The sequence below is a fragment of the Rhizobium sp. Root491 genome (assembly GCF_001427205.1).
In the GTDB taxonomy this organism is placed as follows: Bacteria; Pseudomonadota; Alphaproteobacteria; order Rhizobiales; family Rhizobiaceae; genus Agrobacterium; species Agrobacterium tumefaciens.
In genome coordinates this window covers 631,495-675,815 of the sequence record NZ_LMFF01000017.1, presented here as the reverse complement: position 1 = coordinate 675,815, position 44,321 = coordinate 631,495, and the positions used below count along the sequence as shown (strand labels likewise).

The 44,321-nt window shown below is 55.2% G+C and carries 29 protein-coding genes, 1 pseudogene and 1 other annotated feature (1 of these 31 running past the window's edge); of the genes and pseudogenes, 21 read left to right on the top strand and 9 right to left on the bottom strand.

The genetic code is table 11. The features are described from left to right. From ASD46_RS23095 to ASD46_RS27235, 3 genes and pseudogenes are all read left to right on the top strand, one after another. On the top strand, window positions 1–1,944 hold a 1,944-nt coding region (locus tag ASD46_RS23095; protein ID WP_323455146.1), incomplete at its 5' end, for a BID domain-containing protein. A gap of 238 nt (window positions 1,945–2,182) precedes the next feature. Beyond that, window positions 2,183–3,401, top strand: a pseudogene (locus ASD46_RS23085) (IS3 family transposase); the annotation flags it as partial. Beyond that, window positions 2,458–2,574 (top strand) — a sequence feature (AL1L pseudoknot). (Overlaps the previous pseudogene by 117 nt.) Window positions 3,402–3,599: 198 nt before the next feature. After that, window positions 3,600–4,211, top strand: coding sequence for a hypothetical protein (locus tag ASD46_RS27235; protein ID WP_156390097.1), 612 nt, complete (start codon window positions 3,600–3,602; stop codon window positions 4,209–4,211). Between the two features lie 41 nt (window positions 4,212–4,252). Here the strand turns inward: ASD46_RS27235 and ASD46_RS23080 are convergent, their stop codons facing one another. After that, a complete protein-coding gene (locus ASD46_RS23080) occupies window positions 4,253–5,008 on the bottom strand; it encodes a hypothetical protein (RefSeq protein WP_060642784.1) in 756 nt (251 codons plus the stop codon). A gap of 1,358 nt (window positions 5,009–6,366) precedes the next feature. On the opposite strand from ASD46_RS23080, the gene ASD46_RS23075 reads away from it, so the two are divergent. The 6 genes from ASD46_RS23075 (at window position 6,367) to ASD46_RS23050 (ending at window position 20,935) form a co-directional block, all read left to right on the top strand. Next, a complete protein-coding gene (locus tag ASD46_RS23075; protein ID WP_060642783.1) occupies window positions 6,367–6,891 on the top strand; it encodes a hypothetical protein in 525 nt (174 codons plus the stop codon). Further along, window positions 6,878–7,609, top strand: coding sequence for a hypothetical protein (locus ASD46_RS23070; protein WP_060642782.1), 732 nt, complete (start codon window positions 6,878–6,880; stop codon window positions 7,607–7,609). Before ASD46_RS23075 ends, ASD46_RS23070 begins: the two co-directional genes overlap by 14 nt. Beyond that, entirely contained in the window at window positions 7,602–15,974 is an 8,373-nt protein-coding gene (locus ASD46_RS23065; RefSeq protein WP_156390095.1) for a Hint domain-containing protein, read from the top strand. The genes ASD46_RS23070 and ASD46_RS23065 overlap by 8 nt, the downstream gene beginning before the upstream one ends. 71 nt (window positions 15,975–16,045) lie before the next feature. Continuing rightward, window positions 16,046–18,202, top strand: coding sequence for a type I secretion system permease/ATPase (locus ASD46_RS23060; protein WP_060642780.1), 2,157 nt, complete (start codon window positions 16,046–16,048; stop codon window positions 18,200–18,202). Next, complete coding sequence (locus tag ASD46_RS23055; RefSeq protein ID WP_060642779.1) at window positions 18,199–19,668, top strand: HlyD family type I secretion periplasmic adaptor subunit; 1,470 nt, start codon at window positions 18,199–18,201, stop codon at window positions 19,666–19,668. The genes ASD46_RS23060 and ASD46_RS23055 overlap by 4 nt, the downstream gene beginning before the upstream one ends. 370 nt (window positions 19,669–20,038) lie before the next feature. Then, a complete protein-coding gene (locus tag ASD46_RS23050) occupies window positions 20,039–20,935 on the top strand; it encodes a hypothetical protein (RefSeq protein WP_162248398.1) in 897 nt (298 codons plus the stop codon). A 212-nt stretch (window positions 20,936–21,147) separates the two neighbouring features. Here the strand turns inward: ASD46_RS23050 and ASD46_RS23045 are convergent, their stop codons facing one another. Beyond that, window positions 21,148–21,447, bottom strand: coding sequence for a hypothetical protein (locus tag ASD46_RS23045; RefSeq protein ID WP_060642777.1), 300 nt, complete (start codon window positions 21,445–21,447; stop codon window positions 21,148–21,150). Window positions 21,448–21,536: 89 nt separating this feature from the next. Between ASD46_RS23045 and ASD46_RS23040 the strand changes: the two genes are divergently transcribed. Continuing rightward, window positions 21,537–24,404: an SEC-C metal-binding domain-containing protein gene (locus tag ASD46_RS23040; protein WP_060642776.1), complete on the top strand. Its 2,868-nt coding sequence runs from the start codon at window positions 21,537–21,539 to the stop codon at window positions 24,402–24,404. Between the two features lie 444 nt (window positions 24,405–24,848). Here ASD46_RS23040 and ASD46_RS23035 read toward each other — a convergent pair whose 3' ends face one another. Then, on the bottom strand, window positions 24,849–25,997 hold the full coding sequence (locus tag ASD46_RS23035; RefSeq protein ID WP_060642775.1) for a hypothetical protein: 1,149 nt from the start codon (window positions 25,995–25,997) through the stop codon (window positions 24,849–24,851). A 439-nt stretch (window positions 25,998–26,436) separates the two neighbouring features. On the opposite strand from ASD46_RS23035, the gene ASD46_RS23030 reads away from it, so the two are divergent. Together ASD46_RS23030 and ASD46_RS23025 are read left to right on the top strand one after the other, a co-directional pair. Continuing rightward, window positions 26,437–28,701, top strand: coding sequence for a hypothetical protein (locus tag ASD46_RS23030; protein ID WP_060642774.1), 2,265 nt, complete (start codon window positions 26,437–26,439; stop codon window positions 28,699–28,701). A gap of 74 nt (window positions 28,702–28,775) precedes the next feature. Further along, on the top strand, window positions 28,776–29,549 hold the full coding sequence (locus ASD46_RS23025; protein ID WP_060642773.1) for a hypothetical protein: 774 nt from the start codon (window positions 28,776–28,778) through the stop codon (window positions 29,547–29,549). 114 nt (window positions 29,550–29,663) lie between these two features. On the opposite strand, the gene ASD46_RS23020 is transcribed toward ASD46_RS23025, so the two are convergent. Further along, window positions 29,664–30,578, bottom strand: coding sequence for an HNH endonuclease (locus ASD46_RS23020; protein WP_060642772.1), 915 nt, complete (start codon window positions 30,576–30,578; stop codon window positions 29,664–29,666). Between the two features lie 140 nt (window positions 30,579–30,718). Here ASD46_RS23020 and ASD46_RS27960 point away from each other — a divergent pair, with 140 nt between their 5' ends. From ASD46_RS27960 to ASD46_RS22995, 6 genes are read left to right on the top strand one after another with little or no spacing between them, the layout of a single operon-like run. Further along, complete coding sequence (locus ASD46_RS27960) at window positions 30,719–30,931, top strand: ribbon-helix-helix protein, CopG family (protein WP_082546238.1); 213 nt, start codon at window positions 30,719–30,721, stop codon at window positions 30,929–30,931. Continuing rightward, complete coding sequence (gene dndC / locus ASD46_RS23015) at window positions 30,931–32,070, top strand: DNA phosphorothioation system sulfurtransferase DndC (protein ID WP_060642771.1); 1,140 nt, start codon at window positions 30,931–30,933, stop codon at window positions 32,068–32,070. The genes ASD46_RS27960 and dndC overlap by 1 nt, the downstream gene beginning before the upstream one ends. Then, a complete protein-coding gene (locus ASD46_RS23010; RefSeq protein ID WP_060642770.1) occupies window positions 32,063–32,278 on the top strand; it encodes a DNA modification system-associated small protein in 216 nt (71 codons plus the stop codon). The genes dndC and ASD46_RS23010 overlap by 8 nt, the downstream gene beginning before the upstream one ends. A gap of 18 nt (window positions 32,279–32,296) precedes the next feature. Further along, window positions 32,297–34,366, top strand: a complete 2,070-nt coding sequence (gene dndD / locus ASD46_RS23005) for a DNA sulfur modification protein DndD (RefSeq protein WP_060642769.1) — start codon at window positions 32,297–32,299, stop codon at window positions 34,364–34,366. Further along, the gene (locus tag ASD46_RS23000; RefSeq protein WP_060642768.1) at window positions 34,363–35,889 is read left to right on the top strand and encodes a DNA translocase FtsK; all 1,527 of its coding nucleotides are present in this window, start codon (window positions 34,363–34,365) and stop codon (window positions 35,887–35,889) included. Before dndD ends, ASD46_RS23000 begins: the two co-directional genes overlap by 4 nt. Window positions 35,890–35,921: 32 nt before the next feature. Continuing rightward, entirely contained in the window at window positions 35,922–36,125 is a 204-nt protein-coding gene (locus ASD46_RS22995; RefSeq protein ID WP_060642806.1) for a sulfurtransferase TusA family protein, read from the top strand. An 18-nt stretch (window positions 36,126–36,143) separates the two neighbouring features. Here the strand turns inward: ASD46_RS22995 and ASD46_RS26740 are convergent, their stop codons facing one another. From ASD46_RS26740 to ASD46_RS22975, 4 genes are all read right to left on the bottom strand, one after another. Then, a complete protein-coding gene (locus ASD46_RS26740; RefSeq protein ID WP_082546237.1) occupies window positions 36,144–37,160 on the bottom strand; it encodes a class I SAM-dependent methyltransferase in 1,017 nt (338 codons plus the stop codon). Further along, complete coding sequence (locus ASD46_RS22985) at window positions 37,160–38,389, bottom strand: DNA phosphorothioation-associated DGQHR protein 1 (RefSeq protein WP_060642767.1); 1,230 nt, start codon at window positions 38,387–38,389, stop codon at window positions 37,160–37,162. Before ASD46_RS22985 ends, ASD46_RS26740 begins: the two co-directional genes overlap by 1 nt. Further along, a complete protein-coding gene (locus ASD46_RS22980; protein WP_156390091.1) occupies window positions 38,386–38,934 on the bottom strand; it encodes a hypothetical protein in 549 nt (182 codons plus the stop codon). Before ASD46_RS22980 ends, ASD46_RS22985 begins: the two co-directional genes overlap by 4 nt. Window positions 38,935–39,137: 203 nt before the next feature. Next, on the bottom strand, window positions 39,138–40,271 hold the full coding sequence (locus ASD46_RS22975; RefSeq protein ID WP_060642765.1) for an RHE_PE00001 family protein: 1,134 nt from the start codon (window positions 40,269–40,271) through the stop codon (window positions 39,138–39,140). Window positions 40,272–40,752: 481 nt separating this feature from the next. Here ASD46_RS22975 and ASD46_RS22970 point away from each other — a divergent pair, with 481 nt between their 5' ends. Continuing rightward, complete coding sequence (locus tag ASD46_RS22970; RefSeq protein WP_060642764.1) at window positions 40,753–41,961, top strand: MFS transporter; 1,209 nt, start codon at window positions 40,753–40,755, stop codon at window positions 41,959–41,961. 100 nt (window positions 41,962–42,061) lie between these two features. Here the strand turns inward: ASD46_RS22970 and ASD46_RS22965 are convergent, their stop codons facing one another. Continuing rightward, the gene (locus ASD46_RS22965; RefSeq protein WP_035199154.1) at window positions 42,062–43,150 is read right to left on the bottom strand and encodes a hypothetical protein; all 1,089 of its coding nucleotides are present in this window, start codon (window positions 43,148–43,150) and stop codon (window positions 42,062–42,064) included. 347 nt (window positions 43,151–43,497) lie between these two features. Here ASD46_RS22965 and ASD46_RS22960 point away from each other — a divergent pair, with 347 nt between their 5' ends. Next, a complete protein-coding gene (locus tag ASD46_RS22960) occupies window positions 43,498–43,935 on the top strand; it encodes a hypothetical protein (protein WP_060642763.1) in 438 nt (145 codons plus the stop codon). A 129-nt stretch (window positions 43,936–44,064) separates the two neighbouring features. Beyond that, window positions 44,065–44,321, top strand: partial view of a cytochrome P460 family protein gene (locus ASD46_RS22955; protein WP_060642762.1) — the 5' portion only. It continues 253 nt past the right edge of the window; 257 of the gene's 510 nt are visible here — the first part of the coding sequence; it begins with the start codon at window positions 44,065–44,067; its stop codon lies beyond the right edge, outside the window.

Below are 44,321 nucleotides of genomic sequence, written 5' to 3'. Positions count from 1 at the left end.
CCCTTCAGGGCGATTGCCGAGCACATTGGTCATGTCGAACTTTCCGGGATACGCCGCCAGCGCCATGATTGGCAGAGGCAGGCATCGGTAGCCTTTGCGACCCACAAGACGGCCGAGGGGCTGGCCGCCTATCGCGATCACGGCGACATCCTCTTTGCGGAAAGCCGCGACAAGGCGATGGCGCAGATCGTGCGTGATTATCTTGCCGATAACGAAGAGCATCCGCAAGGCACCCGGGTTGCCATGGCGCATCGCCGTGCCGATGTGCGCGCCCTCAATGCCGCCATCCGCTCCGAGCTTCAGAACAGACAAAGGCTGGAGCGCAGCCACGGGCTGGGCGACGATGTTGACCGTGGGGATGGTGAGGCCGGTCGCGAACTCACCTTCCAGACCAACAACCTCGAAAACAACCGCGACCTCGGCGTCAAAAACGGCATGCTTGGCACGGTCGAGCATGTGGAGCCGGGCAAGATCATCGCCCGGCTCGATGGTCGAGGTGGCGACAGTGTCAGCATTCCGACAGACAGCTATCAGGCGATCGACCACGGCTATGCGACGACGATCCATAAAAACCAGGGGGCGACAGTCGATCGCGCCTTTGTGCTGGCGTCGAGCAGCATGGACCGGCATCTGACCTATGTTGCCATGACAAGGCATCGCGACAGCGTGCAACTCTATGCAAACAGCCAGGAGTTCGCCAGGGCGGGCCGGCTGGTTGATCAGGGTGACGCGTTGGCGTACGAGCAGCTGACAAGCCGCCTGTCGCGTTCCGGCGCGAAGGAAACCACGCTGGATTACGTCAGGGACTTTGCCGAGCGGCGCGGGATCGCAAGCGATAGATGGATGGGGCAAGAGTTTGCGGTGAGAAGCGAGATCGAACTTGCTTCCGCCCGAAATGACCGTCAAGACGTCTTGTCCCGTGCGGCCCATCTGCAACGGGAGCAGCAGGATCGGCCATCAGAGCGTCAGCAGGTTTACGAGGAACGTGCCGGCGATCTGGCCGGCCCTGTTCGCAGCGAAGATCCTCGCAATCCGTTTGCCCGAACAATTGATGGCGATCGGCGCGACGACCGGACAGAGGACTATAAAGGATATCGCCGCATTCGGTGGTCCGACCTCATGTCGCAAAACGGCGCCGTCCCTGCCCCCACAGAAGCTGTCGGCCAGCAATTGCCGTTGGAAACCGGTAATCTCGCTCCGCTGGTGCCGGCGATCACGCGTCACGACCGCAGCATCGAAGAGGTGGCCCAGGAAAAAGCGATGTCCGTCATCGATCACAGGTTCGATACGGTTGAGTCCATCGCGCGGCACGTGTTCCGTGATTCGGTCGAGGTCGCGGCGAGACTGCGCACCGCGATGACCGAGAAGGAAGGCAATGGAAAAATCATGGCAAAGGCCATGGCCGAGCAGCCCGAGCGGTTCGGGGAACTACGCGGCAAGTCGGGTCTGTTCGGAAACAACAAGGAGCGGAAAGAGGCGCTGCAATATGCCAGGTCTTTGTCTGCCCATATCGGCTATGTCTCCGAGGCATGGCAGCGCCGGCTTGGAGAAGAGCGCGAGAGCGAACAATGGCAGCGCGAACAGCGTGATGTGATCGAGGTCCCTGCCCTCACGCCGCGCAGCGCCGGAATCATTGCCAAGGTGGAAAAGACGCCGGTCGAGAAGCGGAACCAGTTTATCTCGGAGATCCGCGCGTCACCTGAGGGCCGAGCCGCGCTCGATGAGGCCAAGCTGGTGGCCGAAGCGCTCACGCGGCGGTTTGGTAGTTCCGATCCTCACAGGTTCGCCGAGGAGCTTGCGGCACGCCCGGAGCTCGCAAAGCAGGCCGAGCAGATCAAGACGATCGCCCGCATGGTGGATCGTACACGCCATGCCGAGCTCAGCCATGACCATGCGCTGAGACGGCGACTTGACCGGTCGCAGGGGCTTGGGTTGAGCCGTTAGTAATCGATCTAAGCCCTTCATCGCTGCAACAATCCTGGCAGCTTTGGAGCGCGTGACTGCAAGGTGAGCTCACGGGCGCAATAGGCGCGAAAGTCAGAGTGAAAAGTGCCATTATGGCAAATGTGAAATCCTGATGCCGCACGTCGGCAATAGTTGGTAGCGCGAAATGGCACGCTTCGTCAGCACAATGAACCGCACCGGGTTTGCCGGAGACCCCAACTGGTGAGAAGTAGGGTCTATGACAAGCAAAACGACGAACAAGTTTTCTCCTGAAGTTCTTGCCCGTGCCGTTCGGACGGTGGCGGAGCATGAAGCCGAATATCCCACCCGTTGGGCGGCTGTATCATCGATAGCGGCCAAGATCGGCTGCTAGACGCATACCCTCCATGAATGGGTGAAGAAGGCCGCGGTCGATAGCGGCAAGCGTGCAGGTTTGCCAAATGACGTGGCGAATAAGATGAAGGCTCTGGACCGCGAGCTTCGTCAGGCGAATGAGATTTTACGCAAAGCCTCGGCGTATTTTGCCCAGGTGGAGCTCGATCGCCCACTGAAGCGATGATTTCCTTCATCGACGAACACCGCTCGGTACTCGGGGTCGAACCGATCTGCAGGCTGCTGCCGATTGCCCCGTCCACTTATTATGAGGTTATCGCCAACCGCACGGACGTGAACCGCCTATCGGCCCGCGAACGGAATGATATTGCCATGAAAGTCGAGATTCGCCGGGTGTTCAACGAGGATTTCCAGGTCAATGGCGTGCGGAAAGTCTGGCGACAGTTGCAGCGAGAAGGCTTCGATGTCGCTCGCTGCACCGCGGCAAGGATCATGAGAATGATGGGGCTTCAAGGCGTCATTCGCGGCAAGCCTGTCAAAACCACCGTGTCGGACGGGTCTGGCCCATGTCCGCTCGACCGCGTCAATCGCCACTTCAAGCCTCCAGCACCGAACATGCTGTGGCTTTCCGACTTCACATACGTGGCGACCTGGCAGGGCTTCGTTTATCTTGCGTCCGTCATCGATGCCTTCGCTCGCCGCATCGTCGGTTGGCGAGCAAGCCGGACGGCCCATGCGCGCTTTGTGCTCGATGCCCTCGATCAGGCGCTTCATGATCGGCGGCACGTTCATCGCGGCGGGCTGGTTTATCATTCCGACCGCGGCTTGCAATACCTGTCCATTCGCTATTCCGAACGACTGGCCGAGGCGGGCATAGAGACGTCTGTCGGAAGCGTTGGTGACAATTACGACAACACCCTCGCCGAAACGATCAACGGTCTTTACAAGGCCGAAGTCATCCTTCGACGGGGACCGTGGCCCAACTTCGAAGCCGTGGAGTTCGCCACGCTCGAATAGGTCGATTGGTTCAACACCGCCGCCTTCTTGAGCCCATCGGAAACATTCCGCCCGCCGAGGCTGAAGAACGGTACTACACCATGCTGGACCTGCCAGCCATGGCCGCATGTCGGTCGGTCATACCGCGTTCTTCCGCCGTTGCCCGGGTGAATTCTATTCCCCCAAACAGAACCTTGCCATCATATCCGCCGCCGCCCTTCGGTCTCGACTTCTTGAGGTAGTTCGCCCATCGCATGATGCGCCGGGACAAATCCTGAATCGCCTTCCGGAGATCGCCGAACGCAGGGACAGGCTCGGCACATGTCATGACGGCGTACCTGAAAAACCTTGAACTCTTGTGTCCGATCATGAACAACTTCAATCCATTCACCATCGGCCTGCGATCGTGGGCCGCGATAGTCGGCAGGAAGCGGCACGCCCGGTATGATGCCATCGTTTCCACGATCCCGGTGACTGCCGATATCAGCGTTACCTCACCGTCGCGGGTCACGTCGATGCCAGCCCGTGTCAGCGCCGACACGATGCGCTCCGTCTGCTCTCTCAGCCGCTGCGTGGCGCTGGCCCGCTTGGCCCACGCGACCGGATCGAGCATCCAGCCGGTATTCGAGCGCAGGACCTTGCCATGTGTCTTGCGGGCAGGATCGTTCGCGGCATCCATGATGATGGCACGCGCTGCGGCAGCGTCCGCACGCCGTCTCGTCAGGTCAGACGGGGCGTTGTCAACAATTTGGTTTGGAAAAACGTGGTTCTGGGCGGCTTCGGATGGTGAATATCCGAGCCCGGGGCTCAAACGACCGTCAAATGGGTCTTCACAAAATCACGGCCATTGTTCATCACTATTGAACGCTCTCCAAAAAAGCCGCCGAGGGTGCCAGCCCAATGTCAGCGGCTTTTTCTATGCTCACCTGACGACGTGATCGGGTCAATTTCTCATCTGATAGGACTTGGAAGTAGAATGCTACGAAGTGGCCTCAATTATCAGTGCCGATCCCCCCATTGCCCGAGCAGCCTCCTTAAGCCTTCGTTTCTTCAGAGCCTTCGCCACAGGGAGAAACCTTGTACCGTTCTTCTCTGTAATCTCGGGATCACCGATAGAGCAATCGACAAAGTCAGCGACAAGCCTGCCGATGCTGACTTTAGTCTCGTCCGCACGAAGACGCTTCGTTCCAACCGTTATTGGGTTTCGGTACACGAAAAGGCCGTTTCTCGCGTAGATAAATGCATATGAATGTTCTGTTACGCCATTCATGATTCTGCATTTTTCAAATAAATCCTCTAAACTAGTATAATGAAAATCTTCTTTCCACCTCTTTGCTTGCGCCAATAAACCCTTCTTAGGCTCCAATCCATCAATTCCATCCGACTCAAAGAAAAACAACATATCCGCTCCAGTTATTTTTTCTTCCGATCCTCGCCCTTTTCTTTTCATTGGGCGGCCGTCCATGTAATACTCATTTCTTCCATCGATGGAAGACGATTTTAATTTTATATCTTCTTGACTTGATGTGAAATACATTCCGTGAGATGGCTTTGGCTTTAGCCTCAAACTGTAATTGTTGACGACTTGGGATATGTCATTGACAATAAGCTGAGAAAAATCCTCCTCTTCAACAACCATATCTTGGATGTACATCCTATCAAGCAGGGCTTGCACTTTCTGATCGATTTTACTGGCTAAGTCTGCAAGACCATCATTGTCGAAAACTCGTGACATCCACACCTCTCTAGTTTTGCGCGCAACCTAGAGAGGAAATATTACTTTTTCATCATCGTAAGCGACTTAAATTTTTATCGGCCAAACTGAAGCCGCGACATAATTGTTGACACCCCCACAAACTGCCCCCACATTGTTGACGCGACGTCGAGCAAAGCATTGAAATACAATAGGATTCCCGAAGGTCAGTCCGGCTCCAGGTTCCCCAGCCAATCTTTCTTTATCTATGTTTTTCAAGCGTTTAACCGGTTCGCGCCGATGTCAACCGGAACAGTTTTTCGCTTCACTTTTCCGGATCACGGCTACAACGGATATCGTAGCCGATTTGAGGCCGCGTGCGGATTAGCGGCTCGCGGAAAAGATGCGCAAAGAAGCGAACATTCGCTACCGCGCAATCCTGATGGCAGCGTTTGCGCCAGGCGGTCGTCCTCGCAGCGAAGTCGCCGGTTTACGCAAAGAGCAGTTCGCCGTCGAGTCGCCGATCTAGCACGGCGACGGCCCCTCTCTTGTCGCCCACATTGCTCGTACCAAGACGTCGGTGACGGATCACAACGCGGTCGTTTATCTCACGGGCCAGCCGGTCGAGGCGCTTGATGCCTGGTTGGCAACCGCTAGGATCTAGGTCGGAAGCATCTCCCGAAATATCAATCGTTGGGATAATGTCACACCGGCCTCTCGACCCAAAACCTGTCAACGATATCCTCAAACAATGGACCACACTGGCCGGGCTGGAGGCTTCGGAGTTCTTCGAATGGCTATGGTCGAGATGTCTCACCAAAGCTGCAAATCGCGGCATCCCCTTGCCCCGGAGCAATGGAACGACTGCCCCAATGTCTGCCTAACACAGACGTCGAGTTACTAAAATAGCGTCACGCGTAGCACCAGATGGCTTGGAAGGTTAAACTAGTACTCACTCGTATAATATCATGCCAATCGCCCTATTTTACACTATCTTAAAATATTTTTAATCGATAAGCTAACACCATTCATCTTATATTTCACTGATGACCAACCCGCATAATAGTTACCTCTATGATTCTCGCGGTCGCAATCGAGAGCAAGCACTTGTTTTCTCGTATGCAGCATACCACCGGACAATTGACTCAAGATGAGGCTGGTTAAAATGAACACCAAACCACACCAAAGTTCAATTCTCAGTTGACGAAATCATGCACAATGCTATCGATGAATTCGCGGTGATTTTTCGGGGGCGAAATGGATCAGCAAATTTTTCTTGGCAGCGGGGATGATCGTGCGCGGTGGGTGCGTTTTTGTGGACCTATCGGTCGAGAGTGTCGGCTATCCAGCAGGTTTGTCGCAATATCGGACGCGCCACAATCAAATGAAGGCCGCTCCGTATGACCCTCCGCGATCATAGTTTGGCTGAAAACAGTAATCGCACGAATTCGGAAAAAAAGAGCATCAAGGTTCGCCTTCTTGAAAAGGACGACACACCCGCAGTTCGTGAAATCATGAAGCAACACCACGCTTCGACGGTGTTTCGTGACCAGGAATTTTCTGACTGGAAGCTTAACGAACACTTCAATCTCATTCTGTCCCGACCGCCACGCATGGTGTGCCCCGTTGTTACGCTGGACGGGAAGCCTGTCGGTGTTACTTGGGCAATTGCCGACAGCTACATGTTAAGCGATGGGCCGATGTTCGTGACCGTCCAGGTCATCGCGGTGGATTTGTCATTGCCACCCGTACGTCGCGCCAAGGTGTTCCTCGCTCTGGTCGCGGCTATTAAAAAGTGGGCAGCCTCTCTGAATGCCAGCCATTCATTTATACACGTGACGACCGGCACGCGCATAGAGGCCACCGACCGATTGATGAGATCCGCAGGGGCGAAATTCATCGGGGGCACGTATGCGTTGGTATAAGCGGTTGCGCTTTTGCAGCCTCTCGGTTTCGGCAAAGATTTTTTTTACTTGGTTCGTCGCTGGCGTTTGCTGCTGCCTAATAAGCAACCGCGCCTACGCATCGGGCCCCGACAATATAGCCTCAACCAATGCAGTCCTCGAGTCATACATTCTGCGCGCGGCCAAAAAAGGATCTTTCGACTACAGGTCCCATACTTTTATTAACATTAGAGCGGGAAGTGGCAGTGAATCATTATTTGAATATATATCCCACTGGTACAAATTCTATGCAGAGTTTTTTAATTTTACGCAGGATCCAAATAGAAATAATATTGCAATACTCATCGGAAAAGACGTTTTGAAAGAGGCAAAATCTGGTAAAATCACAGGTTTTGGATCTAACTTTGGTGTTGTAAATAGTCATTACGACTATTGCTACGTCGGCGCGATAAATGAAAATAATTCCAAGGACATTTATTATGAAGCCTCAATTTTGATTGACCCAAGCATGGGTGGCGATACACGAGAATGCCTCTTAGAATCTTTTGTAAGGCTTTTTGGATTCCATTTTTCTCTGACGTTGTTCGTTAAGGCGAACCCCCTCTACTATAACGCGATTTCCGAGAAGTCGATAGATGAAGCGCAACTAAAAGCATTTCAGATTAGAGAGAAGTGCCTGTCTTCCGTTGAAACCCCCGATTTCGAAGTCTGTGTCCGGAAGGAACTACAAGATGACTGACCGCCAAACCGTTTCGATAACAAATGCCAACATGATCGACCCTACCCCAATGAACAACTGGGCCGGCTTCACTATCTCGGGATCAGTTGGCCCATATCAATTTGGTATCGGCAAGGACCAAGGCGGATGGTATGCACGGCCTGAATTCAACGCGGAGATCCAGGCAGAGAGGGGTGGGTACGGTGTAAAATATGATCCTGTCACGGGGAAAACGACCCTGTCAGCGCCCACTGGTTTTTTGGCCGCTATGGAGGCAGACCGAAAGAGCTACAAAGGTAGCGTGGGTTTTGAAATTGGTAGTCCGGTTTTCGGCGGCAGCGTGTCCTTCGACTGGGGCCGCGTCGGTCAACCTATATCCATCAATGGCACTTCATATTTTCGCGTTGGGCCCGATACTGTTATGAGAAGTGTGCCGACGACCGCGGTTGGCCCCTTCGGGCGCGTCATCGAAGTAACAACTTATAAAGAAGTGGCGCCGAACCAATACATCAAGGTGAACACACAACATACCTGGATGAATGCCCAAGCCCAAGCTGAGATGGGCGTTCTTGTGCATGGAAACGATACTTACACAAGAACTGCAAAATGCTTTCCTGGAAATGTTCTGGTTTCCCTGTCAGATGGCAGTGAGACGGAAATCTCCAATGTGCGAGTTGGGGATAGCGTCTTAGCTTTCGACCCATCATTGAACGGTGGTAGAGGTGACCTGGTTCCACGAAGAGTGACGCGCGTTTTCCGAAACGCAACGCAGGAGTGGTATCGGCTAAGTTGGTCGGGTCGTTCCGGCCCAAAAGAGTTGGTGGTAACTCCAGGGCATCATTTTCTTGATCAATTCGGAGCATTTCCCCAAATCGAGGAAATGATCGAAGCAGGAAAAGCTACGGTCGTTCTGGCATCTGGCGAACTTGTTGATGTGGTCGCCAAAAAGATTGTCTATTCCGCCGAAACAGCCCATTTGTTTGAGCGAGCAGCGATCATGAGCCTGGCCGCTGGCAACACTGCGCTTGAACCAATTGAGACAAATTCCTGGCAAACCTACAATTTTGAAGTCGAAGGCCTTCACACATATGTCGCAGGCGGTATCCGGGTACACAACATCTCAGATGATATTGCCCATAACGGAATGGGCGTCGATGACTTTGGTCTTTTTGCTGTCGCTTACAATGTAAGAGGTTATGGCGACACGTCGATCAGCAGCAATGCGCTTAACAACTACTACGATGCGATGGGCGGCGCTAAGGGCTACGCGGGCACGGCAATCGGCTGGGGCCTAACTAGTGCTTTGGCTGCACAGGCGACGTACGGCAATGCATTTAAAACGCAGTCTGTTTTCGAAGTCGCCTATCAAGAAAAAGCCGGTAAATATTATAGTCCAGATCTAGCGGCATATCTGGGATACAGTGCGCGCCAATATGCGCCAACAGCAGGAATTGGCTCAGCACATGAAGCCCGTTTCAATGAATCGCTCGGGCCTGCCAGATATGGTGAAAAAGTTGGCTCTCCAGAACACATCGCTGACAGAGCTTTTGCAGCTGGATACGGTTTCCTAGAGGCGTATGCCGCGCAAGCAAACGTCTCGATATATTCGGACCAGGCATACCGCGCGTTGGAGAAGCACACTCAGCAAAATAGGGATAGGCTGGGTGCTTCCGGCAAGGGCGGAGGTGCCGAAAGCCAGTCCGGCAAATCGAAATCCGAAGGCAAATCAGGCTCTTCCGGTAGCTCGGGCAAGCCGGTTCTCCTCGACCTGAACGGAGACGGCCGCCTTGATCTGAACGATCAAACCAACTCGGATATCTTCCTCGATATCGGCGGCGATGGTTACAAGCGCCGAACATCATGGGTGGGCGGCGGCGATGGCGTTTTGATGATCGATGCCGACAATGACGGAACCATTTCGTCTCGTAAGGAGATCGTCTTCACAGAGTGGAGCCCGTCGGCCGGTTCAGACATGCAGGCGCTTCGCCAGGTTTTCGATACAAACCAGAATGGCAAGCTCGATGCCGGTGACGCGCAATGGTCGCAGTTCAAGATCATGCTGACCAACGCCGATGGCACTGTTACACAAAAGAGCCTTGCGGAGCTGGGTATCGAATCCATCGATCTTTCGATCGACGAAACCAGGATCGATTTTGATGGTGGTTCCTCAATTGACGGGCAGACGACCTTCACCCGGACAAATGGTCAGACGGGAACCGCGGCGACCGCGACACTGAAGCACGACGACAACGGTTTTGTGGTCTCCGAGACGAAGACCATTGACGCGTCGGGCAATGTCACTATCATCACGAAGGCGCATGACAAGGATGGGCGGCTCGCTTCGGAAACGACGAGAACCACAAGTGCCAACGGCCTTGATGTAACGATGCGGTTCGATGACAATGGGGATAGCGTCGTTGATCGCGTCCTGACCGACGTGACAGCCATCGGCCAGGTTGGTGCGCGCACCCGCGTTGAAACAATGCGAAGCGGCGGAGGAACCCTGCTTTGGTCAAAAACGTCGGACATCAGCGCAGATGGCAAGACCACGATCATCAGCCGTGACGAACTCGGTGGCGGCTATACCACCGAACGGGAAACACGCGTCATCGGCAGCGACAACAGCCTGACGACGACGATTGCCCAACTCGCTCAGAACGGCAATGTGATCAGCCAGACATCCAGCGCTCTCAGCGCTGACCGGTTGAGCCGCACGTCTTATATTGATGCAAACGGCAATGGCCAGAACGAGCGAATAACCGAACATCAGACAATCCGGTATGCAGATGGGGGCCGTTTCGAGCGCGATCTGACCTGGGGCGCAGACTGGTCGTTGTTGCGAAAGGAAGAGGTCGCGATCTCCGCCGACAATCTGGCGCAAACGCGGTTTGTGGACCTCGACGGTGACGCTATATGGGACAATACATTTACCAGTGCCGTTTCTCGCAATCAGGCGGGCGATACTACCGTTCGCGAAACATCGTTCTCGCGTGATGGTGCGAAATTTGCGGATATCGAGACGACCGCTTCTGCAGATGGATTATCCCGTAGTATTCGGGAAGACGCCAATGGTGACGGCACATTTGAACGCTCGGTGACCGATATTACGTCAATATCTTCCGATGGTACGAAGACGACCACGGTTACTGGGTACAGCGCAGTGGGTCACCTTCTGTCGCAAACTACGGAACAGAGGCATGCTGACGGTCTTACTGGCAGCAATACCGTCGACTCCAATGGAGATGGTCACACAGATCAGCTCATTACGGTGGCGAGAACCGCTGACGGTACGATCACTGAAACAAACAGGATACTTTCTGCTGATGGCTCCGTAGCTTCGGAGACCATCAAGGAGACCAGTGCCGACGGGTTGGTCTCGACGTCGAAACTTGACCGTTACGGTCGCGGACAATTTGACGAAATCACATTGAGCAACCTCGTAAGGCAAGCGGATGGCAGCTCGACAAGAACGCTCGAAAAACGCTCCGCAAATAGCACGCTTTTCAATCGTATCGTCGAATACAGCAATGCCACGGGCCTCTCTACGTCAAAATCCGCGGACGTTGATGGAAACGGCAGTTTCGACCAATTGATCAGCGCGAACAAGACGCACAATGCCGATGGCAGCGAAACGCTTATCACCGAAAACAGAAGTGGCGACGGAACACTCATCTCGAAAGAGGAAAATTGGGTTACCGCAGACAAACGTGGAAAGCTCGTTCGGACTGACAGTGACGGTGACGGCAACATCAATATCGAGATCGGCAGCACGATCGGAGCTGATGGCGGTGAATTCGTCGAAAACCGCTCTCTTACAAATACCGGCGTCCTTCTTTCGCGAACCACGACCGTCACGTCGGCCAACAAGCTCAACATCTACCAGACAGTCGATCTCGACGGCGACGGTATCATCGACCGCGTTCATAACCAGTATACCGACCTTCCAGCCGACGGCAGTTCCTATACCTCGCACACGACATCGGCAAACGACGGCTCCGTTATTCGCCAGGACGTGAAATGGGTATCCGGCAACGGGATGAACGAATCCAGCCAGTCGGACCTCAACGGTGACTGGGTCGTTGACGAAACCACTAACAAGAATACCGCAGTCGAAGATGATGGCACGGTTCGAATCATCGAAACGAAGCTGTCTGGAACCAGCATTGGATCCCGCTCGACCGTCAGGACCTCGGCAAACGGCCTGATCTCAACCATTGAGCAGGACTTTGACGGCAACGGCGCGGTCGATGATATCACCACAACCACAAAATCTCTCCTCAGCAATGGGGCAGTGGTCGAGACCGTCGCAAAGCGCTCCGGAAACAGCACTCTCGTTTCCTCGACCAGCAAAACCACCAGTTCTGACGGCATGTCCATCGTCCAGCTGGAGGATGTCGATGGGGACGGCATAACGGACTATCGCACCGAGCAGACGATTGCCGCTTCCGGCAATACGTCCCTTGAGGTGAAAGAACTCAGTCAGAATGGCGAGCTCCTTTCCCGAACCGCAACGACAACGCCGCGCGGCGGACTGTCTTCGACGCAGGTCATCGACAGTGATGGAGACGGTATCGTCGATGAGACGAGGACATCCAACACGACGATTGACGTTTACGGCGTCAAGACAACACAAACATCCCGCTACCAGGGCAGTTCGACGCTGCTGGAACGCGCGACGGTGACGGAAACCGCCAATGGGCTTTCGAAAAGCACCGTTTACACTAACGGAAACGCCACCACGCTGCGGAGTGTCAACGAAACCACCGAGATTCTGCAAAACGGCTCGACCAGACAAACGACCGAGATCCGTAAGAGCGATCTTTCGCTTGAAAGCAAGACCGTTGTTCTGACATCGGGTGACAAACAATCGATCGTGACATCCGTGGACGTCGATGGTGACGGCAAGATCGATCACTCCCTCAACCAGGAACTGCTCGACAACGGCGTATCGCGGCAGACTTTTATTGAGATGCGACCGGACGGCATAACGGCTGATCGCAGCAAGACGGTTGAGACGAGCGGTAACAAACTTATCGAGACGTCAACGTTCGACACGAACGGCGATGGCGGTTCCGACGCCCGCATTATCAAAACGAAATCGCTGAACCCGGACGGCGGTGCCACGACGACGACCGACTACCAGGCCAATGTGAACGGCAGCTGGGTCACGAAGGGCAAGGAAGAGCATTCCGAAAGCGGGAACGGTCTTACACAAACCACGTCCTGGAATGACGCCGGTGGTTCGGGTTGGACGGCCAGCCGGAACATGACCCAAAGTCTGCATGCCGATGGCTCGCGAACCGCAGTTGAAACATGGCAGGCCGCAGCGGCAACCGTTAGACGCACAGAGACGACAGTCTCTGCCAATGGCATGGGGAAGACCGTGCAGGTCGACGCCGATGGAAACGGCTCCGTCGACGAAAAGATGGTCACGAACAAAAGCTTTAACGCTGATGGCACGATCGTGGAGACGTCCCGTACCACGGGCGTGAGTGACGCACTTCTTTCCCTCGTGAGCGTGACCACAAGCGCGGATGGTTTGACGACAACGACGAGCAGCCAATCGACCCTCGTACCCGCGGCGACGAGAATAACAGTCCGGTCATTGCGAGAAAGAGCCGACGGCTCCCAGGTTGAAACGGCGACCGTTCGTGATGGCAGCAATGCGATCATCGAGACTATCACGGCGGAGACATCGTTCGACAAGCGTCTACTCGTCACCAAGCGTGATCAAAACGGCGATGGCACAGTCGACCAGATCGAAGAGACACAGGGGATGATCGATGGTCGCGAGATCACGACCATAACCAACTTCCGTACGCCGGGGACGGTTTCGAGCAAGAGCGTCGATACCGTTTCCGCCGACCGCCTTGCCCGGATCATAGAGATCGACAAGAACGGTGACGGCGTCTTCGACACCAGAAAGACCCTGAAAAGCTACCTTTATGCTGACGGCAGCAAGGAGGTAACGACAACCGAGCTGGAACTGGCGAACGGCAAGACACGCTCGACCAGCAAAAGCACCACAAGTGCTGATGGCCGCCGCTTCTTCGAGGAAACAGACATCGATGGAAACGGATCGATCGATCAAACTGTCGAGGAGACATCGCTCGCCTCCGGCGCACGGGTGACGAAAGTCACCAACACAGCAGCTGCCCGCAAATCCGCCTATATGCGTTTTGGTGAAATCTACTGGAATAATGCTATAGCGGCGACGACGGAAACGACCGTCGACGCCAGCCAGATGACCAAAACCACCAGGCTCGATCAGGACGGCGACGGTTATTTTGAAACTGTCATGAAAACCTCGACGTTGATCGATGGCAGCGTCAAAACCGCGATTACCGAGACCAAGGCGGACGGTACGGTCAAGGCCAATGGCTCGTTCCGCACGAGCCACGACGGCTCTGCGACCGTCCTTGAAAAAGACAGCGACAACGATGGTGTGGTCGACTACATCGAAACCTCGATCAGGATGACGAGCGGTGCTGTTGTCCAGACGGCGGTCACCAAAAACGCAGCTGGCGTCGACACGGAAACCCGTACGACCAACGTTGACGCTTTCGGAAGTATTCTGACGAGCATCGCGTGGGACGGATCCGGCAGGAAGATTGCCGAGCAGACCAAACTTGCCGACGGTACTTCGACTAGAGTGACCTATGTCGCTGACTCCGGCCTTGTCAAAAGCAGTGAAGTTCTCGACAGCTTCAACTTCCTGAAGAGTGCCACTCTTTATGATCGGGCCAATGCCGAAGCATGGTCGCGTGTCGAGCAGACCTATGACGCGGAAGAGCGCAAGACACTTGAAAAGCAATTTATGGACGACGGTACCTCCGTTACGATCTCCTTCGTTGTCGAGACCGGTGCTCAGATCAAGGCTCAGTACTTCAATGCATCTGGCATCAGGACGGGCTTGACCGATTTCGATACGGGCAACACCGAGGTCTGGCGTGAGGTCCATCGCACGTTTGATGCACAGGGCAGAACGCTAACTCAGATTAATCTCTATGATAATGGGACGAAGACCGAATACACATTCGATGTCGCGAACGCACAGGCTTGGTCGCGCTACATAAACGAGTTCGACAGTGCCGGGCGTCACTACTATGCGCATCAACTGAATGACGATGGTTCAACTTATGTCACGACAATAGACGCTGTAAATTCGCAATCCTGGTCAAGAATTGGACAGTCGTTCGATGCTGCGGGACGCCTTCAGTTCCAGGTGGAGTATGGTGATAATGGCTACCGGTGGGAGTACACATACGACCCGCTGAACGCTCAGCCTTGGCAGCGATACACCAATGTTTTTGACAATGCGGGGCGACATTATTACGCCAATCAGCAAAACGACGATGGCAGTTCGTTCGCGATCGATTTTGACGTCACCAACTCTCAACCCTGGTGGCGACATGAGCAAACCTGGGATGCGGCAGGCCGGCGGACTGTATTCACTTTGGTTCATGACAACGGAACCAGAACGACCACTATCTATGATGTGTTGGGAAATCAGTATTGGAGCCGGATCGAGCAAAGTTTTGACGGCGCGGGACGAATTACTCAGCAATTGGACTTTATTGACGACGGAAATCAAGACAAGACCGAATTCGACGTCAACAACAGGTACAATTGGTACTCAAAGACCGTGTACGGTGGATGGAGGATGGGATCAACAAGATTCCGAGAAGATTATGACGACGGTACTTACAAAATATTTCAGGATGCAGGCGCGGGTTATTCAACTCGTTGGTTTCACTACGACCGATACGGAAATCTCATCGATCAAGGCGGTGGCGAAGACAATCACAGTCCAGTGATGTTGGATCTTGATAACGATGGCCATATCGATTTGAGGCCAATCGACCTCAACAACGGGGAACTTCATGCGGATTCGCCACAGTTCGATTGGAATGGAGACGGCCTGGCTGATGTAACTGCCTGGGCCGGCCCACAGGATGGTTTCCTCGCTATCGACCTTGCAGCGGATGGGGCCGCTGGTCCCGATGGCGTGATCAATCAGGCAAAAGAACTCGCCTTCACCCTCTGGCCGACGGAAGAACAAGGTTCCACGGATTCTGATCTGGAGGCCGTACGGCTCGTCTTCGATACGAACCATGACGGTTTGCTCAGTGCCGAGGATGCTCGCTGGAGCGAGTTCCGCGTCTGGCAAGACATCAATCAGAACGGAATTAGCGAGGCTGGCGAGCTTTCGACCCTTGATCAGCTCGGCATCAAATACATCAATCTGATCCCGACCGCTGATGGGGCGCAGAGCTTCGCTGATGGCTCAGCCATAACGGGAACCAGCTTCCTCGAAAAGGTCGATGGTCAAACCCGTCTCGTCGGCGACGTCAGGCTGGCATACCAGCCGTCCTCGCCGGCCTGATAAACCTTTCCATTTTTACCTCACGCGGATTTGCAGGCACCTGCAAATCCGCTTACCAACCGATCTGAGATATGGATACAGGATTACTGACCCCCTCCTCCACGACGAATGCCGATGCCGGACTGGCGTCGCTCGCCGCCGTCGCAGCATTCTTTAGGATTTCCTGCAATCCGGCGGACCTGTCACGGGAACTGGCACTCACTAAAGGGGCGACACGCGAGGATGTTTTGCGGGCTGCCAAACGTGTGGGCCTGAAGGCGAAGCCAATCCGCGAAGAACGATTTTCCAGCGGAAAGGTTATCCCGACGCCATGCATCGCCGTCTTGGCCGACGGCGGGTTTGCTGTTTTTGCGGGCAAATCAGAAGAAAATAGTTACCGGCTGGTCGATCCCGTCAGCTTTATCAGCCGGACGGTGACCGTTGATGAACTGCTGTCGCTGACGTCGGGAAACTTCATCCTGCTCCAGCGGGGATTTTCGGACGTTTCGGCCTTCCAGCGCCGCTTTGGGTTCGCGTGGTTTCTCCCATCGCTGTGGCGTTACCGAAGCGCCCTCGCCCATGTCTTTCTCGCTTCGCTTTTCCTGCAGCTCTTCGCACTTGTCTCGCCGCTGTTTTTTCAGGTGGTGGTCGACAAGGTGCTGGCCCACCGCAGCTACTCGACATTGACGGTCCTGATCATCGGGCTTGCCGCTATTGGGCTGTTTGACGTCGTGCTTCAGTATCTGCGCACCTACGCGCTGACCCATACCACCAACCGGATCGACGTGGAGCTCGGGCGCCGGCTTGTCCGTCACCTGTTGAATCTTCCACTCAACTATTTCGAAACCCGCGCAGCCGGTCAGACGGTTGCGCGTGTGCGCGAACTCGAAACCATCCGCAATTTCCTGACCGGGCAGGCGCTGTTTTCTGTTCTCGACCTCATCTTCACGTTCGTGTTCATCGCGGTGTTGTTTGCCTATTCCACAGTGCTCGCCTGGATCGTCGTCGCCTCTATCCCCTTTCTCGTCCTGATTGGATTTCTGATCCGCCCTTCCCTCAAACATCGCATCGACGAAAAATTCGACCGGGGCGCTCTCAGTCAGCAGCTACTCGTCGAATCCGTCATCGGCATGCAGACACTGAAAGCATCTGCCGTCGAACCTGTCGTTGCCGCCCAGTGGGAGGAGCGCCTCGCAGCCTATGTACAGTCGTCCTTTGCAGCGACCATGCTCGCAGCGAAGGGCCAAACGGCCATCCAGTATGTCAACAAGATCACCTCGGCCGCCCTCCTCCTCTTTGGCGCACAGGCCGTCATTGACAACGAGCTGACCGTCGGCGGACTTGTCGCCTTTAACATGATCGCTGGTCAGGTATTTCAGCCGGTTTTGCGCCTGTCGCAGCTATGGCAGGATTTTCAGCAGGTACAGGTCTCTGTTGAGCGACTGTCGGACGTCTTGAATGCACCGGAGGAGCCCAAGCCGTCGATCCCCGTCAGCCTGCCGCCGCCGAAGGGCACGATCGCTTTCAAGGGCGTCAACTTCCGGTATTCCAGCGATGGTCCGGAAATCCTAAGGAACATTTCTCTGTCCGTACGCCCGGGCGAAGTGATCGGCATCGTCGGTCCCTCCGGGTCGGGAAAGTCGACACTGACCAAACTTCTTCAGCGGTTTTATCTCCCTTCCAGCGGTCAGGTCATGGTCGATGGACAGGACATCGCCCATGTCAATCCAGCCTGGCTGCGTTCCAATATCGGCGTCGTGCTTCAGGAAAACATGCTGTTCAACCGCACGATCCACGAAAACATCAGCATCGCCAATCCTGCCATGTCGCGCGCGGCCGTCATCAATCTCGCCCGACTGTCAGGCGCCGACGAATTCGTTGCCAAGCTGCCGAAGGGCTACGACACCGTCATCGAAGAGCGCGGTGCAAACCTTTCCGGCGGTCAGCGGCAACGGCTGGCAATCGCCAGGGCACTGTCCGTCAATCCGCCCATCCTTATTCTTGACGAGGCAACCAGCGCGCTCGACTACGAGAGTGAGAGACTCATCCTCGCAAACATGCGTCACATTGTGCAAGGCCGGACGGTCTTGATCATCGCCCACAGGCTTGCCACCATCCGGAGCTGTAACCGTATAATCGGCATGGCCGACGGCAGGATCGTTGAAGAAGGCAGCCACGAAAATCTGCTGGCCCGCGATGGCGGCCTCTACAAGCATCTATGGGACTTGCAGATGGGATCGAGCCAATGAGAGGAAAAACGCAACCTGTACCGACCGGGGCAACGAACACAAGGGTCAGTGCTGACTACAGCGACTTTCTTCCTGCCGCCCTCGAAATTATCGAAAAGCCCGCTTCCCCGATCCGCTATGCCCTTATCTGGTTCGTCTGTATCGTCGCGGCCTCGGCACTGATCTGGAGCTTTATTGGCAGGATCGACGTGGTTGCGACAGCACAGGGAAAAGTTCAACCCTCTGGCCGGGTCAAGGTCGTTCAGTCGACGATCTCCGGGCGTGTGGTTTCCGCTCCTTTTGCCAACGGCACGGAAGTCAAGGCAGGCGACCTTCTCGTTAAACTCGATGACATCGAACTCAAGGCGGAAGACGCGCGTTTGCGCACGACGATCGAGGCCTTGCAGGCTGAACATGCGCGACGGATGACGGAACTGGCCACCGTCCAAAACCACGACTGGAGAACAGGTCCCGATATCACCGTCGATATAGTCCCTGATTTTGCAGCGAATACACAGGAAACCATTCGCTTGCGCGAAACGGCAATCCTGAGGGCAAACCTTCTTCAGCTCAAGGAGACGATGAGAAATCTGGCCGCCCAGACGCAATTGCAGTCAGCATCGATAGACCGGCTCGAATCCATGTCGCGCGCGCAGGCCAACCTGATCACCACGCTGACAGAGCGTGTCTCGATGCGATCGGGCCTTCTCGAACGCGCCGCCGGCAGGAAATCGGATGTCCTCGATGCCACCCAGGCTTTGCGGGAAGAAGAGGCGACCTTGTCGACCTATGCGGGGCAGCTGGTCGAAGCCCACGCAAGCCTCGCCGTCGCAGAAAGCGAGAAGAACAAGGTCCTGTCGACGTTTGTTGCCGACAATATCCAGAAATCAGGAGATCTCGCCCGGCAGATGGACGAAGCGCAGCAGGAACTGGTGAAGGCCGAAAAACGACTTGCTGCCACCGTGATCTACGCTCCGTCCGATGGCGTCATCCAGGCCTCATCGATCACGACGACCGGACAGGTCGTGTCGGCGGAAACCGAAATCATGCGAATTATTCCGGCAAATCTGCCTCTGGAGATCGAGGTGTTTTTCGCAAACCAGGATGTGGGGTTCGTCAAGCCCGGCCAAGCGGTCGTCATCAAGGTCGAAACGTTTCCATTCACCCGTTATGGCGTTCTCACGGGGACGGTGAAAACAGTGGCGCGAGACGCCATACCCAATCCCGACGCTCAGGCGATGGAGGAACAGGCCGCTCCGCAGTTCAGGAGCGTTGTGCCGGGCGGCAATGTGCAGCGGCTGCAAAACCTTGTTTACCCCGCGACGATTGCTCTCGATACGACAGAGATAAACGTTGACGGGGTGATGCGCCCGCTTTCACCTGGCATGGCCGTCTCAGTCGAAATCAAAACCGGTACCCGTAGGATCATTGACTATTTCTGGTCACCGGTCGCGCAGGTGGCGTCTGAGGCAATGCAGGAGCGCTAGCAGTTCGCCCGTGGTGATCACGGGCCGTGCGTCTGATTGCTTCGCGAGGCGCTCCCTGCGATGGAAGGTCGATTGCTTAAAGCGTATCGCCATCGAGAACCATCGCCTTGAACCAAATCGAACCGCCGACCCTGCTAGTAGAGTAGAGCTAACCTGCTGAAATTGTTCGCCCGCCCACGTCTTCTCTTCTGACGCGGGCGGCTAGTATGGGATCGCAATGAGATAAGCGGCTTAACGGCTCCCGTTCTTAGAATGCAGCCAAATCGGCAAATTCTCGATTAGGTACTCTAAGCGACACATTATTGAACAGAAAATCTCCATAGAACCTAACCATTGAAGGCTCAAATTAATCAACCCTTCAGAGCATTCAGTGCATCAGGTCACGTTCTTTCGAGATGGTGCTTCAATGAATTTTGTTTCTGACCTCGGCCGTAAGTTCGTCGTACTTTGCATGGCGCCGTTTGTGTACGCAGTTGCAAAGCTGCTTTCGCCGGCGCCCGTTGAACGACCTGGTTATCGTCTACGGGGGCGACCAACAGCAATGGAACCTGTTCGAACATCGGGTATTTCGGGGGCTCGCGTGGTGGAGCAATACACCGCGGAAATGCTAACGATTCCCTTTGGCGACCCAGATGACGATGAAGATCACGGTATGAAGCGTCGAGACGTTCAGGTGGGAGATATTTTGATTGGGATCAGAACCGGCTGGAAGCGGGGGCCAAAGGACCTTCTCATACAAACACTTACTCGCGGAGCGGCCTCGCATGTCGGAGTCATGGGCGAAAGTGAGGTATACGAAGCTGTTGGATCAGGCATCAAGCGGTCTAAGCTTGAAAGCTTTATTGGTGCTTACAGCTATGTCGCGGTAATCCGACCTTTTGGCGTGGACCAACTAATTCGGAGTAAACTCTCCCGAAACCTACCGACCTACAGTGGACGTTACAACTATCGCTCGGCCATTAAGACGAGCGTTCGGACACTCGAGAGTGACGTGAAGCGCGTAGCCAGAGAACGGATCGTTGACACGGCGACGACAACTTACATCTGTTCCGATTTTGTCCGGCAGGTGTTTCTGGATGTTGGTCTTCCAGACCTCGGTGTTGAAGGTCGCGTGTCAACGCCATCCGATTTTGCGAACGAGAGAGTTGGCAAGCTCGCAGGTTACCTTACGACAATAGAATTCCACGCTCATGACACGAGCCGCAACCTGAGTAACGTGGACGACGACGTCTTTCATGACGATATCGAGCCGTTAGGCCTGCTATAATCTCCCTTGCCGCAGTAATTTGCGTGTTGGGCCCGGCGAAAGCAGACCGAAACTTACTGAAAATTCGCGCCTTCACCTTCAGCGTATCGATATGCAGATCAAGCACTTATCCCGGATTTTATGCCGCGCCCGTTCCCTAAGGCCCGAGATTTCAAGTAAAATCGCCTGGCAAGTTCGGCATAATATCGGCAATGAAAAGCCGACGAGTTTGCTTATCCGCAGCACTTTGACTCATTGGCTGTTGCCCCGCAGCAGGATGTCTTCGCCTGTTCCTCCGCAAGCCAGCGATCCTGCGGCTTGCAGCCCGCCAGCCGAGCGAAAAGAGAAACTTCGAAGTTGCCAGCAACGAGCCGTGGCGCGTCCGCGCAATAGAGGGCGATCGGCCGCTCTCCGCCACTGGCCTCGAACGTCAGCTTTGCAGTCGGATCGAGCCGCATAGAAATGCAGGTTTGTTTCGGGAAATAATCGCTTCGAAGCAAAATCGGCCAAACCATATCGGCACCCTCGGACATTTAAGTCAACTCGTTCCTGAGACCTGTTGTTTGCAGTTAATCTGCGTTACTCGGTTTTCGTGTAGCCAATAGGAACGGGGAGTCCGCCAATGGACGGCGACGAAGAATTGAAGAAGCCGGATGTTGTCGACAAGGATCAGCTTGCCCGGATCGAGTCCACTCATCGCGGCTTTCTATATCAGCATCTCTATACCGCCGCCGTTCTCCTCAACGCCGAGCGACATGGTGTCGTGTCAGTTCTCGTTGAAAGCGACGAGGACCTCGAGATTCTATTCTCGCATAGCCGGACCTATGTGCAGGTAAAGTTCCGGCAGGGTGTGCTGGGATTGCCGGATATCGAAGAAGCCTTGGTACGCTTCTCACAATATCGCGCTTTGCACGAAGCAGGCGAGCGCGCAGGCGCAGCCCGCTTCGTCATCGCAAGCAGCGCAACGCCGCGACCGAAACTTCTCGAGATGATGAGCGGCACAGACTGGCCATCGGATGTCTCAATAGAATGGCCGAATGGTCCGTCGCCCCATCAAGGTATCCTAGCGGCACCAATGCCGAGCATCCTGGAGATGGCAGAATACACGAAGGCGCTTGCAGCGCAGGTTCCCTTCGCGTTGCTCGCACCGGAGACGCTGGTCTGGAAGCTTGCTGGTTTGATAACCCTTGCGGCCTCCGGCCAAGCACCAAGGGCAAACCATCGGTTCACCGCCGATGAACTTCCCAACATCTTCGAACAGCTAATCAAGCAGCTACAGGATTTTCCTGCGCCGCCCAGCCACTATCGGACGCAGGAGGGCGAGCCATCGTTGCTTAGTTCCGAGCCGGCAAGGCTAGTCACGGGCTATTCGGGTGCGGGCAAGACGTCGTGGGCGGCGCAGGCGGCGGTCCATAGCCTCGCAACCTTCGTGTATTTCGACGTCCGCGACATCCCCGGGGGCGGATTGGCTTCGGCCCTTGCGAGAGAGCTCGCTGCGAGGCTTTATCAAACGGAAGACGGAATGAGCGCAGTTCTGTTGCCGGGGGCATCGGGACTGGAAATTCTCCAGTCGATCGCCAGGGAATGGGACGGCTCGGACGAACCAATCACGGTTGTGATCGACAATGCACATAGCCCTGTGCCGTCAGACGTAGCGGATCTCGTGCGGGCAGCACGAGGCATTCAATTCTTGCTCCTCGCGCAACCGGGCGCTCACACACATGAACTCGCCACGGTCTTGCAGATCGAGCAAGAAACGTTGAAAGGATGGTCGAGGGACACCATCGCCGCAGAAGCCGCCGGCATGGGATGTGTCGTGACGGTGACATCAAGTCAAATGCTGCTCGACCTGACCGGCGGCCTTCCCTTATATGTGCAGAACGCGATACAGGTCTCGGTCATGGATCACGCCGGCGATCTTGCGAAGTTCTGCAATGAGCTCAAAGAGCTGACACATTCCGTCGAGACCGCCCAGGAGATAATCCTGACACGGGTGATCGACAAGCTTCCAGAAAACACACAATCCCTGCTCGCCATTCTCAGTCTCAGCGATATACCACTCAGCCGCGCGGAGATGGGTCTATTTGCTCTCGAAGCAATCGGCGAAGGCAAACAAACAGTCAGTTTGAGCCTCAGGCGGTTGCGGACCAATGGATTGATCCAGGGTTTTGGTGGAGACGGGCTAAAGGTTCACGACGCAGCGCGCGTCGTAGGGATGGCAAAGCTGGCAGAACTTGGGGAGCAGAAAGCGCTGCAGGCTCGGCAGGTACTCCTCGGCGTCCTTTCCGATTCGATCAGCGCGGAGCGCGAGTATCGAAAATTCGTGCTCTATATCAGGCTTCTTGCGGAAGTTGGCGACATTAGAATGCTCGTCGACTTCGGCACGGATGAATGGTTTCACGAAATGGGCTTCTGGCCAATCATTGAACCTTACCTGGTCAAGGCGGCCTATTCCGAGCAAACTGACCCGAAAGCAAGATTCGCAGCGTTAGATGGCATCGTCTTTAACGAGATGCGCCGCGATATCGGCGACCCCGGGCGCCATATCGCGATGATGAACCAGTTCATCAAGGACCATCAACTTGGCGTCGACGAAAAGCTCGATGTGGGAATGAAGGAAATGAATTTCTTAGCCAAGCGCGGGGATGGCGCTGGCGCTCGTTTACTGATGGAGCGGGTTGCTAATGAGCTCCATGATACCCCGGTTCACAAGCGAATTTTCCGCTACAACGCGGCATGCGCCATGTATCTCCTCGAGGAGTACGGCACAGCCGAAACCGAAGTGTCGGACCTCATTAAAGAATATTACGATCTTTTCGAAATAACGCCCGAAATGGTTTCGGGGCGTAATCCGCCAGAGCTTTATCCCCTGATCCGGTTGAGGGACGACATCGACGAAGACTTCAAGCGCGTCGCCGACTGCTTAGACCTGCACGCGAAAATCGCTCGCGCACAGGACCTTTTGTCACCACTTGCGTCCGTGCATGCAATGAAATTCTATACCTTGGCCTCGGCACCTGAATCGCTGATCCGCGTTGGACAGGATCTCGCCGACGATTTTATGACGCAACGCGAATACATTCACGCCCGCGCCGTGTTCGAAGAGAATCTGTTTCCGACGCTCAACGAACTACAGCTCGTCAATTATCTAATCCCGGTCCGCTCGCATTATGCGGTCGTTCTTGCTTATTGTGGCGATATCCCTAAGGCCGAGGCCGAGATGGACCGACTGGCACCCTACGAGGCGGGCCTTTCTGAACAAGGACGCGCCGAACTCAGAAAGCAGCGTGGCATTATAGCATTGCTGAAGGTCGAAGGGCCACCTGCCCAATTCGAAGTGCCGGCCTTTTTCATGCGATATTCGGAGAGCCTTCGCGAAGAGCTGTCCGACGACGCCGTGGATCCCAGACCCGAGGAGCCTCGTCGAATCGATCCCTGCCCGTGCGGTTCAGGAAAACGGTACAAACATTGTCACGGTGCCTTCGCGTAAAGCGGGAAGATCGGGACCTGATACCGATGGATCAACACCTTATTGTTCGGTGTGGCGGTCTATCGCCGCCCCTATCGGGCAGGTGTCAACTCCGACAGCCGACATGAGATTTTTGGTATGGAGATTGATACGAGGCCGGGATGAGCTCGACTGATTCGCGCAGGTGATGGCAGTGAGAAGTTTATATGCGCACTTTGGGTGTCCCATCCCATGCGGTTAGCCTTTGCGAAAAGGCGACTAGAGCCAATGCCAAAGCTCCGGCACACCTGCTGACCTTGAAGAGCTTATCCTTGTGGATGCGCACCGTGGTACCAACGGCCACAAGATCTCCTTTTCCTCCGCTGGAGCGACGGTTTGTGCCGAGCTAAGACGCTCGCTCCCTCTAGCCATCTCAGCCATCACACCACACGACGGTGCACTGACAACTCAAAGGGAGGTGTTCCTTTACCGAGTTAGAGATTCAAGCCATCTAGCCAGCCCTAGAACAAAACGTTTCCACCCGACCGGGCGCCCAACTGTTGCAACGAAATTTTCACTCACTGTAGCCATGTCTTGTCGCCAACTTGGCGTCAATGCTTCTGGTTTCCCTCTCGCAAATTTCCATGTGCCGTGGCCATACGTCGCAAGAAAGTGGCGCTCGAACGCTGTCTGCATGCCGACAACATCGTCGATTCTAACTTTTCCGTTTATCGACCACGCTTGGCCGGTCACCGGAGATTGTGCTCCGAGCAGAAGCTGGCATTGCTTGAATGCGAGATCTATCAGCCATGGCAGAGGTTGATAGGCTTGGTGTACGATTTCACTGCACCAGTCGTAGATCTTTTTCAGATCCTGGATTTTGAAATTCGAGGTTTGAAAAAATGAGGCATTCTTAACGATGAACGCCTGATGGAAGCCGTGTTTGAACTTCGGGGCGCTCCCATCGGGAGAAAAAGGATAGACCGAAATCAGCCTCTCAAACCTCAGTTCCATAGCCTGGCGTAGAACAAAGATGGAAGTGATCCGCGCCATTTTGTGATCATATTTAACCCCATCAGCCGCGGATGACTGCTGCGCTAACCCCCGCGCCATGACATACGCCTCCCATGAATTGATGCCCGGGTTCGATCCGCCCCTGAAGTAGCGCCAGCCTGACTGGTCACGCTGAAGGTGTGGAAGGACACTCAGAAGCCCGAAGATATAGTCCGAAACCGCTCTCGAATGAGCTTTAAGCGACTCGTAGGAGATTGCGCTTTGTGATCCTTTGACGACCTGTGTCAGTTCGCGAAACCCCTGCAGCGCTACCCGTAGATGGTACTTCAGATGCCAATCGAGATCTTTCTCTTTCACGTCTTTTTTAAAGACCTGCCCTATCAAATGCGCGTCGCTGTACTTCTTACCACTTAGATGTTTAGCGTCGAGTGATGTCAGTTCGTCAAGGACATCCATCACGGCCTTATTCGCGTCCGCATCCGTTGGCAGAACAAGAGCTGGTGACGGCAACGTTGTCTGACCAGGAACCACGCTGACTGCTAGTGCTATTCGATTTTCGAAATTGAGAATATCCAGCAAGACTTCCGCTGGCGTGCGTGGGATCGAGGAAGAAACATTCATCGTCTTAGTAGTTCCGTTTGACTTTGAGGTCCCGCTGCTGAACTGCTAGCTATTTACGGCGTCTCACAAGAGCTCTTGAAAAATCTTTGAGATGTAACACTCGACATCGGGTTAACTCATCCTTGTTATAGGTTCACTAAAAAAACTTGGCGAGCATTGTTTTCGTTGTTTCAATTTAGCTAACCATGCTTATGAGCGCATCAATTTTCACTTATCGGGGGCTCCACCGCTTAGGACGGTTCCGGTGCTCCAGCTTTGTCGGCTGAAACGAACTTTGAACCGCTGTGTATGGACCAAGCGTCAAGTCGGAACAATAACATCTAACCGTCAAATGCGGTCACAAAACTTTTCCTAATTGTTCCGGTGTGTTCCAAATAGGAGTTGACGGCACTTCGGTGGCTGATTATTGAAACACCTCGGAACAATTGGGAACACTCACATGAATGAACCGCGATATACGGCCGGCAAGGTTCGAGCCAAAGAAGGTGCAACCTGGGTGCTAACGTTTCGGCACCCCCTGAAAACCGATCAGCGAGGCAAGCCCGGGCGAAAGATGCGACGCAGCTCCGGCACAACAGACGAACTCCGCGCAGAGGAGTTGCGTAAACAACTGAGCGCCCTCCTTGCCGATGATGGGTGGTTTTCAGCAGACCGTCAGGCCGCGGCAAGCGAAGTCTTCAACGAAATCGTGGTTCGAGCATTCTACGAGGATTTGACGACGCCTACGACGCGGTCCTTTGATGTGCGTGAACAGAAGATCCGCCTGCCCACCAAGGACGATGGCTATTGTCGCGTCTTGCTGGTCGGCCCGACTGGTGTCGGGAAGACCTCGTTGCTGCGCCAGATGATAGGCTCCCATCCTGAGCGAGATCGGTTCCCGTCTACCTCGGCATCGCGTACTACAATCTCAGACATTGAGGTGATTACAGCGCCTGAAGAAGGCTATGCCTGTGTAGCCACCTTCTTTAACGAATGGACCGTCCAGACGCTCGTTCACGAATGTGTCGCCGACGCCGGCGCAATCCTTTGGGATGACGAGCCTGATGCAAAGGTAGCTGAGCGGCTGCTACAGCATCGCGATATGCGCTTCCGTCTGAGCTATGTACTCGGCTCGTGGGGACAAGGAGCGGGATCAATCGTCCAAGACGACGATGGTTTCGATGATGAACCGGCTGCCTTCGAAGACGAGGGCGAAGAGATGCCAGCAGCCGATGAGATCGCCGAAATGCAGGCGACACTGAAAAGCTATGTGGCGCGTATCCGCACGCTGGCGGCAAAGGCGAAGCAAGACCTTGGCGTCGAATTGGAGTCGCTGATCAAGGAAGATCGCGATGCCGCCCAAGACCTTTTCGAAGAAGGCTTACAGACTCACCCGGACTTCGACGAGTTGGTCGCTGATATCATGGATGAGACCCGCAAACGTTTCGACCGCCTGAATGCTGGGCTTACACGCCGTCCCGGTGGGTGGCCGGAATCCTGGGTATACAGGTCTGACGATCGCGACGAGTTCATTCGCACTATCCGTCGACTATCCAGCAACTGGGCGCCATCGTTTGGAACCCTACTAACGCCGCTGGTCGACGGCATCCGTATCCGGGGGCCTTTTACGCCGCGTTTTGGAGAGGGTGAGCGCAAGCTCGTGCTACTTGACGGCGAAGGCTTGGGCCACGCAAAGGACACGGCAATGGGCGTGACGTCCCACATCACCAGCCGTTTCGACCAAGTCGATGTGATACTGCTCGTCGATACAGCAAAGACACCGATGCTGGACGGGCCGACCTCGGTTGTTCGAGCAGTCGCCGCAAGTGGTCACCATGACAAGTTGGCGATTGCCTTTACCAGCTTCGACTTGCTCAAGCGTCAGGCCAATCTTCCGACAGCAGCCGACCAACGAGCTCACGTAATGGCCACCGTCAATCAAGCCTTGGCCAGCCTACGCGAAGTTGTGGGCACACCGGTCATCCGGGCGATCAGTCGCGATATTGATGAACGATGCTTCATGCTGGGATTCCTTGATCGACCCATCACGGACAAAAATCCAGCTCCTGCGGCCGAATTGCTTCGCTTGCTGTCTCATTTTGAAACGGTTGGCCAAGCCAACCTCGCCTCTGTACAGGTCAAGCCTGTTTACGAGCTGGCGCGACTGCTGTTTTCGATCCAAGGCGCCGTGACAGAGTACCACAGCCGTTGGGACGCGATCCTGCGCCTAGGCGGAGCCCCAAGTGTCCGGCGCGCCCACTGGGCCGAGGTTAAAGCGCTCAACCGCCGCGTGGCGCTACGCATCGACAATTACGAATACGGCGCCCTAATGCCTGTGGCCGACCTTGTGGCACGTCTGTCTGAATGGTTCACGCGTTTTCTTGATACGCCACTTCGGTGGGACGGAAAGCAGCCCTCAGAGGAGGAAGCCGAGGCCGCTCTCGCGCTGGTTCAGCGCGAGGTCTACAAGCGCCTGGCACCCTTGGCACATGAACGACTGATCGAAAAGGGCTATGGCCGCTGGACGGGGGCGTTCCACCTCTCTGGACGCGGCTCGACGTTCGACCGAGCGCGTGCCATTCAGTCTGTCTATGTGGAGAACGCGCCCGTGCCCGGACCGGCGCTCGACCACCGATCGACTGACCTCCTTCGCGAGATGCAGAACCTCGTGAAAGATGCGATCGAGGCTGCGGGTGGTGAACTGATTGGTGATGCCCTTGGATGAAAACATCCGCTGCATATACCCAAGTGAGCAGGCCTCCTCTGGCTTGAACCCTTGCATATACGAGGAACTGCAGCATGACTGAGGACATAAGACGAACCAGAAAGGTCATCGTCGCGCCGAGTGTTCACGCCAAACGAGCGGGCATTCGGGCGATAATTGAAGCGGTGGCTGGTTTTGAGCCCATCACTGGAGGGCTTGCACGCCTCTACCAAACGACGCACCCGCCAAAGTCAGAGCAAGAACGAGGGGATTGGCAAAATGCCATCACTGAGCGTTCGAACGAACATGACCACCGTTTAGATCGCCATGATGAACTTCTTTTACCTCAGCACATAGAATTCTCCGGTGTCACGGCACAAATCATTCACATCGTTGGTCATAGCTGCCCTGACGGGTTGGCCGAGCATTTCCTCGATATGGATGATTTGAAAGCCCGCCTTCCGGAGTGTTCGGAAGATGAAATCAGAGAGAAAGCGGAAGAACTCGCATTTCTTGGATTCTTGAGCGTGCAGACTTTAATTGGCGCATGGCGGATTCGGCCAACTCAACAGTTTTACCAGAGCTTCGATCATCAGCTCATGAATTGGGATGGAGGCGGGACGCGACAGGATGCAGTTCAAATTGCGCAATTGATGCTTCAACATGTCGAAGCGCAAAGCTCAGAGCTCCACAAACTAACGGGCTGGCCTCTCCGCCGTTTCAACCCGGCCCTGTCTATTTTGAGAAACGAACATCCGGATTGGTGCTGGCGCGACCGATATCATTTCGATTTTCCAAGTCTCGGCCTAGTCATCGGCGCGCGGGAAAAGGCCGGTCTGCGGATGTTTATCAAAGCCGAGGGAGGCTGACACCTGGAAGCGCGTGAGCGGATCGGATTGACTGGCGCAAAGGGGCTCGAATGGATGGCTTTGCAAAAAGACTTTCGAGGCACAGTGTTGAGGAGCGACTGAGCTAACATGTCGTTACCACTGCTCAGCGTGAGCCCGAATTAGGCTTCTAAGCGCATCAAGGGTCAGGCAGCCACCACCATAGTGAACCATGCGGTGACAATTTGCGCACAACATAGCGAAATCCGCTGGAGTTGTTGGCTTATCGACACCTCCTCTTTCGGAAAGGGGCTCCACATGATGGGCTTCAATAAAGCCTCGACCATGCGCCCCGTAGTGTTTCTCAAAATCAAAGCCGCAGGCTTCACATACCAGTGGCATCATCGCAGCTTTGGCTCTCTCGACAAGTGCTCGGTTGCGCTTGATGACGTTCAGCTCCCGTACGATCCTCAACCCTTCAGAGACGCCATCATCGGCTTTTTTTGGATCGACCGGCTCAGGTGCGGTACGGAGAATAACGACTTCAAAGCCGAGCGACTTCATTTCAGCCTCGGCATGCTTATACCCAAAGTGCCGATGCCTGATAGGCGGTACGTTTGAAGCTGCGAACAAGGCCTTCAAAGGGTAGTTCTCGCCTTGATAGCGCACATACCTGCTCTTCGGAGCATACCCTTCTGTGTATCGACGAAGAAACGCCTCAGTGCCGATCAGACGAAACTCCTGCATAGCGGCTAGCACGCTACTGCGAGTCGGCGTTGCAAGTGGGGGACGGTGATCCTTCTCGTCTACTGCGACTATATCGAGGTACCCAAGATCGCGAAGGTCGCGAATCCCATTTCGGTAGTCGACGTCACTCGGATCCGCGGGTGGTTGGTGTGAGGCGACCCAAACGGCTTTCATCGGGTAGAAGCGACCGCGGACCCTGAGCAACCAACGATCCGGCGCATGCCCTTTTTCATACTTCATCAGAAAGGCGTCTTGGCCGATAGCATCGAATTCAGCGAGGGCATCTTCGACGCGGCCTCGTGTGGGTCCTTCAGGTTTCGCCATCGAAATCTCCCAAAATGCGGCCGGTTCAGTTGAATCTCCGCCGATTCAGACGCTGAAAATATACTTGAAAAGCAATCCAACAACTTGTTTTTTGGGGTTTTGTGGTGCATTTTGATGCTGCAATTTGCACGGGAGCAACCATGGCCAGGCCGAAAGGGCAAAAGCACCCAGTTCGACTTAGCGTCAGCTTGGACGAAAGGGACCATGCGGCCATCTCGCGGCTTGCGGCCGATATGAATCTATCAACAGCATGGATCGTGCGCCGCGCGGTCTCCGAATTTGTTGCACGGCATGACGATGACGCGCAGTCCGAACTTCCGCTTTCACGGCGCGTATCGAAAGAATTCAGATAATGGCATTTGTTCCGCTACAGCTCGACGACGAGATTTCAATCGAGGAGACCTGGTCGACAATAGTCGAGAATGTGAAGAGGGAGTACCTCTCCGAAACACAGAATTACCCTTGGATCATCGGTTTTTCGGGTGGTAAAGACAGCACGGTGGTCACCCACGCCGTCTTTGAAGCATTGCTAGACATCTCGCCCTCGAAACGCACTCGCCCCATCCATATCGTATCCAATGATACAATGGTGGAGTCGCCTCTCGTGATTGGCCACCTTGACCAGGTTACCGCTCGAATATCTGAAGCGGCTGAGAGCTTGGATCTGCCAATCACGGTAGCTCGGACACAGCCTGATCCGGACAAGACCTTTTGGGTCCTGTTGATCGGCAAGGGGTACCCAAGCCCGAATATGACGATGCGCTGGTGCACCGACCGCCTAAAGATCCAGCCGACCAGCGGGTACATCAAAGACAAAGTCTCGGAGTCCGGCGCGGCAATCGTGATTCTAGGTGTTCGCCGCGATGAAAGCCAGTCTCGCCAGAGATCGATCGAAAAGTGGCAAAATGGGCGTGGAGGCAATCTATCTCCACACGAGCGACTTCCCGGAGCATTGATCTACCGGCCCATCGTGGATCTGGGACTGGAAGACGTCTGGGAGATCCTCGGAACATATCATGCTCCGTGGGGTGGCGATCATTCTTCGCTGATTAAGCTATATCGCGACTCTGAGGGCGGTGAATGCCCGGTAGTTTTGAGTGCTGACGAAGCCCCGGGATGCGGAACCTCCAACAGTCGGTTTGGTTGCTGGACCTGTACAGTTGTGGAGAAAGACAAAAGTCTGCAAGGCTTTGTAGATGCTGGAAAGCATCACTTCCAACCGCTCATCGATTTTCGTGATTGGCTTCGCTCGATCCGAAACAATCCGGAGATGCGTCAGATTGTCAGGCGAAACGGAAAGCTTTCCTTTGATTTGAACGGAAAGCACATACCTGGGCCTTTCACTATTCAGGCGCGTCGCGAGATCCTGACCAGGCTTTTCGATGTCCAGGAAAAGTTTGGCGACCAGCTCATCAGAGAAGAGGAGCTCAAGCTGATCTATGGCCATTGGGCCGAAGAATTGCAGGCTCAGGGGGGCTTGGCCGATGTCTGACATTTTCAACGAGGAAGCGCCGCTGAATGACTTGCCGCTATGGGCCGACGACGAGGCAAGTCGCGTACTGACGGAGATCGCGTCCGCAAACAATGTCCCGGTTGACGTTTTGGCCGAGCTTGTCGGCCTTCAGCGCGCTCGGCAGCATCAGGAGCGCGCCGCCGGCATCTATCAACGGATCGAAGAAATCCTCGGGCGAATGGATTAAAGGGCGGGCATTAGGCACATGTGGATTTCTAAGATTGAGCTCGTTTGCTTCAAATCATATCAACGCCAGGAATTCGATTTTCCTGAACCGTCCGATGGCCGCAATGTAGTACTGATCGGCGGTATGAACGGTTACGGGAAAACTTCCATACTTGAGGCGCTTTACCTGTGCCTTTACGGTAAGGATGCCATGTCGCACCTGGCTCGCGCCGGATTGAAAACGGACGAGACGAGAGGCTATCCGACCTTCCTCGAGAAAGCCTTCAATGGCGAAGCCCTCAGAGCTGGTCGAGATACGATGATGGTGAAGGTTGTCATTCACAGAACGAAAAGCAAGGCCGTAGAAATCGCGCGGAAATGGTATTTTCGTTCCAACGGAAGCTGGACAGATGAAGAGGCGACCTATCGGGAGATCCTCCGCGGCGTACCGCAGCTACCGCGCTCTGATGGCCGAAACTCCTTCCATCTCTCCGAGGCGTTGGACGAGTTTTTTGTCCCTGCCCACGTGGCACCTTTCTTCTTTTTCGATGGCGAAGAGGTCAAAAAGCTCGCCGACCAAGGGCGGGTAGAGCAGGTCAAACAGGGGCTTGAGGGTCTCCTTGGTGTCGTCTTGCTGCGCAATCTCGCAGATCGGTTGAAGCAATTTGAGCGCTCGAAGCGCGAAACAGTTGCGAATGTCGATGAAGACAGGCTCACGCTGCTTTTCAACCAGCTCTCTGAAAACGAACGAGTTGCCGCTGAACTCAAGAGAAAGCTCGACGAAGCCACCCACCGGCGGGGGCGGCTTGATGGTGAGTTTCAGTCTCTGCTTGAGAGGGTTACAGCAGCCGGCGGCGGTGGCGGCGATACCGCGACTTATAAAGACCTTATAGAACAGCGAGAGCAAGTCCGAGGGCAGCTGCGAGACACTCACCGAAAGCTTGAGGACTTTTTGGCTGTACGCCTGCCGTTTCATCTCGTCTCCAAAGAACTGGTCGCCGCCTACGAAACACAGCTCCAAAGAGAGCAGCGATGGTTCCAATGGGAGGCAGAAAAGCGCGCACTGGAACCTCGCCAGTTGGAGTTCAAGTCGGCTTACGAGAGCCAAACCAACCCTGAAATCGATCCACCGTTAACAGACGAACAGCTTGAAGCCATCCGCGGCCGGATGAATGCCGCGTGGGCAAGCCTGTTCTATCCTCCACCAAACGACTGTGCAGATGTGATCGACCACGATTATCTTTCGTCAGCGGACCGAGAGCGCGTGCTCTCCGCGCTCGGGAGCATGTCTCTGGGGTATCAGGAAATTCAGGACGTACTGCGATCCGAAACGGATCTGACGGACCGAATTGACGAGCTCGGGCGAAAGATCACCCGCTTGGAAGGGATCGACCGCGACGGTACTTTGGCGTCTTTGACCGCCGAGTTGAAAAACGTTCAAGATCAAATGACTTCCTTGGACGATGAGCATAGAGCCGATGATCGACGTCTTGTCGCGTTGGAGGCGCAGATTACGTCTCAGAGGGCAGACTACGAGCGCGAGCGCCGAAAGCTCGATGAATCATCGCCGGCGCGTGCGATCATCGAGCGATCGGACCGCGTCCGGAGAGTCATCGAAGCGGTTATTCCCGCCCTTTTCCCATTGAAGGTCAAGGAACTCGCCGCGAACATGACGGCAGTCTACAAGCAATTGGCACATAAGGATCAGGTGTCGAAAATAGAAATCAGGGATGACGGTACAACTACGATCCTTGGCAAATCCGGCAAACCACTCTCGTTCGACCGCTCCGCCGGCGAAAACCAGATCTTCGCGACCGCGCTTATCGCCGGCTTGGCACGCGTATCCGGCGTTAAGGCACCCCTTGTTGTTGACACACCGCTCGGCCGACTGGACAGCAGGCACCGTCAAAATATTCTGAAATATTGGACCGGCGAAAAGAGCCGCCAGGTGATCCTTCTGAGTCAGGACGAAGAAATCGATGGAGGTTTCTTCGAGCGCATCCGCGACAACGTTTCGAAGACGTATCTCTTGGAGCACGCTGATGTCGGCGATGGCATTGGCAGAACGACGGCTTATGAGGATCGGTATTTTCTGGAGGACGTCGCATGAGCAGCGTAAGTCTCCAGCAGATTATGGCCGCACGCTTTCGAACGTCGGCACATGCAGACGGACTTACTAAGAACCTTATGGAGGTTCTTGGTTTATCCACCAAAGCTGCCGTCGCAAGGTTGGCGATCGGCAGATCGCTATCACTTGGCGCTCTCGCCGATGAGTTAGTCGATGCGAAAGGGTTGGAAATCCCGGCCTCATCTCTGTTCACGCAGGATGACGTCGCGATCTGGGTAGGGCTAGTACTCACGCATGCGAAGACGTTCGGGTCCGCCAGCTCCGAGGGAATGGACACGTTTCGGAGTCAGCTAAGACAGCACTGGCACCGTGGCGCAGGCTTACTTTACGAGGATTGGAAAAATAGCAACGAAGATTTTGATGATTTCGTTGGTACCCTTGTGAAGCGACGGGCCGACCTGCCCGACCGTTCGACGCGAACAGCGGCGGTCCCGCAGATAACACAGGAAGTTGCTCCTGCTGACGACCAGTCTGCGCAACTCGTCCGCAGCCTCTCTGAGATCGGCGTGAATGGCGAAGTAAAAGGCGTCGTCCATGGTCCGCGCTTGACGCAGTACAAGGTGGCGTTGCGGGACGTTAATCAGCTGGACAAATTGAAGCGTGGTTTGGAACGGCTTGCTTTGTCCATGAATCTTCAGCAACAGATGCCTTCATGGAGCGCCGGCGACGAAGCTCGCACTGTTCTTCTAGATATTCCTCGACCACGGGCTACCTGGCGAATTGAAGGAAAACAGGCTCTGCTTGAAGCCCTTAGTTCAGTGCCAACTGACGGTAAGAATCTCATCGTCAGTCCTGGCGTGGACGTCATAGGCAAACCAATAAAGTTCGATCTGGTCAACGCACCGCATTTGTTGGTCGGCGGCGCGACTGGCCAAGGTAAAAGTGTTTGCGTACATTCCCTTTTGGTTTCGCTGATCACGAAGCATTCCCCTTCGACTTTGCGACTTGCCCTAATGGATCCAAAGCAAGTCGAATTCGGTGTTTACGCCAACTCTCGCTTTCTCTGGCGGGACAAAATGGCGATCGGACTGGCTGAGTGCGGTACGATGCTGGAGGACCTAACGATCGAAATGGACGACCGTTATCGTCGCATGAGAGAGCTCGGTGTTAACAGCCTTGCTGAAGCGGCCAAGAAGGGAATGAACGATCCATTTATCGTGGCGTGCGTCGACGAGCTCGCGGATCTCGTAAGCCAGGATCGCGACGCCGAGGCACGCCTTGTTCGGTTGGCAACTTTAGCACGCGCCGCAGGCATCCATCTGATCCTTGCGACGCAACGTCCTGACGCTCAAACCTTTAAGGGGCAGCTACGGAGCAACGTGCCGGCGAGAATTGCTCTCACAGTCCAGAAGAGCTCGGAATCCCAGATCATACTCGATGAGCCTGGGGCTGAGGATTTGCTTGGGCGTGGAGATATGATCGTCAAGTTGTCCGGTACTGATGCCACCCGGGCACATGGTTACCTTTTATCTCTAGCTGACGTGGAAACATTGGTGCGCAAGTGATTTCAGACAACGAGACAATCTATCTCCTGGACATGAAGGGGCTTAACTGCCCGATCCCAGTTACGCGAACTCGCAAGGCGGTCCGCAAATTGCCGTCAGGCTCGTACATTCGAGTTGAGTGCACCGACCCTCTTGCGGACATCGATATACCGCATATGGTAAGTTCGGACGGTCATCAGTTGTTGGAAAAGGGTTTCACGGATAGCGTTCGGTGGTACTTGATCCGCTTAGGCTGAGCGAGTCCCCTCGAGGCACTATAGCGACAAAACCACCGTTCGCCATTTAACTTCCTGTCTACCGAGAAGATCTTCGCGCTCACCGAATTCTTGGACCTTCAGACCAAGCGGTCTGCTGAGATCACGAAGCTCTTCGACGGTAACGGGATAGATTTCACGAGCAGTATCAGGCGGCCCTAGGCGCAGGGTGATGTAGATTTTGCCAGCGGGTTTCAAGAGGCTCTTTAACCGGGCTAGTGCGTCTACCCTGTCTTTAGGATGAACATGCATCCAAAGGGCACTCAGGACGATCCAGTCGAAACGCTGCGCAGTTAACTTTTCTAACTTCGGGAGCCGGTCATCGATCCATTGAGCTGAGGAATTCGGATGGAGGCGTGTCGCCAGAGCTCGGAATGAAGCTGCCGGTTCAACCGCCATGACGCTATGACCATTTGCGACCATCCAATTCGCATCTCGGCCAGTACCCGCCCCTACATCCAGGATAGATCTCGGTGGCTTACCCGCCAGCTCATTGAACAGGATTGGATGAGCTTGGTCGAATGGAATCAGCTCATAGTTCTCGGCGAGATCTTTCGCTTGGCGCTCGTAAAACGCCACGGCACGAGCACTGCTATCTTCTCCTATCCATCCTGCTTGTTGGATTGTCGCGCCCATCAGAATCAAACTCGCAATCGCTGCCAAAGTAAGCATTAGCTGGAAAGTTCGCCTCACCATATAGGGACCAGTGAAAAAGCCGTCACCAGGTGCTCCGACAAAACCTTCCGGATCAAACTTCCTCAACCATCCAAGGTACTCTTGCATAATATATCTGAGCCGCTGCAATACGACTAATAGGCCGAAGTTGCCGGCTGCTGCTAATCCCAATAGACAAACTTGGAATAGCGGTGAAGAATCCGTCTTTGAGACCCCAAACCAAAGGCCACCGGTCAAACTCATCGCAATCAATGGGATCTGCCACATCAACTGATTCAACGAGCGGAAATTCTCGGAGTTCTGGTTGTAGGCTGCAAGCTTCGATGCGTCGGCGTCGGCCATCAACGATGCTCTGAACTCGAGATTAATTCTTCAATCGTGCGGCGGATCTTGGTTCTCCCAGACCCTGACGCATTCTTAAACTCAACGTCTGCAAAGTCGACGGACGCCGCTGGTGACAGAACTTTTGAAAAATAGGCGACGCTCACATCTTTCCGCTCAACAGCTTCGCTGACGACCTTCCGAAGTATGTCAAAGAGGGCCTGAACTCCAACAGTTTTGATTATGAAAGAGGTTGGAGCCGCCGCTTGCCAGAAGACGCTGTCACAAGCCTTTAGGTAATTCAGTACAATCGTGTACAAGAGAACATCATTCCCGCTCAGATATACTTCTCGCAAGGGAGTTCGATCTTTCGCTCCATCCCGCAAAATGGATCGTGTGCCAGCCTTCACGGACAACATAATGTTCGTATCGCGCTTCGGGTTGCCCGATATCAGACGAAGGATCCCCTCCACGACGGTTGCGGTTGAAACGTGCCAGTCTCGACTTTCATTCAGTTGTTTCAGCGCCGTGTCTCGCCGAGGAGAAATCGAGATTCTACCACTCAAAGGAGAGTCGCTTTGCGTGTTAAGTCGACGAGTGAGGAACACAGCCAACTTGTCAGGCGTCCACTGTTCCTCAGGCTCCTCATCAATGTTGTAACCGAATAGCTCGTAGGTAAGGCTGCGATCAACCTGCTTCTGCGTGGAGTTGATAGTCGCAAACAGCTGCGCTTGGTAAGGTTTGCTCAATTCCATGAAGACTGAACAGACTAGCTCCATCTCGCGTCGGTCTTCGTCAACTATGTTCCTAAAGCCGTCTAGACGGTGTTGCCCATCGATTATTCCTGCGAGCTTCCGACCGCTTGGTATAGTCAGGTCAAAGGTCCCGTCTCCGTTTTCTGAGACAGTCCACAAATCATCGGCATAACTAGCACTCTCATCCTCATCCGGTGAACCAAGACTGAGAATATGACCTGTCTCAGCATCATAGTTGGCGGCAAGGATAATAGTATTGGGAAACGCTGAATCCGTCCTCTTGATGTAGTCCTCAATCTGCGGCTGGCGCTTATCAGATTTCATGCGCTGCGTGCCGTCCACTCTGTATCCAATGTCGTCATCAAGTCGCGCGCGAAGGCGATCGCTAAAAGCTACGTCAAGTAAGACGTTTGCTGGGATAACCGCGACGTAAAATGTATCTAGTGGCTGAACAACCTTAAGCGCCTTCACAGTGAAAGGGTAACGATCGGTCATGACACAAACCCCTCAGTGTTTCCTTGCAAAGCCATGTTTGGGTCTGGGCCACCTGTCGGCGCATCGATCGGAGGAGGTGGATTATCGTAAAGGCCCGGATTGTCGGCGTTTGCAATCCACCAGACCCACAGCGCAAAAACACAGAATAACGATGCCAAGCCCCACGAAAATTTGCTGGCAGAACTTCCCAAAAGTATCAGTGCTGCTGAAACGCCGAGGGTCAAAATCAGCGAGCTAACAGAGATCGCCATCATGCGACGGTCGTTCACCTTATCGAACATGATCTGCATGGCGGAGGAGCCGATGAGAGCTGGGAAGAAGGTTACGAATGCCGTGAAGAGACCATCAGGAGAAACCGTCTCTTTGGCAGAAACAAACCGCGCAAACTCAAGGAGGACACCAACGCCCCCGAGCACGCAAACCGCGAAAACAAAGTAGCACCAATATACCACCTCACCTCTAGGCTTACGCGTACGCCTTTTCAGCTCCGCCCACGCAATCTTAAATCCATTTTCCCGTACGTCACCAGCTTCCCACGTGCTCACACTTGCCCCCACAACCCCAAATATCTCCGAACATAATATATACTCGCCGTTAAAATATCCTCCGCGTCAAGTCTCCAAGACTTAGCCAACGTCTTGTTCTCACGGCGACATCTTCAAGTTTCCATTATGGTGCCTCTCACGACCACGATCCGGGCAATTAAAAAGGCAAAGCGCGCATAGCTCCTCCATTCAGGCAATGCCTGCTACACCACGCCCCACGCCCGAAACCTCCCCCTCCCCGTCATCTCGCTCAAGCCGAGCTCCAAAACAATGCGCCGCGCCGCCTGCGGCGTGACCTCGAGCGTTTTGGCCACCATCCCGGCAGAGACGAGCGGCTTTGCCATGACGAGCTCTACCAGCTCCGGCAGTTTTGACGACGTTCGCCGTCCTTCCAGTTTTCGCACGAACAGTGTGCGCGCCAGCGATAGCCGGTCATGCTCTTTCAGACCGATCTCGGCGGCCGCCAAAAACCCGTGGGCGATGGCGAGCAACCGGGTCTCCCGATCACGATGCCGGCGCCGATCGACGGGAATGGTTTTCAGTCCGAGATTGATGGCGGCAAGATGCGCGCCGGTCGTGACACCGGCTTGGCGCAGAAGAGAGGCGGCGAGCAGCCGGCCGAGCCAAGGCGCGTGCTGCAGGACGGCAAGCTCGTTCCAGGAATCGAGGGCGACGATCGCCTGCAGAACCGCCGGCAGGTTTTCAACCTGGCGCAACACGCCGCGCCATTCGTCGAGTCGGGCATCCTCATCCCAGTCGAGATCATAGACCAGCGGATCGGCCGGAGCCCGGCCGGACTTTTTGGCTCGTTCGATCGCGGCGTCAGAGCGCGCGAGCAGCGCATCGATGGCCGCGTAGTCAACGCCGGGCAGGCTTTCGACGGCGCCGTCGACATCTTCCCCCTCCCCTTCCGAGTCGATCGCGGCCGCCGGCCAATTTACTTCTGCCGTCGTCGCCTCGTCCCCGCCGCCCGACCCGATCTCCGAGGTTTTCCGCAGCGAGCGGATGCCGTCGGCAGAGAACGCCCAATCCGGCGATTGGCCGGCGATACACCGACGCGTTCGCAGCACATCGCGGGCGATTGTCAGCTCGTGGGTTGGTGTGCGAATATCCCGCGTGGCGTCGTGCAGGACGAGGTCTTCGAGATGGACCAGTTCGCCGTCGATCCACAGCGATGCGCAGGCATCGACGAAGTGGGTGCGCTCGATCCAGCCGGCGCCGACCGGCGAACGGGCGATGCGCTCGTCCAGACGCGCAAGGTCGACACCGGCCCGAAATGCCGGCTCCAACAAGGCTGTCATGCTGATTCTCGCGAGATCGTAAGCCATTGAAATCATGGTAAATGATTTCCTAAAGGAACTCTATATGAATATTCCGGTTCCTTACATGGTATGGCTGTCAGTTGGCGTTCTAACCATCGATAAGTACCCCTTATCATCAGTAGAATCGCTTGATTCGCAGTAAATCAATATAGATATATTTATCATTTATATTAATCTATACTTAAGCATGCCTTATGAACGGGATTCCGGTCAACCAAACGCCCGCGCATTGAGGGCGCGCAGGTGGCAATCGTCGCTGGCCCTGAGGACAAAGAAATCCATCCGGATCAATATGGCCGCATCAAGCTGTGGTTCCCCTGTGATCGCAAGGCAAAGAAGGATGGCACGGATACGTGGGATAATCCGGCCCGCGCAGTGCGCAAGGAAGATTGTGCAACGCACAAATTTCGGAGGAATAGGTATGAAATTCGGATTTTTAGATACATATCATCCGAAAAAATTCGGTTAAAACTCTCCCAACTCAAGGAGAGACACCATGACGGACACGACATCAGAATTTGATGGGTCAACGATTGGCCTGGAGGCCGCAGAGGAACCCGCATGGACCGCCGCAACCTGGTTTGCGGTTCTTTCGATGGCGGCCACCAGCTTTGCGCTGGTATCGGCCGAGTTTCTGCCAGCGGGATTGTTGACGCCCATGGCGCGCGATCTCGGCATTACGGAGGGTACGGCGGGACAAGTCGTCACCGCGACGGCCTCGGTAGGTGCTGTGACCGCTTTGCTGAGCAATGTTCTCATCGGCAAGCTGAACCGCAAGACGGTGCTTGTCGGTCTCAGCGCGCTGGCGATCGGCTCCAACATTCTCGCATCAGTTGCTGCCGATTTCTGGCTATTGTTGGTGGGCCGGGCTGGACTGGGTATTGCGCTCAGCGGCTTCTGGGCACTTTCGGTTGCTGTCGTGGCGCGGCTCGTTGGCGCGAATTCGACCGGGCGCGGCATGGCTATCGTCACACTCGGCGTTTCACTCGCCACCATTGCGGCGCCCTCCATGGGCGCCTTGATCAGCGACTGGGTGGGATGGCGCATTGCCATGTCGATGACGGCGGGGCTTGCCGTCATTGCCATGCTGCTACAAATATTCAGCCTGCCCTCGCTGCCGGCAAGTACAAGCAACAGTCTTTCCGATGTTTTCCGGCTGACGCGGCGGCGCAGCGTTCAACTGGGGATGCTTGCCATCCTGTTGCTGATGACGGGGCATTTTGCCGGTTCGGTCTATGTGCGTCCGTTTCTCGAACAGGTGACGCTGCTTGAGACCACGCCGATTGCTCTCGCCCTGCTCGGCTTTGGCGTCGCTTCCGTGATCGGCAATGTGCTGGGAGGCCGCATGGCAGACACCAGCATCCGCCTCGCGCTCATCGTTACCGCCGCCCTGATGGCATTTGCAACAATCGCCCTCGTCCTATGGGGTGTTCATAGCGGTGCCGCATTCGCGCTCGTCGCGCTTTGGGGTCTTGCCTTTGGCATGGCGCCCGTGGTGCTGCCGACCAACCTTTCCCGCGGCGCACCCGATGCTCTGGAAGCGGCAGGCAGCCTGATGGTTGTTTCTTTCCAGGTGGCTATCAGTATCGGGGCGGTTGTCGGCGGCTATATCGTGGATTCCTACGGTGCCACTGCGCCGCTGGCGCTGACCGCTGTCCTTGCGGCATCCACGGTCGCACTTGCCTTGCTGCAGCGTCGCGATTGACCCTGTCCGTGACGGCAGATACCTAAAACGAAAGTCCTGCCCGGAATTTGGTCCGGGCAGGACATTTGTGAAAAGCCGATTTTTTTTGCCGTCGCTCTGGTTACTTGCGGTAGGAAAGACCACCCCAGATACGGCCTTCGTCTCTGTGGCGGCCACCGTGTACTGCACCAATATAAGCAGCGGCAGCAGAAACGAGTGCGGAAGCGGCCAGCAGGAACGCGGTCAGAATGCCTGCGACGCGCGCTTTTTCTGCAGCATCCGCAGCTTTGGCCTTGGCATCGTCCAACGCCTTCTGCGCCTCAGCCTTCAGGGTTTCGACCTGCTTCTGTGCTTCATCAACCTTCTTCTGCGCTTCCGCCCTGACGGCCTGCACGCGTTCAACCGTCTGGTTTACGCGCGTTTGCGCATCCGTCTGGCTGATGTTAGTGCGGGCAGCGACCTGATTGGCGAGCCATGTCTTGTCGGCATCAGATATCTCACCGGTTGCAAGAAGATTGCCGAGGATGCCGCTGATCTGGCGCTGATAGTCGCCGGCGCTCTGGTCACCCGTCAGAGGGGCAGCGGGCGCATCGGTTCTCAAAAGACTATCCGTGAAATAGTCGATTGGATTGGCTTTCAGGCCCTGCGGAAGCATTTGCTCGATGCTGGGCGCTGCAGCCTGACCGGCTCCTTGTGCCAGACCACCTGCTGCGCTGCCAGCGCCGGAAATGATGCCGCCCGCAAGTTGGCCAGCACCCTGAACGGCGCCACCGACTGCGGAACCCGTTGCCTCAACAGCGGTCTGCGCCACGCTGCCGACAGCTTTGGCGCCACCGGACAGCACGCCGAGCGCGAGAAACGCCGAGACGACCGTGCCGAGACCCCATACGACCAGGCCATTCACACCATCGCGGACGGTCAATTCGTTCCTGTCGGCAGCGCCGGCAGGCCGACGCATGCGGCCGGCAATATAGCCACCCAGCATATAGGAGCCGACCATGGAAATGATGACGAAGAGCGCGGTTATGATGAGCCAGACTGTGCTGACCTCGCCGCCATTGTCCGCCGAGATTGAACTCAGGCCCAGGCCGCCCGCGAACGCGGTGAGAATAGCCATGGCGCCCGAGGAAATGACGGCACCGGCGAAAATCGCTGGCCAATCCACATAGCTGCGGTTTGGATTCGTTTCGATACCCGTTGGATCAACCATCAGCGTAGCCCCAACAATGAGAGGATGAACAGGACGACGACGACGAGGCCGACTAGATAGATGATGGAATTCATGCGATCTCCTCCGAATGGACGATCAATCCTCCGCGTAGCGGCGATTATATGCAGTGAGACATGCGAGCTGATTGCTCCTTCACCAAACTCGCCGCGCTCCAAAAAGTTTCACGACTTCTCGTTGCTTCGGAATGATTTTGCGCAATTCCGCCGGCGAGGTGACGAAAGAAATGTGCTCGTGGTCACCAAAGAGACGTCGCCGAACGCAGGCAAGCAGCATGACCAGCCAGACACAAGCCACCCGAACCAGATTGCGACGGAAGGAGATATACCATGTCTGCAATCGATCGAATTGGCTCCACCGCCTCGCTTTACATACGTTCGCGGCCACAGGACGTTTCCCATGCCGTGTCCAATCCCACACCCGAACGGTCGGCATCGTTGATCGGAGGGGGCGCCGCGCCTTCGCTCTCCTCCAATCTTGCCAACGCACTCTGGTCACTCCGGGGGCAAGAGGGCGGAATAGAAGAGACGCCGCTTGAGGGCGGCGGCACAGGCTCGGATGAGGACGAGCTTAGCCGCTGGGCAAATATGAGCCTTGGTGAGAAAATCCGGGCCCAATATCTGGAGGCGCGGGGATTGTCCGAAGGCGACCTCGCCGCCATGCCACCTGACGAGAGGAAGGCAATAGAGGACGAGATCCAGAAGGCGATAAAGTTCGCGATGGAAGCTCCAAAAGACGATGACGTGAGCGTGCTCGCCGGTCTTTGAGCGTGACATGCCTCCGGGGGCACTGCGCAGTGCTACGATCTGATACATAAATGCGGGTTTCAGGAAACATGCCGGATACCTGCAGGGCAGATCATTGCCTGATCTATTTCGGATCAGGCAGGATTTCTCATGAAGAGGCAGATTTTCTTCGCCGTCGCCCTATCGGGTGCGGCAGCAGGTTTTGGAACCGTTTATTCGAGCTCAGCGGACACGCCGCCGGAACTTGCTTCTCCCATCTATGGTGTCACGCTTCCCGAAGGATATCGTGACTGGAAGTTCATCGCGCCCGCGCAGGAAGCGCCGCTGCTGGACGAGCTTCGCGCTGTTCTGGCAAACGATGTCGCCGTCGACGCCTACAAGAGCGGAACCCTGCCCTTTCCCGACGG

Coding starts and splice junctions, on each gene's coding strand:
- ASD46_RS27235 (WP_156390097.1), top strand. CDS start 3,600: ATGACGGCGTACCTGAAAAACCTTGAACTCTTGTGTCCGATCATGAAC.
- ASD46_RS23080 (WP_060642784.1), bottom strand. CDS start 5,008: ATGTCACGAGTTTTCGACAATGATGGTCTTGCAGACTTAGCCAGTAAA.
- ASD46_RS23075 (WP_060642783.1), top strand. CDS start 6,367: ATGACCCTCCGCGATCATAGTTTGGCTGAAAACAGTAATCGCACGAAT.
- ASD46_RS23070 (WP_060642782.1), top strand. CDS start 6,878: ATGCGTTGGTATAAGCGGTTGCGCTTTTGCAGCCTCTCGGTTTCGGCA.
- ASD46_RS23065 (WP_156390095.1), top strand. CDS start 7,602: ATGACTGACCGCCAAACCGTTTCGATAACAAATGCCAACATGATCGAC.
- ASD46_RS23060 (WP_060642780.1), top strand. CDS start 16,046: ATGGATACAGGATTACTGACCCCCTCCTCCACGACGAATGCCGATGCC.
- ASD46_RS23055 (WP_060642779.1), top strand. CDS start 18,199: ATGAGAGGAAAAACGCAACCTGTACCGACCGGGGCAACGAACACAAGG.
- ASD46_RS23045 (WP_060642777.1), bottom strand. CDS start 21,447: ATGTCCGAGGGTGCCGATATGGTTTGGCCGATTTTGCTTCGAAGCGAT.
- ASD46_RS23040 (WP_060642776.1), top strand. CDS start 21,537: ATGGACGGCGACGAAGAATTGAAGAAGCCGGATGTTGTCGACAAGGAT.
- ASD46_RS23035 (WP_060642775.1), bottom strand. CDS start 25,997: ATGAATGTTTCTTCCTCGATCCCACGCACGCCAGCGGAAGTCTTGCTG.
- ASD46_RS23030 (WP_060642774.1), top strand. CDS start 26,437: ATGAATGAACCGCGATATACGGCCGGCAAGGTTCGAGCCAAAGAAGGT.
- ASD46_RS23025 (WP_060642773.1), top strand. CDS start 28,776: ATGACTGAGGACATAAGACGAACCAGAAAGGTCATCGTCGCGCCGAGT.
- ASD46_RS23020 (WP_060642772.1), bottom strand. CDS start 30,578: ATGGCGAAACCTGAAGGACCCACACGAGGCCGCGTCGAAGATGCCCTC.
- ASD46_RS27960 (WP_082546238.1), top strand. CDS start 30,719: ATGGCCAGGCCGAAAGGGCAAAAGCACCCAGTTCGACTTAGCGTCAGC.
- dndC (WP_060642771.1), top strand. CDS start 30,931: ATGGCATTTGTTCCGCTACAGCTCGACGACGAGATTTCAATCGAGGAG.
- ASD46_RS23010 (WP_060642770.1), top strand. CDS start 32,063: ATGTCTGACATTTTCAACGAGGAAGCGCCGCTGAATGACTTGCCGCTA.
- dndD (WP_060642769.1), top strand. CDS start 32,297: ATGTGGATTTCTAAGATTGAGCTCGTTTGCTTCAAATCATATCAACGC.
- ASD46_RS23000 (WP_060642768.1), top strand. CDS start 34,363: ATGAGCAGCGTAAGTCTCCAGCAGATTATGGCCGCACGCTTTCGAACG.
- ASD46_RS22995 (WP_060642806.1), top strand. CDS start 35,922: ATGAAGGGGCTTAACTGCCCGATCCCAGTTACGCGAACTCGCAAGGCG.
- ASD46_RS26740 (WP_082546237.1), bottom strand. CDS start 37,160: ATGGCCGACGCCGACGCATCGAAGCTTGCAGCCTACAACCAGAACTCC.
- ASD46_RS22985 (WP_060642767.1), bottom strand. CDS start 38,389: ATGACCGATCGTTACCCTTTCACTGTGAAGGCGCTTAAGGTTGTTCAG.
- ASD46_RS22975 (WP_060642765.1), bottom strand. CDS start 40,271: ATGATTTCAATGGCTTACGATCTCGCGAGAATCAGCATGACAGCCTTG.
- ASD46_RS22970 (WP_060642764.1), top strand. CDS start 40,753: ATGACGGACACGACATCAGAATTTGATGGGTCAACGATTGGCCTGGAG.
- ASD46_RS22965 (WP_035199154.1), bottom strand. CDS start 43,150: ATGGTTGATCCAACGGGTATCGAAACGAATCCAAACCGCAGCTATGTG.
- ASD46_RS22960 (WP_060642763.1), top strand. CDS start 43,498: ATGTCTGCAATCGATCGAATTGGCTCCACCGCCTCGCTTTACATACGT.